General features: G+C 69.8%; 45 protein-coding genes and 2 pseudogenes. 33 read left to right on the forward strand and 14 right to left on the reverse strand.

Annotated features, from left to right (window positions below):
* Window positions 1-108: 108 nt before the first annotated feature.
* Window positions 109-819: a GntR family transcriptional regulator gene (locus AN218_RS23015; RefSeq protein ID WP_070018797.1), complete on the reverse strand. Its 711-nt coding sequence runs from the start codon at window positions 817-819 to the stop codon at window positions 109-111.
* Between the two features lie 641 nt (window positions 820-1,460).
* Between AN218_RS23015 and AN218_RS23020 the strand changes: the two genes are divergently transcribed.
* From AN218_RS23020 to hisG, 21 genes are all read left to right on the forward strand, one after another.
* Window positions 1,461-1,718 carry a WhiB family transcriptional regulator gene (locus AN218_RS23020; protein ID WP_070018798.1) on the forward strand — a complete coding sequence of 86 codons (258 nt, stop codon included), beginning with the start codon at window positions 1,461-1,463 and terminating at the stop codon, window positions 1,716-1,718.
* Window positions 1,719-2,157: 439 nt separating this feature from the next.
* A complete protein-coding gene (locus AN218_RS36985) occupies window positions 2,158-2,325 on the forward strand; it encodes a hypothetical protein (RefSeq protein ID WP_171908767.1) in 168 nt (55 codons plus the stop codon).
* A gap of 355 nt (window positions 2,326-2,680) precedes the next feature.
* Window positions 2,681-4,201, forward strand: a complete 1,521-nt coding sequence (locus AN218_RS38405) for a DUF2637 domain-containing protein (RefSeq protein WP_420856005.1) — start codon at window positions 2,681-2,683, stop codon at window positions 4,199-4,201.
* A 193-nt stretch (window positions 4,202-4,394) separates the two neighbouring features.
* Complete coding sequence (locus AN218_RS23040) at window positions 4,395-5,459, forward strand: hypothetical protein (protein WP_141747673.1); 1,065 nt, start codon at window positions 4,395-4,397, stop codon at window positions 5,457-5,459.
* A gap of 13 nt (window positions 5,460-5,472) precedes the next feature.
* Window positions 5,473-5,949: a hypothetical protein gene (locus tag AN218_RS23045; RefSeq protein ID WP_141747674.1), complete on the forward strand. Its 477-nt coding sequence runs from the start codon at window positions 5,473-5,475 to the stop codon at window positions 5,947-5,949.
* The gene (locus tag AN218_RS23050) at window positions 5,946-6,941 is read left to right on the forward strand and encodes a hypothetical protein (RefSeq protein ID WP_070018803.1); all 996 of its coding nucleotides are present in this window, start codon (window positions 5,946-5,948) and stop codon (window positions 6,939-6,941) included. The genes AN218_RS23045 and AN218_RS23050 overlap by 4 nt, the downstream gene beginning before the upstream one ends.
* A 244-nt stretch (window positions 6,942-7,185) precedes the next feature.
* Complete coding sequence (locus AN218_RS23055; RefSeq protein WP_070018804.1) at window positions 7,186-7,449, forward strand: hypothetical protein; 264 nt, start codon at window positions 7,186-7,188, stop codon at window positions 7,447-7,449.
* A 275-nt stretch (window positions 7,450-7,724) separates the two neighbouring features.
* Entirely contained in the window at window positions 7,725-8,309 is a 585-nt protein-coding gene (locus AN218_RS23060; RefSeq protein ID WP_070018805.1) for a transglycosylase SLT domain-containing protein, read from the forward strand.
* A 97-nt stretch (window positions 8,310-8,406) separates the two neighbouring features.
* Entirely contained in the window at window positions 8,407-8,952 is a 546-nt protein-coding gene (locus AN218_RS23065; RefSeq protein WP_070018806.1) for a hypothetical protein, read from the forward strand.
* 445 nt (window positions 8,953-9,397) lie between these two features.
* Entirely contained in the window at window positions 9,398-9,823 is a 426-nt protein-coding gene (locus AN218_RS36990; protein ID WP_171908768.1) for a RapZ C-terminal domain-containing protein, read from the forward strand.
* A gap of 93 nt (window positions 9,824-9,916) precedes the next feature.
* Window positions 9,917-10,495, forward strand: a complete 579-nt coding sequence (locus AN218_RS23075; protein ID WP_141747675.1) for a hypothetical protein — start codon at window positions 9,917-9,919, stop codon at window positions 10,493-10,495.
* A 108-nt stretch (window positions 10,496-10,603) separates the two neighbouring features.
* Window positions 10,604-11,461 (forward strand): TIGR03620 family F420-dependent LLM class oxidoreductase, encoded by an 858-nt coding sequence (locus AN218_RS23080; RefSeq protein WP_070018808.1) that lies wholly within the window; start codon window positions 10,604-10,606, stop codon window positions 11,459-11,461.
* Window positions 11,462-11,556: 95 nt separating this feature from the next.
* Entirely contained in the window at window positions 11,557-11,757 is a 201-nt protein-coding gene (locus tag AN218_RS23085; protein ID WP_070018809.1) for a DUF4236 domain-containing protein, read from the forward strand.
* A gap of 579 nt (window positions 11,758-12,336) precedes the next feature.
* Entirely contained in the window at window positions 12,337-13,470 is a 1,134-nt protein-coding gene (locus AN218_RS23095; protein WP_070018811.1) for a DNA-binding protein, read from the forward strand.
* 83 nt (window positions 13,471-13,553) lie between these two features.
* Window positions 13,554-14,795 (forward strand): helix-turn-helix domain-containing protein, encoded by a 1,242-nt coding sequence (locus AN218_RS23100; protein ID WP_070018812.1) that lies wholly within the window; start codon window positions 13,554-13,556, stop codon window positions 14,793-14,795.
* A gap of 471 nt (window positions 14,796-15,266) precedes the next feature.
* Window positions 15,267-15,512 carry a hypothetical protein gene (locus tag AN218_RS36995; protein ID WP_171908769.1) on the forward strand — a complete coding sequence of 82 codons (246 nt, stop codon included), beginning with the start codon at window positions 15,267-15,269 and terminating at the stop codon, window positions 15,510-15,512.
* Window positions 15,513-15,682: 170 nt separating this feature from the next.
* Complete coding sequence (locus AN218_RS23105) at window positions 15,683-17,035, forward strand: glycosyltransferase family 4 protein (protein ID WP_171908770.1); 1,353 nt, start codon at window positions 15,683-15,685, stop codon at window positions 17,033-17,035.
* On the forward strand, window positions 17,032-18,663 hold the full coding sequence (locus tag AN218_RS23110; RefSeq protein ID WP_070018814.1) for a carbamoyltransferase C-terminal domain-containing protein: 1,632 nt from the start codon (window positions 17,032-17,034) through the stop codon (window positions 18,661-18,663). The genes AN218_RS23105 and AN218_RS23110 overlap by 4 nt, the downstream gene beginning before the upstream one ends.
* Window positions 18,660-19,376 (forward strand): hypothetical protein, encoded by a 717-nt coding sequence (locus AN218_RS37000; protein ID WP_070018815.1) that lies wholly within the window; start codon window positions 18,660-18,662, stop codon window positions 19,374-19,376. Before AN218_RS23110 ends, AN218_RS37000 begins: the two co-directional genes overlap by 4 nt.
* Window positions 19,373-20,563, forward strand: a complete 1,191-nt coding sequence (locus AN218_RS23120; protein WP_070018816.1) for a deoxyguanosinetriphosphate triphosphohydrolase — start codon at window positions 19,373-19,375, stop codon at window positions 20,561-20,563. The genes AN218_RS37000 and AN218_RS23120 overlap by 4 nt, the downstream gene beginning before the upstream one ends.
* 54 nt (window positions 20,564-20,617) lie before the next feature.
* On the forward strand, window positions 20,618-21,463 hold the full coding sequence (gene hisG / locus AN218_RS23125; protein WP_070018851.1) for an ATP phosphoribosyltransferase: 846 nt from the start codon (window positions 20,618-20,620) through the stop codon (window positions 21,461-21,463).
* Between the two features lie 59 nt (window positions 21,464-21,522).
* Here hisG and AN218_RS23130 read toward each other — a convergent pair whose 3' ends face one another.
* From AN218_RS23130 to AN218_RS35635, 4 genes are all read right to left on the reverse strand, one after another.
* Window positions 21,523-23,493 (reverse strand): ABC transporter ATP-binding protein, encoded by a 1,971-nt coding sequence (locus AN218_RS23130; RefSeq protein WP_141747676.1) that lies wholly within the window; start codon window positions 23,491-23,493, stop codon window positions 21,523-21,525.
* 65 nt (window positions 23,494-23,558) lie between these two features.
* A complete protein-coding gene (locus AN218_RS34780) occupies window positions 23,559-24,275 on the reverse strand; it encodes a lasso peptide biosynthesis B2 protein (RefSeq protein ID WP_079132485.1) in 717 nt (238 codons plus the stop codon).
* Window positions 24,272-26,143, reverse strand: a complete 1,872-nt coding sequence (locus AN218_RS23140) for an asparagine synthase-related protein (RefSeq protein WP_171908771.1) — start codon at window positions 26,141-26,143, stop codon at window positions 24,272-24,274. Before AN218_RS23140 ends, AN218_RS34780 begins: the two co-directional genes overlap by 4 nt.
* A gap of 133 nt (window positions 26,144-26,276) precedes the next feature.
* Window positions 26,277-26,393, reverse strand: coding sequence for a lasso RiPP family leader peptide-containing protein (locus AN218_RS35635; RefSeq protein ID WP_107421541.1), 117 nt, complete (start codon window positions 26,391-26,393; stop codon window positions 26,277-26,279).
* Between the two features lie 324 nt (window positions 26,394-26,717).
* On the opposite strand from AN218_RS35635, the gene AN218_RS23145 reads away from it, so the two are divergent.
* The 4 genes and pseudogenes from AN218_RS23145 (at window position 26,718) to fxlM (ending at window position 31,579) form a co-directional block, all read left to right on the forward strand.
* Window positions 26,718-27,932 carry an NsdA family TPR-like regulatory protein gene (locus AN218_RS23145; protein WP_244900611.1) on the forward strand — a complete coding sequence of 405 codons (1,215 nt, stop codon included), beginning with the start codon at window positions 26,718-26,720 and terminating at the stop codon, window positions 27,930-27,932.
* A 127-nt stretch (window positions 27,933-28,059) separates the two neighbouring features.
* Window positions 28,060-29,109: a DNA glycosylase family protein gene (locus AN218_RS23150; RefSeq protein WP_107421542.1), complete on the forward strand. Its 1,050-nt coding sequence runs from the start codon at window positions 28,060-28,062 to the stop codon at window positions 29,107-29,109.
* A gap of 42 nt (window positions 29,110-29,151) precedes the next feature.
* Window positions 29,152-30,042 (forward strand): annotated as a pseudogene (locus AN218_RS38910) (NUDIX domain-containing protein); the annotation flags it as partial.
* A gap of 103 nt (window positions 30,043-30,145) precedes the next feature.
* Window positions 30,146-31,579, forward strand: coding sequence for a methyltransferase, FxLD system (gene fxlM / locus AN218_RS38915; protein WP_070018821.1), 1,434 nt, complete (start codon window positions 30,146-30,148; stop codon window positions 31,577-31,579).
* On the opposite strand, the gene AN218_RS23160 is transcribed toward fxlM, so the two are convergent.
* Complete coding sequence (locus AN218_RS23160; RefSeq protein WP_070018822.1) at window positions 31,552-32,379, reverse strand: phosphotransferase family protein; 828 nt, start codon at window positions 32,377-32,379, stop codon at window positions 31,552-31,554. The genes fxlM and AN218_RS23160 overlap by 28 nt on opposite strands.
* Before the next feature lie 204 nt (window positions 32,380-32,583).
* On the opposite strand from AN218_RS23160, the gene AN218_RS23165 reads away from it, so the two are divergent.
* The 7 genes and pseudogenes from AN218_RS23165 (at window position 32,584) to AN218_RS23195 (ending at window position 37,297) form a co-directional block, all read left to right on the forward strand.
* Window positions 32,584-33,582, forward strand: a complete 999-nt coding sequence (locus tag AN218_RS23165; protein WP_141747677.1) for a hypothetical protein — start codon at window positions 32,584-32,586, stop codon at window positions 33,580-33,582.
* 223 nt (window positions 33,583-33,805) lie between these two features.
* Window positions 33,806-34,111 (forward strand): annotated as a pseudogene (locus AN218_RS39205) (DEAD/DEAH box helicase family protein); the annotation flags it as partial.
* Between the two features lie 106 nt (window positions 34,112-34,217).
* Window positions 34,218-34,718 (forward strand): hypothetical protein, encoded by a 501-nt coding sequence (locus AN218_RS38410; RefSeq protein ID WP_244900613.1) that lies wholly within the window; start codon window positions 34,218-34,220, stop codon window positions 34,716-34,718.
* Window positions 34,719-34,814: 96 nt separating this feature from the next.
* Window positions 34,815-35,552 (forward strand): hypothetical protein, encoded by a 738-nt coding sequence (locus AN218_RS23175; RefSeq protein ID WP_070018824.1) that lies wholly within the window; start codon window positions 34,815-34,817, stop codon window positions 35,550-35,552.
* A complete protein-coding gene (locus AN218_RS23180) occupies window positions 35,552-35,842 on the forward strand; it encodes a hypothetical protein (RefSeq protein WP_070018825.1) in 291 nt (96 codons plus the stop codon). Before AN218_RS23175 ends, AN218_RS23180 begins: the two co-directional genes overlap by 1 nt.
* Before the next feature lie 383 nt (window positions 35,843-36,225).
* Entirely contained in the window at window positions 36,226-36,738 is a 513-nt protein-coding gene (locus AN218_RS23190; protein ID WP_070018827.1) for a hypothetical protein, read from the forward strand.
* Window positions 36,739-36,856: 118 nt separating this feature from the next.
* Entirely contained in the window at window positions 36,857-37,297 is a 441-nt protein-coding gene (locus AN218_RS23195; RefSeq protein WP_070018828.1) for a hypothetical protein, read from the forward strand.
* A 36-nt stretch (window positions 37,298-37,333) separates the two neighbouring features.
* Here AN218_RS23195 and AN218_RS23200 read toward each other — a convergent pair whose 3' ends face one another.
* From AN218_RS23200 to AN218_RS23210, 3 genes are all read right to left on the reverse strand, one after another.
* Entirely contained in the window at window positions 37,334-37,669 is a 336-nt protein-coding gene (locus tag AN218_RS23200) for a hypothetical protein (RefSeq protein WP_070018829.1), read from the reverse strand.
* A 74-nt stretch (window positions 37,670-37,743) separates the two neighbouring features.
* On the reverse strand, window positions 37,744-38,166 hold the full coding sequence (locus tag AN218_RS23205; RefSeq protein WP_070018830.1) for a hypothetical protein: 423 nt from the start codon (window positions 38,164-38,166) through the stop codon (window positions 37,744-37,746).
* The gene (locus AN218_RS23210) at window positions 38,163-38,951 is read right to left on the reverse strand and encodes a hypothetical protein (RefSeq protein ID WP_244900615.1); all 789 of its coding nucleotides are present in this window, start codon (window positions 38,949-38,951) and stop codon (window positions 38,163-38,165) included. The genes AN218_RS23205 and AN218_RS23210 overlap by 4 nt, the downstream gene beginning before the upstream one ends.
* Before the next feature lie 148 nt (window positions 38,952-39,099).
* On the opposite strand from AN218_RS23210, the gene AN218_RS23215 reads away from it, so the two are divergent.
* Window positions 39,100-40,173 carry a hypothetical protein gene (locus AN218_RS23215; RefSeq protein WP_141747678.1) on the forward strand — a complete coding sequence of 358 codons (1,074 nt, stop codon included), beginning with the start codon at window positions 39,100-39,102 and terminating at the stop codon, window positions 40,171-40,173.
* 279 nt (window positions 40,174-40,452) lie between these two features.
* On the opposite strand, the gene trpA is transcribed toward AN218_RS23215, so the two are convergent.
* The 5 genes from trpA to AN218_RS23240 form a co-directional block, all read right to left on the reverse strand.
* On the reverse strand, window positions 40,453-41,268 hold the full coding sequence (trpA, locus tag AN218_RS23220) for a tryptophan synthase subunit alpha (protein ID WP_070018832.1): 816 nt from the start codon (window positions 41,266-41,268) through the stop codon (window positions 40,453-40,455).
* A gap of 87 nt (window positions 41,269-41,355) precedes the next feature.
* Window positions 41,356-42,564: a pyridoxal-dependent decarboxylase gene (locus AN218_RS23225; RefSeq protein ID WP_070018833.1), complete on the reverse strand. Its 1,209-nt coding sequence runs from the start codon at window positions 42,562-42,564 to the stop codon at window positions 41,356-41,358.
* 88 nt (window positions 42,565-42,652) lie between these two features.
* Entirely contained in the window at window positions 42,653-43,312 is a 660-nt protein-coding gene (locus AN218_RS36185) for a hypothetical protein (protein ID WP_079132488.1), read from the reverse strand.
* A 160-nt stretch (window positions 43,313-43,472) separates the two neighbouring features.
* On the reverse strand, window positions 43,473-44,717 hold the full coding sequence (locus AN218_RS23235; protein WP_070018835.1) for a hypothetical protein: 1,245 nt from the start codon (window positions 44,715-44,717) through the stop codon (window positions 43,473-43,475).
* Between the two features lie 6 nt (window positions 44,718-44,723).
* Window positions 44,724-45,560 (reverse strand): hypothetical protein, encoded by an 837-nt coding sequence (locus AN218_RS23240; RefSeq protein ID WP_070018836.1) that lies wholly within the window; start codon window positions 45,558-45,560, stop codon window positions 44,724-44,726.
* Between the last annotated feature and the right edge of the window lie 240 nt (window positions 45,561-45,800).

Genomic DNA, 45,800 nt, shown 5'->3' on the forward strand with positions numbered 1-45,800 from the left:
CGGTACTGGTCGTCGTCCGCGTGCTCAGCGGGGTGCACGGACCCAGGCGATCGTCGGGGCTGGGCTGAGCGGATGGCCAGATCGTACATGCGGCGGCGCCGGCCAAGATCAAGGCTCCCTTCCGTACACGATCCGGACCCTGTCACCTCGGGTGATGGCGACCGTGACGCCAACCGGCTCCTCATCCGCGCCACGCCGAATCCGGGCGTGCTGGGACACCGGAGTGCCAGGGAGGTCTTCGAGCTCAAAACTTGCGACCTCCTCGATTGCCGGCATCCGGGTCGTCACCTCCTGCTCCTCATCGTCCGCCGACGTGCCATCCCGGGTGGCCTCATCGGGCTCGGTGACCGAAGCGCCGGCACCTCCCTCGTCAAGGGCGTAGTGGAAGAGGAGTTGAACGGGCTCGCCGTCCACACAACGCAGCTGACGGCTCACGGCAACCGGTGTTCCCTCGTCGACGTTCAGCCACCGCGCGACGTCCGCATCCGCTTCCTCCGTCGTGGTACGAGGATCGAACGCCGAGGGAATCCGCCCCTGAGCCAGGACCTGTCCCGCCCAGTCGGCGTGACCGGTGTCCGGCCTCCACTCGAGGTAGTCGTACGTACGGACGAAGACACCGAGCCCCTGTCGCCCGACGAGCACACCGCCGTCCTTGAGCAAGGTGATGGCGTTGTAGATCACCTTTTCGCTGACCTGGAATTCGCTCGCAAGCTTCGCAGTGCTCGCGAGCTGGCCGCCTGGCGCGTAATCGCCTGAGGCGATCTGCGCCCGGATGGCGGCAGCGACCCCCCGAGCGGTCTGTGGTTTTGGCCGCGTCATGGGACCGGACCATAGCGCAGCTTCCCATCGGAGGTCATAGCCGGGCACTGGACGCCAAGGGCCGCTCCCCCACGGCTTCAGCGCCACACCGAAGCCCGTTCTTCCCCTCGGAAGTTACATCACTTCCGAGGGGAAGTGTTGACGTGCCTCCGAGTGCGGTCTACGGTCGTGGCACTTCCGATGGGAAGTACGGCTGCGGCCGGGCGTTCCCCGGTTCGCAAGGTGCCCCTATGCCCCTTTCGGTCCGAACTCTCGTTGCAACGCGCCTCGCTGCGGCCGACGGAGTTCGTACGCGCCGTGCTCGTTGTCAACTCCACAGCGCGATCCACGCCTGAGCCGCGGACCTGCAACAGGTCTGCGAGGCGTGGAGACCAGTCGGTGAGAAGAACAGACCTCGGGGTCACACCCAGGGCGCTGCCGACACCGACTCAAAGCACCCGTGCGGAAACACCTTCGCGCCGCCATGACCTCCGGGACGGATCTCCCCGGAGCGAGCGAGACCCGCACGTACGAGATGAGGTCCCTATCCACCGTTGCTCCCCGCTTACGTAGCGGGGAGCAACGCGCACATCCCACTGCCGCGATCCGTCCGTATCGCCCGTATGGGCACGTCCGGGTCGCCATTCGATCAGGAGGTTGCCATGGACTGGCGCCATAACGCCGTGTGCCGTGAGGAAGACCCCGAGCTGTTCTTCCCCATCGGCAACACCGGCCCCTCGCTGGTGCAGATCGAGGAAGCGAAGGCCGTCTGCCGCCGCTGCCCCGTCATGGAGCAGTGCCTGCAGTGGGCCCTGGAGTTCGGCCAGGACTCAGGTGTCTGGGGCGGCCTGAGTGAAGACGAGCGCCGCGCGATGAAGCGCCGCGCCGCCCGCAACCGAGCACGGAAGAACAGCTCCTGACGCGCAGATCACAGCGCCGTCGACCTGCCAGCGGCCGTCTCGGCGAACAAGCCCCGCTAGATCCGCGGCCCCGCGCGCGTGCAGGCGCATCGGGGCCGCGAACAGCAACCACCCCGGATCTCGCCAGATCTCAATGGAGTTGATCGCGTGAACAGCACTCTGCCTGATGGTGCGCCCGTCCAGGTACCCGGCCTCGCCGCGACGAGGAACGCCGGAGGCCTGTCGTGAGCGCACTCAGGTTCCTCTTCGCCGACCGCTCGCGGCACGGGGTTTCCGGCCGTGGCGACACCATGGGCCGGCCCCACCGGACCCCTCAGGCTGCGGACCGCGCGGGCTGGAGGCAGTACGACGCCACCGACGGATTCCGGCCGGGCAAGTCCCGCCGCCGGGGGTTCCTCCGGAGGCGCACGTGAGCGGCCGCCAGCGCACCGTTCGAGGCGTGGCTTCCGGCGTGATCCGGGCCGGCCGTCTCACCAAGCCGGCTCCCGGCCCGGCCATGGCGGGATCAGAGCTCAGGCCCGTACGCCGGCGCCAGGGCACGACCTCGCCGCCGACGGACGGGGCCGTACTGCTCGAACCCAGCGACGAGACGGCCACCGGCGGGTGAGGCGTGAGGCGGCCCCGGACGAGTGCCGGGCTGCGGCGCAGGCCGGGGCCACCGGCTGCAAGCAGATTCGCCAGCCAGGGGCGCCTGGTCCCTCATGACCACGGCGTCTCCGGCATCGCCAGCTCCGTCCGCCACCGCCGCGGTCCGGCCACGCGGCCGGAGCTGGCGCGGCCCCGTCAGCAACTCGCGGGGACGGCAGAACCCCGTTGTCCCCTCTGCGTCTCCGCCGCTCGGAGCCGCCTTGTACAGGAGAAGTACGGTGACCAGCACTCCCCCTGCCACATCCCCGGCGGCCGCGGCCGACGAGCCGGACCGGCCGCCGCTCAATAAGGCGCAGCGCGCGATCGTCGGTGTCGTGGTCGGCGGCGCGGTGGTGATCGCCGGTATCGGCTTCGCCGGCTCGTACGCGGCCGTACGGGACCTCGCGATCCGCAAGGGTTTCGGGGCGTTTGCCCACGTGTTCCCGCTCGGCCTCGACGCGGGGATCCTTGTCCTGCTCGCGCTGGACCTGCTGCTGACCTGGCTCCGGATGCCCTTCCCCGTGCTGCGGCAGACCGCGTGGCTGCTGACCGGCGCGACGATCGCGTTCAACGGTGCCGCGGCCTGGCCCGACCCGCTCGGGGTCGGCATGCACGCCGTCATCCCGGTCCTGTTCGTCGTGACGGTCGAGGCCGCCCGGCACGCCATCGGCCGGCTGGCCAACATCACCGCCGGCCGTCACATGGAGCCGATCCGGTGGATCCGGTGGCTGCTGTCGCCGTTCCCCACGTTCACGCTGTGGCGACGGATGAAGCTGTGGGAGCTGCGCTCGTACGACCGGGTCCTCGAACTCGAGCAGGAGCGCCTCGTCTACCGGGCCCGCCTGCGCTCCCGATTCGGTCGCCTCTGGCGCCGCAAGGCTCCTGTCGAAGACCAGCTGCCGCTGAAGCTCACCCGCTACGGCGTCCCGCTCAAACGCGGCAGGACCCTCGCGTCGGCCCCTCCGCCGACACCGCGCGACGCCCTGGACACCCACGTCGCCGACGCCCTCGCGCTCACCTCGACCGCGAACGCAGCGCCGGCGCCCTCCACGGGTGAAGTCGTCAGCCGTCCTTCGCGGCCCGTGAACACCGGCGCCGGACAGGCGCCCGCGGCACGCCCGGCAAGCGTGAATCCGACGGCCGAGCGTGAACCGGGCACCGTGAATCCGGATGCCGGGCGCCGCGTGAACCCGCCGGTTCACGCCCCGGCCAACGGCCCCGTGAACGGTTCACGCGTGAACCCTTCACGGCCGGGCGTGAACGGGGCTGCGAGCGGGGCCAATTCACGCATGAAGCCGTTCACGCCCACCGTGAACGGCGCCGCCGTGAACCTCGTGAACTCTGTAAATCAGCAGGTCACGAGCACCGTGAACGGGTTCACGCCGATCGCGTGGCCGCGTGAATTCACGCGTGAAGCCGAGACCGTGAACCGGCAGGACTGGAGCGTGAAACACCCGGTGCATCTGCGTGTGCCCCAGCCGGCCGACCGTGAACCGGGCGACGTGAACGGCGCCGGCGGCACCGTGAACCCGGAACCGGACGAGGCCGTGAACGAGGACCGCGACGGCCGTGAAGAGGAGAGCGTGAACGACCGCGCCGTGAATTCACGACGGACGGCTCGCGCGTACGCCGCGAAGAAGCCGGAGCCGAGTTCGGTTCGCGCCACCCTCGGCGCCCCGAGACGGGAGGCGGCGGAGCGGGCCCAGGCGGCTGCCGACTTTCACGCCGCGAAGAAGGCGAACCCGAACCTGACGCAGAAGGACTTCGTGAAGGGCTACGGCCGCTCACAGCCCTGGATGACCAAAGCCCTCAAGGAGGAGGCGGAACGCCAGGCCGAGGCGGCCGCCGATGGCTGAGCCGAACCGCGAAGACCCCCGCACGTCCTGTCCGGGGCCGGGCGGACAGCCCGGCCCCAGAACTCAGGCCAGGCCTGCGGCAGGGCCGCTGACCTGCCACGACGCCGACCACAACGAGAAGTTCATACAAATGCTGATCCACCTCGCCCTCCAGGGCGAGCGGATCACCGGAGCCTCCGAGGAGGGAGGGACCATGACATCCGCAGACGAGCAGAGCGACCCGTTCCACACCCCGCTGCCGGACGAGGCGCCCCCACCCCCGGCGGCCGCCGAGGCAGCGGGCCGGGACGGTGGCCAAGCGCCGGCACCAGCCCCGGCCGACGCGCCGGTAGATGGTGTAGATGCGCAGGTCAACACCATGGAGGAAGGGACTCAGACTCCCCGGGGGAGCGGGGCGGAACGTGTCGCTCCGCCGATGCCGGCCTCGCCGCCCGGGACGCCGGAGAACGCCCCGGAGTGGTGGCGCGGCTCCCGGGACGAGCCGAAGAGCGCGCCTGCTGCGGGCTCGCCACGCGAGTCCAAGCCGGGCTGGTGGGACCGCCTCTACAAGGACCAGGACGCGGACCTCGACACCTACACCGGGCACGTCCTGACCGTGCCAGCCGACGGCGAACCGGTCCTCATCGAGGCCCGGAAGGACTCTGAGCCCGAGGTCCCGGAGCCGGATGAGGCCGCAGCCGAGGAGCCCGCCGCACGCGGCCCGGCCCTCGGTGTTCACAGGCCTCAGCCGACGCTCCGGATCCGTACGCCGACGGTGAAGCGGTGGCGTCCCACCAGGTTCTGGCGCGTCATCACCTTCAACGGGACCGCCGCAGCGGCCGGCAGCGCCATCGGCCTGAACGCCTACTTGAGCCAGTTCCCGCCGGCCGCTGTCACCGCCGCCGGCGGACTACTCGGGGCGGGTATGGCGCTCGCCGGAGGCGTCACGGCGTGGAAGGCCGCGGGAAGCGACAAGCTCGCGCCGTTCGTGCCGTTCGGCGCCCTGGGCCGCCTCGGCGCGGTGTTCCTCTCGGCCGAGGTCGGACGTCAACTCGGGCAGGCGTTCCTGCCGCATACCTCCGACACGGTCGCCCGCTACGTCGGCCTGAGCCAGACCGACACCTCCCTGCTCGTTGTCGGCCTCACCATGTGCGGCGCCTCGGGCTGGCTGGTGTGGCGCACGCGCTACGGCGGCCTGCTCAAGCGCTGGCTGGCGCGCGTCCCGCTGGCCACATCCCTGCTCGTCTGCGCGCTGTACTCCAGCGGCCCCGTCATCTGAAAGGCCTCACTCCGTGATTCCCACGAACACCGTGCTCGCCGCCCCGTCTTCTGGCGGCGCCAGCCTCACCCAGGGCCTGGGAGCAGTCGGTCTCTCGTCCCTCGCGGCCGCCGGTTTCATCGTCCTGATCATCGCCATCCGCAACCGCTCCAAGCTCACCAGGAAGTACGTCGAGGACCGCCGCTACCTCGCCGGGCTCGCTGCCGTGATAGGCGTGCTGTTCACCATCGCCGGGGGCACCTGGCGGATGATCGCCCAGGGCACCCACGACCTGGCGACTTCGACCCTCACCGATCCGAACATCGTCGCCGGAGTCTCCCCGGCCGGCATCGCCTTGATCCTGACCACCCTGGCCTTCCTGCCCGAGTGGCAGAAGCGTCTCCCCCCGGCGTTCTTCGGCCTGGGGGCGGGCGTCTCCTGGGGAGTGGCCGGTGCCTTCTGGGGGATCCTCTTCAAGGTGATCGGCGCGATGCTGGAGAAGCTCGCATGAAGGGGCTGCTGAAGGAGATCAGTATCCCGTTCCAGGGCATCAGGCAGGCCCCGCGGCTGCTGCTCGTCCCGCTGATGACCGGGTCGCTCCTCATCGCGTCGTTCGGGCTGCGCAGGGTGGCCCTGGTCGTCAAGCTCGGCTGGTTGGCGGCCGTGAGCCTTGATGCTTCGCCGGTGAAGACCGCCCCGCCCCTACAGGGGCAGGGCAGCGCGCCCGCCGAGGATGGGGCCGCAAGCGCGTCGGGGCCGGGCACCAGGGTCTCCAAGAGGGCGGCTCGGGCCGCCGCCGACGACGCGATCGAGCGGATCGGTCTGGGCTGCCTGATCCTCCTGTTCGTCCTAGCTGTCATCGCGGGGCTGATCTGGCTGTTCATGTGGCTCGTCTGGCCGCACATCGCACCGTTCGTGCCGCTCGGCGTCGCCGTGCTCGGAGTGGTGTGGGTGATCGCCGCGTGGATGGTCGCTCCCCCGCTGCAGGAGCCCACCCCCCGAAACGATCATGAAAAATCTGCGGGGGAGCAGGGGCAGGAGTCCGACCAGGACCGGTTCGCCCGCGAGCTCGTTCGGTTCATCGTCGTAGCCGTCCGGGATGCTGCGCCGGAGCACGGCGTTCACATCGCCGAGCTCCTCGAGCGGCTTCAGACGGAGGCCAGGGGCTTCGGCGGCTGGGATCAGCCTCGGCTGCGGGAGTGGTGCACCGCTGTCGGGATCCCCGTCAGCAGGACCCTCCGGGCCAAGGGGAAGGGGCCCACCTGGGGGGTCCGTGCCGAGGAGCTGCAGGAGGCGTTCGGCACCTCTCTGGACGAGGCCCTGGAGGCCCTCGACCGACCTGCTGTCCCGGCCTCGTCGGAGCGGCCCGCCGAGCGCGCTGCCACCCCCGTCCAGGCCGAGGAAGCGGGCCCCGCCGAGGCCCCCGTGCCGGCCGGGTACAGCGCCCCGGATCAGCCCCACCTCCACGCTGTTCCCGACTCCTCCCCCGGCGTCGTGGCGTGATCCGGCCCTGTGGGGGTGCAGATGGCATCTACACCCCCATCTACCAGGGCATCTACCGCTCATCTCACCCCCGTCGACGGCCCGTCGACACCTCCGTCGACGGGCCGTCGACATCGCGCACGGGGCGTGCCCTGCCCACGACAGTGACCTCACCCGGCGGCGAGAAAGAGCCGAGGTGAGTCCGCGGACACTGTCTGTGCCCTCTACGATCCGGGTGACCACCGATCGGATCAGGAGGGCGTCCGTGCCGTTCACATACAACTGCCCTCGCTGCGGCACGGCCTCCCGCCCGTACGTCTTCCGCTCCGGCGCGGAAGACCACGGCGTACGCCACCGCCGCCGGCGTCATGACGGCGACTACCCCGTGCGCGAGTACATCCAGCGCATCGCGTGGCGCTACGCGTTCGCCCGCGCTGCCGCCTGGCGGCCCTCCGGAGGCGACGCCATCGCCGCGGCGGCCGCCGGGCTGCTCGTCCTCTGGTGTCTCTGGCACGCGCTCACGAACTGACCCACGGACCGCCCAGCACGCCGAGCTGCCGCAACCCGCTCCCCAGCTCCATGGTCCCCGCCCAACAGGCCGGCACCCGCGCGCGCATCCCTAAGAACTGAAACCGCAGGGCCCAGACCACCCGGTCTGGGCCCTCCTCATGCGCCGACGCCCCCAGCGCGACGAGCCGTCGGCCCCATCTCGCACGCACAAGGCGCGCCCGGAGACACCGGGCACGCCTGCGACTCACGGAGAAGAGAATGATCAAGGAAGCTCGACACCACAGTGCGTGGACCATGAACCGTCCCGCATCGCTGCCCCGCACGCGGGCTGCCAGCGGCGCCCTGCTGACCGTCGTCGCAGCTCTGGGAGCGTCCGATAGCCCCGCGCAGGAGCCGGCGGCGCCGTCGACACCGAACAGCGCACACGCTGACCGCGCGAGCGCCGTCGACCGGCACCGTCCGGACCACCAGGTGAGCAGGGCAGGGAGCCGAGCCGGTGCCCGCACTGCTCCCGGGGAGGTCCCGAAGCGGAGTGCTGCCCAGGCGAAGCCGTACTACCCGGACACGCTGGACGGCTGGATCAAGCAGGCACGGGACATCATGGCCGTGAAGCACATACCCGGCTCTCACGCCGGCATCAAGCGGAACATCCTGCGGGAGTCCGGCGGCGACCCGAACGCCATGAACGACTGGGACATCAACGCCCAGAAGGGCACCCCTTCGAAGGGCCTGCTCCAGACCATCCAGCCGACCTTCGACGCGTACCACGTCGACGGCACCTCCAAGGACATCACCGACCCGGTTGCCAACATCGTGGCCGCCTGCAACTACGCGGCGGACAAGTACGGGTCGATCGACAACGTCAACGGGCCGTACTGACCACCCCCGACTCAACATGAGCTGAATGACACGCATAGCTTGTTAATTAGCTCGCATATAAGTAAATTATGTGCCACCTCTTCGGAAGGACTCGTTCATGCGTTCCAGTGCTCGGCCGCTCCTCCTCGTGACCGTGGCGGCCGCGGGCCTCGCCCTGACCGCCTGCGGCAGCGGGCCTGTCGACCAGGGCGTCGTCGTCAGCAAGCGAGGGCACCACGCCCACTTCGCCCCGGACAGCAACCAGCGCCCCCGCCCGGGCTGCCGGAGCATCACGACGAACATCGCCCCCCACATGCAGCGCAAGCTGCCGAAGCCGGGCACCGGTTCCGCCTCCAAGCCGCGGGGGACCGAGGCACAGCCCGCACGCAAGCCCCGCCGCTCGGTCACCACGCACCCCAAGACCCGGCCGGGCGCCCCGTCACGTGACCGCTACGACCGCCGCAAGCCCCTGCGGAAGGTGCACAAGTGCCCCAAGCACCGCCACGGTTCGGGCTACCACCTGCGGCCCGCGAGCTGGGTGATCCGCCTGAAGAACCCCGCAACGGGTCACGAGCAGTCCTGGCAGGTGAAGAAGGACATCTACGACAAGGCCCGCCCGGGCCACCCCTTCGACCTGCGGCGCTACAAGGAGTCCCGGCGCTGATCCAGAACTCCGGCGGACGAGACCGCACGGCCTCGCGGGGCCCGGCCCGATCCCGGGCCCCGAGCCCGCCTCACACCCGCCACGATCTCGACGCAGATCCGGAGGCCCTTGCCCGTCTCCTGGCCGAGGAATGGCCGACCGGGACCTTCGGCGGTTCCCGCCCGCACCAGCGCCGCACGAGCCCGCCGTACGCACCGGTGTCCAACCCCGTCACCGAGAACCAGGCGGCCGAGAACTACGACTCGCTCGCCGACGCCATCGGTGCGCCCCGCAAGCCGCGAAGGCACCCGGGCCCCGTACGCGTGCCCGCTTCGGCCCCCGGCACGGCCGCCTCTGCCCACAGGGCAACCGGCTGACCCTGCTCGTGCCGGGCGTCCAGCCCTCACCCCGCACCACGCCGCTCAAGCCGTCTGCGGCGCTCCTGTCGATGAAGGGATCCGGCACGATGCACAGCCCCGACATCCGCATCATCCCCTTCGGTTACGCCTACGGGCGCGCCCCCGAAGCCGACATCACCCTCGACCTGCGCGGCACCGCCGACGGCTCCTGCGCCTCGTTGCGTCACCTGACCGGCGAGGCGGCAGCCGTTCGAAGAGCCGTACGCCGCTCGCGCGGCATGAAGCGACTCCTGCGAGCCGCCTTCCGGACGGTCCGCGCCTACCAGAACGCGTCTCACGAAGCTGCTGCGCCACTGGTCATCGCGATCGGCTGCGCCGACGGCCAGCAGGTCAGCGTCGCCGCCGCGCATCTCCTGGCTCGCCGGCTTCGACGGCGCGGCATGACGGTCGACGCCTCGCCCCGCGACGTCGCACCGATGCGGCACCGGACGCAGAACAGCGGCGCGCAGCGCCTCCAGCCCGCCTCTTCTTAGCCCCGCCCACCGCTCGCACGCCGGTCGTGCTCAGGCGAGCGGCTTCAACTCCCGCAGTTCCACCGCGACATGACCATCGACGAAGGAGAAGCGTTGACTGCCATCCGCCCCGGGCACGCCGTGCCGGAATCCGCTCTCGCCGACCTCGCAGGCCCCGCCAGGCAGCTAGCGGACGAGGCCGGGGAGTTCACCGCCGGCCTGATCAGGCGGCGTCCGGTCACCGAGGAGTCCCGCGCGCTCCTGGTCCTGGCCGAGGACGTCCACAAGCACGCGAGTCGCGTCGACGAACTCCGCCGCGCCTACCCCGACCCCTCGGGGCAGAGCGACCCGCTCGCTGCACCGAGCGCCGACGAGGTCCTTCCTGTGGCTACGACCCGGCTGAGCCGATACGAGACCTGCGTCCTGGAGCCGAGCGACTTCCGCTACGACAACTACGTCGTCTACATCACCACCCGCGGCAACGGCCGCTGGCTCGTCCAGCACGGCGAGCGCAGCCTGTCCGCCGACCTCACCTGGTCCAAGGGCCTCCACCCCTACGGCCGCCCCGGCTGGGAGAAGGCGCACCTCTTCGACTTCGAGACCGCGCGGGCTCTGGCGGAGCAGGCCGCACCGCACGTCGTCGCGCACGGGGTCTCCGCAGCGGCCGCTCTGGCGGGCGAGTCCTGGAGGTGAGGCCAAGAGCCGTGCGCGGCCGCGCACGGCGCCGCGCGCAGTATCCACAGCCGCCCTCCGAACAATGTGCCGGTAACGGATGAACTTCAATGAACAGGTGGGAACAGCATGAACACTGCGATATCAACTGAACTGGGTGACTTCGGCGTCCTCAGCTGCATCGGACGAAGGCCCCCTGCGGAGCAGGCCGCCGCCGCACGGCGCTGGGAGGCCGCAGGTGCGGAGACGATCTGGCTCGGCGGCAGCAGCGTGCTCTGGGAGACCGAAGCGATCCTCGACGCCACCACGCCGCAGGTGACGGTGGGCACGGCGATTCAGAGCATCTGGGACTGCACTCCGCAGGTCACCGCAAGCCGCTTCGCGTCGCTGGAGGAACAGCATCCCGGGCGGATCCTGCTCGGTCTGGGGGTCAGTCACCAGGAGACCACGCCTGCCTACCACTCTCCCTGCGAGGTCATGGCGCAGTACCTGGACGCGCTGAATGAGGCCGGCGTCCCGAAGGAACGCCGCATCCTGGGCGCACTCGGACCGCAGATGCTGGATCTGGCACGCCAGGAGGCTGCTGGAGCGCTGCCGTATCTGGTCACGGTCAATCAGGTCTCCCACATGCGAGAGCGGCTGGGCGATGCCCTCCTGGCCTGCGAGCTCGGCGTCGTCCTCGAAACCGACCCCCAGCGCGCCCGCGAGCTGGCCCGCCAGGACCTCCAGATCTACCTCCAGCTCAGCAACTACCGGCGCTCATGGCGTCGTGCGGGCTTCCTCCCGGCCGACCTGGCCGACGGCGGCAGCGATCACCTCGTGGACAGCCTCTACGCCTGGGGCAGCACCGACCAGATCCGCAACAGGATCGACGCGCTCCGGGCAGCGGGAGCCCACCACGTGGCCGTCCAGCTCATCACCGGCAGCCATCACACGCAGCTGCCCGACCCCGCCCGGGAGCAGCAGCTGACGGCCCTGTTCACCTGACGACAGCTTCCGCACGGCCTCCGCCGTCGACAAGCGGTCCCGGCCACCGAACAGATCCGTCCCAACCGCCCAGCCCATGAACGAGGAGCAGCAACATGCCCTGGACCTTCCGCAAGAGCTTCCCGCTTCCCTTCGGCCTCCGGTTGAACGTGAACCGCAAGTCGGTCTCCGTCACGTTCGGCGACGGCACGCCCGTACGGCGCACGATCAGCAGCAACGGCACCCGCACGACGTCGGTCAACTTCCCCGGCCCCTTCGGCTTTCGCAAGCGCACCGAGCGGGGTCGACGTCCGTGACCGAATGGGTCGATGGCTGCGGCGAGATGAACCCGTCGCCGCCGGCCGAATCCCCCTTCGCCTGCGCGGGCGACCCGCCCGCACCAAGTCGCCCGGCGCCATCCCCCAGCGCGCGCCCGCTGCTCGTAGCCCGCTGGCGGTGCCATCCAGCCAGCGGGAGGACGAGACCGCCCCCATCGAACGGAGGAGACATGGACAAGCCGGCTGACCCGATCGTCTTCGGCCCGGTCGACGAGACCGCCCCGAGGACCCGAAGCGACCGCGACCACGCCTGCGACAGGACGTCAACCGCCGGGTGCCGGGAACCGCTCCTCATGTCCGACGCGGCGATGGAGACGTGGCATGGCACGCGACTCGATCGGGCGGCCCCGCCCGCGGCCGCAGAGCCCCCAGCTGAGCATGGTGGCTCATACGAAGATGCCGACGAACTGGCCCACGTGGTGTGGGGCATGTGAAACAACCGGCTGTCGGGGGTGTCGCGGCCTGACGTCTTACTTGTCGGTTCGCTCGCTCTTCAGCGGTGTGACTAGTGTTGCTGCGAAGGGCAATGCGCAGGCGAGCGGGTATGCGAGCAATCTGGTGACGCACGAGCTGGATGGGACGAGCACCGGCGGACCGGTTGGTACCCGCTTGGCTTCCTGGCGCCGCTACCGGGGACTGAATCGAGAGGGTCTTTCCTCCCTCACCGGTCTTGAGCTCGAGTACATCGTCGGTCTGGAGACCGGCGTGGAGTGGATGGACCGCCGGAGCCGACTTACGGAGCTTGCTACCGCTTTGCGGCTGGATGTTGCCGACTTGACCGGGCAGCCGTACCCACCGCGCGGGGCGGAGCACGCGACGGTGCGGGCGGTCGCCTTCCACCTGCGACGCAGCCTGTTCCGTCGGCGTGGATGCGAAACTCCCGGCAGCCGTGCTGTGCCGGTTGAAGAGCTGGCGGAGCGAACTCGGTCCGCGGCACGGGCCGATGCTGCAGGGGATGAGCATCATCTCGCGCTCACGCTGCCGGAACTGATCGAGGCGTCCGACTGTGCAATTCCCGCAACTGTCGGCCCCGGGCGCGAGGAGGCGGAACGATGGCGGGCTCAGGCGCATGCGTTGGCCGCCGGGCTGCTGCGTCGCTTGGGCTACAAGGACCTGGCCTGGATGCTGCTGCACCGGGCCTCCCAGCCCGGAACCGAGCCACTGCCGGTGCTGGTCGAGGAGCTGCGGCTACTGATCGCCCTTGGACTGCCGGAGTACGCCTTGGCCCGCACCGAGCAGTTCGAGGATGCAGCAGCGTACTCGGAACTGCTGGCGCTGGCGGCCGTTGCCCAGTCCATGACCGGAGGCCGCCCGGAAGCCGAACGCCTCCTTGCATCGGCCACCGAACGGGCTGCGAGTGCGCGGGAGTCAGCGTTGGTGGCTACAGCTCGGGCCGTCGTTGCCTTCGAATTCGGCGACGCTGCCGAGGCCGCCGACCATGCTGGCTCGGCAGGACAGGCCGCTCTCTGCAGTGCTCACCGCTCAAGCCTGCTGCTGGTCGCCGCGGCGGCCGAGGCACGACAAGATCGCGCTGATCAGGCTACGGTCCGGCTTCTCGAGGCTGAGGGGGCAGCACCATTGCGTCTGCGGTTGGACCCCTTTGCCCGGGACCTGGTAGCCGCGCTCATAGACCGCACCGCCGCCCAGACCACAGCTGCGCGACATCTCGCGGAGCGGGCCGGGGTGCGGTGATGGCGTCCAGCTTGGAGGCCATGCCGGCGAGACGGGAGGATCGCTCTACGCTACGGGTGGCAAGCGGGAGTTGAGGCGGAGCGATGGACGAAGAGCAGGCCCTGCGGATCGGCATACGTGTACGTTCGGCCCGTCGCCAGCGCGGTATGAGTCTGCGTCACCTCGCGGGTGTGGCCGGGGTGTCGGTCGGTTACCTGTCGATGGTGGAGAACGGCCAGCGGCTGTTGGATCGCTCCAGCTTCATCACTGCTTTCGCCGAGGCTCTTCAGATCGCACCCTCCGAGCTGACCGGTCAGCCCTTCGCGCCAGTGGACCCGCACGCGGGGGCGGCCCACGAGGCGATCCCGGGCCTACGCCTGGCATTGATGAGCCTCGCCCTGGCCACCCCGCCGGACCGCCGCCCGCCGCAGGCTCCAGTATCGGTGCTGGCTGACCGGGTGGAGATAGCCAGCCGGCTCTACCACGCAGCCGAATACGACACCCTCGCCATCAAGCTGCCGACGTTGCTGGCCGACTTGCACGCCGCGGCCGCAGTCGCCGACGGCGCCACCCGCAGCGCAACGCTCAAGCTGCTGGCTGACGCTTACCACCCTGCCTGCACTCTGCTGCTGAAGAACCTCGGCTACACCGATTTGGCGTTCATCGCGGTGACCCGCGCCGCCGAGGTGATAGCGGAGCTGGACGATCCGATCTACACGGCCCTGTCCGGCTTTTTCCATACTCACGTGCTGATGTCGGCCGGCAGTCCCGCTCAGGCCCTGGCGCAGGCCACCCATGCCGCCAGTGTCCTGGAAGCACACCTCTCAAGCCCTCACGCCCATGCTCTGCTCGGTGAACTCCACCTGATCTCCGCTACCTCGCTGACCCAGGACCGGCAACGGCCCGGGAATGCCTGCGCTGAGGAAGTCGTCGGACATCTCGACGAAGCTGCCGAGCTGGCCAGCCGCACCGGCGAGACGCAGGCGTGGCACCTGAACTTCGGCCCCACCAACGTCGGAATCCATCAGGTAAGCCTCAATACGGATCTCGGCCTGCACGGTGAAGCCGTCACCGCCGGAGACGAAGTGCATCCCGAGGTACTTGCAAAGGCCCCCGGACGGCAGGCAGCCTTCCACGCCGATCTGGGACGATCTCTGGCTCACCTGCGAGGCCGGGAAACCGAGGCGGTCGCGGCTCTGCTGACCGCCGAGAAGATCGCGCCCCAGCGCATCCACACCAGCGCCCCGGTGAGGAACACCGTCGAAGTCCTCGCCGACCGGCAGCTGCCCGCACATGCTGCTCGGAATCTGCGAGGTCTGGCTCATCGTGCCGGGCTCTCGCTGTGACGGTCTGACGGTCACGAGGGTCTCCTGCCGAACGGTTCTCCGTCCGGCCGCGACCGCAGCGCCATCTCGAAGGTGCGCGTACAGCGTCGCCGCCTAGCGGGAACACTACTCGAGCGCACCTGCCTACCTTCGCCATCGGGTTTCGCCTTGACGGGAATCCGGGCCTCGCAGTCGAGCATCTGCGAGAGGGCCCACACGCCTGAAGGAGCCGCGACCGTCCTGTCGGCTGCTGGAAACGGCGTTGGAAGTGCGCAACGCACCGCCTCGCGCCTTCGCGGACCGTCGCTGCCGATTTGGCTCGCGAGATGGGTTCACCGCTGTGAACACCTCTGCGTGCGACAGCACTTACCGTCAGTCACCGTTCCGGGAAATGCGCATCTCGACGTCAGCACCAGGGTGCACCTTCCAGGCGATCCCTCCGCCACCGAGGACAGAACCACCGACCCGCTCCGCAGATGAACAGGACTTTCCATGGGCGTGCCCTCTCTCCTTGCCGACCTTTCCGCGGCTGGGCGTCATCGGCTCCACACTCCCGAGCGCACCGGCGTGCTGGCGGGCATCTCCGTGGTGACACTCAACGTGCTCATGACCGCCGGGACCGCTGCGGCTCTGATCAACATCAACGCAGCCCCGCCACCGACGCTTTCCTCCGTCCCCGTGCCGGAAGCAGCCGTGGCCGAGGACGCAACTCCGGTGGAGCCGCCGGACTCTCAGTGAGCCGGTTCGCAGACGCCGTCCCCCTCACCGGGACGGTCCCGGCCCGCATCCGCCTCCCCGTGCGGGCCCGTTCCATCCGTCTCTCCCGGTCGGTGGTGTTGTCCCGGCCGGGAGAGACGGCTCCAACGTCACGCTGTCAGGCCAGTTTTCAAGCACTGGAGGAGCCGACGATGCCTGATTTCCCGCCGCTGTTACACATGTGCACCTACGACGTGCGAGGAACGCTGCTGGACACGGGAGTAGCTAAGCCCGTCCGTGAGACCGGACTGGTCACGCACACCCACCAGTTGCTTCATGGTCTGCTGACACGTCACCCGCGCACGCGGATGACGGTGACGTACACGGGCGCCGAGGTCGCCGGCTTCGACGGCAGGCTCCGTACGCCCGAGGGCCACGTCGTGGAGCTGCAACAGGTCGCCACGCGGCTCCCGCAGTACCTCAACGCACCGGGAGCAGGCGGCAAGTGCGCACAGCGGGTGCGGCACTTCTACGAGGAGACGGTCGAGGATCCGGCGAATCCGGTGTGGCGTGCTCTCGCCGGGCAGTATGCCCTGGCGATCCGCTCTGCGGCCGCACCGGTGGTGCTGCTGCAGAACACCAACCCCATCGTCGCCGTGCTCAAGGCGCACCAGCTCGGCCTCGTCGACACGGACGTCCATCTGGTGGGCGTGGTGCACGACGCGGCCGAGGCCGAGAGCCGGTTCTGCTACCTCGCTCGAAGAGCCGCCGAGGGAGCCGCTATGCGGCTGATCGCGGTGTCCGATGCGATCAGGACTGGGCTCCTGCGCGCCGGTGTTCCCGATTCGATGGTGCAGACCGTGCACAACGGGCTTGACCTGAGCGGTTTCCGCGAGCGGCTGCGCCGTGCTCGCGCCGAGGAAGCATTCGCTCGCGTCAGGGCTCGCAACGGGATTCCGGGCGATGCGCGGATCGTGCTCGTATCGGCTCGTCGCGTCGCGTGGAAGGGACACGAAGACGTCATTGACGCTGCGCGGCTCCTCAAGGAGCGCGGCCTGTTGGAGAAGGTGGCGTTCGTCTTCAACGGCGCCGGCCTGGTCGACTCCCGTGCTCCCCACTACGAGGAGGACCTCGCCCGCGCGATCACCCGGTGGGGTCTGGAGGAGACGGTGTTCCTCCTCGACGATCTCAACCCGACGGAAGTGGCTTCCTGCTACGCCGCGGCGGACGTTGCCGTCCTGGCCTCCCGGGAACCTGAGCCGTTCGGCTACGCGAACATCGAGGCGATGCTCGCCGGCACCCCGGTAATCACCACCGGGCACGGGGGGCCGCTGGAGTACATCTCGCACCGGACGTCCGGCCTGCTGATTCCACCGCGGGACCCAGCCGCTCTCGCGGACGCGCTCAAGGAGCTCCTCCACGACGCTGCGCTGCACGCGCGGCTGTCCGAAGGCGGCCAGCGAAGCGCGGAGCGCTTCACCCTCGACGCGATGGTCGACGGCTACGAAGCCGCACTCACCGTCCCCGTCGCTTCACCTCTGCTCGAAGGGAGCAGCACGCGATGACGTACATCCTCGGTGTCAACGCCGGTATCGGCATCTTCCACGATCCCGCCGTCTGTCTCGTCGACGAGCATGGCACCGTGCTCGCTTTCGTCGAGGAGGAACGGCCGCGGCGGGTGCGGCACTCTCCGGGCGTGAAGTCTCCCGCGCTTGCGGTGGCTCACTGCCTGCGCACGGCAGGAATCACGCCCCAGCAGGTCGACGTCGTGGCCGTGGGCTGGGACGAGCCGCGTATGAGCGCCCGAGCCGGCAGCCCGTGGCACTTCGACAGCCCCCGTCACCTGCTGGGCCAACTCGGGTTTCACGGCACGCGGTTGCCGGACATGCAGTTCATCGCCCACCACCAGGCGCACGCCGCATCGGCCTTCTACGCCAGCGACTACGAGCAGGCCGCAGTCCTGGTCGCCGACGGCAACGGCGAAGACGAGTGCATCTCCCTCTACCGCGCCCGCAGGGGCCACCCGCTCGTGCGAGTGGAGCGCTGGCCTCAGGTCTACAGCCTGGGACACCTCTACGAAGCAGCCAGCGAGTGGCTGGGGCTGGGCCGCCGCGGTGCCGGAAAGGTCATGGGCCTGGCCGCATACGGCACACCCGGTGGGGAGATACCGGCTCCGGGCTGGCTGCGCGCCGGCGAGCACGGGCTGATCTCCGCCTTGGGCACAGATCCAGCCGAGGACTACTACTCCACGCACCGGCGGTGGCGGAAGCGCATCGTGCAGTTCGCCGGTACTGACGGACCTTCTCAGCCCGCGGCACTCCTCGACCAGGACCCCGCGGCGGTGCGGGTGGCCGCGGCAGCCCAAGCCACGGTGGAGCAGGTAATGGGGTGGCTCGCGCGACAGGCTCGGGAGCTGACCGGGATAGAGGAGCTGTGCATCGCCGGCGGCGTGGGCCTGAACTGCGCCGCCAACGGCCGCCTGCCGCAGCCACTGTACGTGCCGCCCGTTCCGCACGATGCCGGCGTCGCGCTCGGCGCCGCCTGGTGCCTCGCCGCCCCACGAGAGCCGAGGCTGCTCTCGCCCTACACCGGCGGGCACCCCGGTCCCTTGCCGAAGGGACTCGCCGGGGCGAAGGTGCACGACCTGGAGGTGGACCGCGTCGCCGAACTGCTCGCCGACGGCCGCATCGTGGGCGTCTGCCGGGGCCGCAGCGAGGTGGGGCCGCGCGCGCTGTGTCACCGTTCCTTCCTCGCCTCTCCGGTCGAAGCGAGGATGCGGGACCGTATGAACGCCCTCAAGCGCCGCGAACCGTGGCGGCCGTTCGGGCCCGTGACCCACCTGCAGCCGGAACTCTGGTCGCCGATCGGGCACTTGGACCGCTACATGATCGGCGCCGCACACCTCACGGCTAGGGGCCGCGAGGCGCTCCCGGCCGTACGGCACGCCGACGGAACGACCCGACCGCAGCACCTCCGCCCGGGCGACGAGGACTTCGTCACCGCGGTCCTGGAGAAGCTCACCGCGGACGGGCATCCGCCGGTCCTGCTCAACACCTCCTTCAACGGCCCGGGCGAACCGCTGGTGGAGACGGCGGCGCAGGCCCTCGCCTGCGCGCAGCGGCTGGGAGCCGACGCACTCGCCACCGACGACGCCCTCCTGCGCCTCTCTCCGGGCTCGGAGGCCGGGGCGTGAGCACGGGAGGGCTGCGTCGCCAGCCGCCGCCAGGGTTCGAGAAGGTCGGCGACGGCGAGCACAGCGAGGTCTGGCGCCGTCCCGGGAGCCGCTTTTGCCTTCAGCTGTTCCGCACGGACTGCCCAGAGCTGACGCCGGAGAAGGTCCGACGCGAGTACGTCTACCTCCGGCGCACCTACGCCTCGATACCGGGCCTGGTGCCGCTCCAGCGGCTCTTCCTCCCGGGCCCTCGGGCGCACATATCCGACACGCGCCTGGTGAAAGCCTGGGTCGAGGTCGACTCCTCACTTCCACTCAACCGCGTCCGCCGGCACGCGATGAGTCCGCTGAGCGCTGCGCAGATGGAGAGGTTCCTCTTCCTCACCCGCGGTCTGCTCTACGCCGCACGTCACGAGCCGACGCTTCTGCCGGACATCATCGACGAGCGCTTCCAGAACCTCGCCGTGGACACTGGCGGACGGCTACGGCTCCTGGACACCAACCGGCTGATCAACACCCACGCCCTCCGCGACCTCGCTCCGGACGAGACGCTGGACATCACCGAACGCTGGATTCACGCACGGTGGCTGCGACGGCTGATGTATCTGGAGGCCGCCTTCACCGGCCGCAGCCGAACCGAACTGCGCAGCGACCCCCTCTACCGCCGCTACCTCTCCCCCGACAGCTTCGATGCCCTCTTCGCATCCAGCTGCCAGGACGGAGAAGAGCTGTGACCGCGCCGGGCGGCTACGACGCAGCGGATCTGGAACGCCACCGCCAGGAGGAAGACCGGAGCCCGTTCGCGGTCGATCGTGCCCGGATCGTGCGCTCGGTGGCCTGGCGTTCCCTGAGCGACAAGACGCAAGTCCTGGACCGGGGCGAGGGCCCGGCACCCCGGGCGCGACTTACCCACTCGCTGGAGGTCGCGCACCTGGCACACGCCATCGGGACGCCGCTGGGAGCCGATCCTCTACTGCTGGAGCTCGCCGGCCTCGCGCACGACCTCGGGCACCCACCCTTCGGTCACAACGGCGAACGCGCCCTCCACACGCTTGCCGAGCCCGTCGGCGGGTTCGAGGGCAACGCCCAGACCTTCCGCATCCTCACCCGCCTGGAGCCCGGCCCCACAGGCACGGAAGGTCTTAACCTGACCCGGGCGGCGCTGGACGCGACCTGCAAATACCCCTGGCCGCGGATGGCCGGCAGCCGCAAATGGGGTGTCTACGACGACGACACCCACCACTTCACGTGGATGCGGCTGACCGCGCCCGAGCGGCAGCTGTGCTTCGAGGCTCAGATCATGGACTGGGCCGACGACGTCGCCAGCGCCGTGTCCGACGTGGATGATGCGCTGCGCGCACGCCGCCTGCGACCCGCCGTCCTGGCCGACCGGCAGGAACGCGCCGCCCTCGCCGATCTCGCCGTCGGCCGGTTCACCAGCCAGTCCCGCGACGCGGTGGAAGAGGCCGCCGCTCGGCTGGCCGCAATGCCGGCCCTCGCTACGCTCGCGGCCCGCGGCTACGACGGCACCGCAGGCGCCCGCTCCTGTCTGGCCGCTCTCGTCGAGCAGCTCACCAGCCGCTTGATCCGCGAAGCGGTCGTCGCAACGCGTACCCGGTACGGCGAGCCAGCGCTCACCCGGTATCGAGCCGGGCTGGTGGTGCCGGACAGTGCGCGCGCCGAGGCCGCCTACCTCAAGGCCGTGATCCTGCATCACGTCCTGCATGACCCCATGAGGCGTACCCGGCGCGGGCGTCAGCGTGAGCTGCTCAGCGAACTCCACCATGCCCTCCGGCGACGACCGCCCACCAGCACCACGGAGCGGGGCCTGATCGATCACATCGCCTCGCTGACCGAGCACGAGGCAGTCGCCGAGCACGCGCGTCTGCTGCCCGGCCAGAAAACGATCACTCTCGGTTGAGGGTCTGACACCATGGGCCCGTACGAAACGAACCGCATCACGAAGGACCTGCACATGCTCCGCATCGCCATCCCCAACAAGGGTTCTCTCTCCGAGCCAGCGACGGCGATGCTCCATGAGGCCGGATACCGCCAGCGCACCAGCGGCAAGGAACTTGTCATCACCGACGAGGAAAACGGTGTCGAGTTCTTCCACCTGCGCCCCCGCGACATCGCCGTCTACGTCGGCTCCGGGAAGCTCGACATCGGCATCACCGGCCGGGACCTCCTGATGGACTGCGCCGCCCCCGCCGAGGAAGTCCTGCCCCTTGGCTTCAGCCGCAGCGTCTTCCGATTCGCCGCCGACCCGGGGACTGCCAGCAGTGTGGAGGACCTGCGGGGGATGACCATCGCGACCTCCTACCCCACCGTCGTCGCCAAGCACTTGAGCGACCACGGCGTCGATGCGTCCGTCGTCCGCCTCGAAGGAGCCGTCGAAACCTCCCTTCAGCTCGGCGTCGCCCAAGCCATCGCGGACGTCGTCGAGACCGGCGCCACCCTGCGTCACCTCGGGTTGGTGACCTTCGGAGACCCGATCATGGAATCCGAGGGCGTCGTCGTGCGCCCGGCGGGCGCCAAGAGCAACGAGGCTGCCCAGCGTTTCCTCCGCCGCCTTCAGAGCGTCCGTGTCGCCCGTACGTACGTCATGATCGACTACGACATCCGGGCCGAGGATGTAGAGGCAGCTGTGAAGTTCACCCCCGGGCTGGAGTCCCCCACCGTCTCCCCGTTGCACCGTGCCGGCTGGGTCGCGGTCCGCGCCATGGTCGAAGCCGACCGAGCCCAGCAGATCATGGACCAGCTCGAAGACGTCGGGGCACACGCGATCCTGGCCACACGCATCCACGCCTGCCGCGTCTGACGTCTGGTCTGGGCTGCGGATTGAACCCACGCGCCACCCGAGAATGCCGATGAGCCGGTTCACGGTTGAGGATTGTCGGTGTAAGTGCGGGCCTGGGCCCGCCACATCGTGGCGTACTCGCCTCCTCGTGCCAGCAGCTTTTCGTGGGTTCCCTCTTCCAGTACGTGTCCGGCGTCCAGGACGACGATCCGGTCGGCGGCTCGCGTGGACCCGAGCCGGTGGGTGATCAGCACCACGGTTCGGCCGGTGCTGAGGGAGCGGATGCGGTCGTAGACCGCTTCCTCTGTGCGCGGGTCGAGGGCGGAGGTGGGTTCGTCGCAAATCAGCAGGGGCGCGTGACTGCGGTAGAAGGCGCGAGCGCCGGCGAGGCGTTGCCATTGGCCCCCGGATAGATCGCGGCCGCCCCATTGCGACGGTGCAAGGTTGGTGTCGAGGCCGTGAGGCAGTTGAGCGAGGACGTCGTCGGCACCGGCTGCTTTTGCGGCGGTGAGTACGGCTTGCTCGTCGCCGTCGCCTTGGCCGAGGGTGATGTTCTCTCGGGCAGTGACCTGCCAGCGGGCGATGTCCTGGGGGAGCATGGCGAGCCGGGACCAGACCTGTTCGGGGTCGGCAGTGGTGAGGTCCACGTCATCCCAGGTGACTTTGCCCTGGGTGGGGGCGTAGAGGCCCGCGAGGAGCTTGGCGAGGGTTGACTTCCCCGAGCCGTTCGCGCCCACGATGGCCAGGACTTCGCCTTGGCGGAGGGCGATGTTGATGTTCTCCAGCGCGGGTTGCTCGCTGCCGGGGTAGCGGAAGGTGACGTCGTGCGTGGCGATGACGGCTGGGTGCGCGGGAACCGGTACGGGGTCGTTGGGGAGTTGAGCGCGCCGTTCGGCGTCGGTGAGGAACGTGGCCCAGTCGCCGAGGTAAAGGCCCGTCTTGTAGGTGGTATTGATGCCGGTGACCAGTTCGCTCAGCAAGATTCTGCTGCCTTGTGTGGCGATCACCGCGGTCCCGGCAGCAGCGAGCGGGATGTGGCCGGCGGTGGCGAGCCACAGCAACGTCGCGTACACGACGAGTGCTGCTGCTCCGGCCATCGTGTCGCCGAATAGTTGGTAGCGGCCGGTGGTCCGGCCGACTTGGGCGGCATGGTCGGTAAGACGGTTAGTGACGGTGGTGAACTGGCTGAGGAGCCATGAACGCATGGTGGCTGCTCGCACGTCGAGTGCCGTGGGCCGCCCGGCGGTGTTGAAGATGAGGGTGTGGCGGAGTCGGCGGTCAGCGAGGGTGTGCCGCTCGGCGAGGTGAGCAGCACGTGCGCTTCGGATCGCTGCGGCTGCGCGAGGGATCACGGCGAGCAGGAGCAGAGGCATCAGGAGTGGGTGGAGGGTGGCGAGCGTTCCGGCAGCAGCGACCAGGCCGATGAGGGCTGCGGTGACCGCAGCGAGGGCGTCGACCATGAGGTGGGCGTCCTTGGAGGCTCGATTCGCCGCTTCGCTGTGATCGCACCAGGCGGGATCGTCATAGGCCGCGAGCGGTACGCGGGTAGCGGCGTTGAGATAGCGCAGTTCGGCGAGAGCGTCGACGCGGGGGCCGAGACGTGCGGTGACGGCCAGCGTGGTGGCGTTGATGAATGATCGAGTGATCGCGGCCGCGGTGATCAGTGCGAGTGACGGCAGTGCTGCGGTGAGGCGGTCCATGAGCGGCCCGTCGGTGAACAGGGGACGGAGGGCGCCGCGGGTGCCGTACAGAGCGACGGCGGTGAGCAAACCGGTGGCCAGTTGCAGGACGGCGGTCAGGAGAAAGGCTCGCCGGTCAGCGTCCCAGGCAAGACGTACTGCGGTCGCGGTGAGAGCCGGCAGGCGACGCGCGATGGTGGTGAAGTCGTCAGCGAGCGCGTCATCGTGACGTTCGGCGCTGACGGTGTAATGGGGGATCACGTCGCCGTTTCGGGCATGCCGGCGACGGCGCCACGGCACGTGAAGGCGCCGCTTGGGGCGACGGGTTGAGGACTCCTCGCGGGTGCTGTTGCGGTGCTCGGTGTTCGTCACATCCTGCGCAACGCGTCACCCGATCGGGCGGTACGGCTGGATGCGGTGGCGAAGGGTGGCGAATCTCAGTGCGAACGTTCCACCGTGAGTGCAGGAACGTAGGGCCAGACCCGGTCGCTCTCGTCCTGTCCGATGATTGCGTTGCCGGCTTCGATCCACGCATGCGCACCCTGTGGGGTGAAGCGTGCCCCAAGTACCCACCTCACGCGTCGTCCGGTGAGGGCAGCTGCGAAGAAGGCGGCCAGTGATTCTTCGAGGCAGGCGGCGCGCCCGGGCCAGTAGCGGGCGGCTCGGCGTACGGCAGCGAAGGCAGCGTCGGCCTCCAGCGGCAAGGCCGCCCGGCCCGGAAGCCGGGTGACGGCGCGGGCGGCTGTGGTGGCGATGCGGATGGGCAGGCACCGGAGCAGGGCGAGCGCGAGGAGCAGTCCGGCGTGGCCAGCCAGTTGCCGAGTGAGGTCGCCATGAGTCGTCGCGGCGAATCGGACGTGCGTGGCGTCAGGTTCGACGGCGGGTGAAACGGCGTGGAGAAGGTCGAGGCGTTCCAGGTCGGTGGCGAGAGCGGTGAGATCGGTGCGGACTCGTTCGGGGTCGACGCCCTTGCTGTGCCAGTACGCGACGAGAGCGTCGACCGCTGCGGCCGGTCTCGCGCCAGCGTTCACCTTCTGCCACAGCTGGGAGCCGACCGGGTCAAGGAACCGCCACTTCCCATGGCCTGTGCGGATGTCGATGAGCGCGAGTCCGTGGGGACTGGCTGCGGCGTATACGCCGGGACGATCCTTCATCGTGTGACCTCCTGCCTCTGAGGGGTGACCTGCTCCCACCAACTGCTGCGTGCGCTACGAACCGCGGCGAGCCACAGCTCGGAGACGATCAGCCCGTGGAGGGCGGCCAGAGGCGCCGGCTCTCCTCGCACTGCACCCTCGAGTGCTGCCAAGGCCTTCGATCCATCGATGAGCCCGGTCTGGGCGAGGCGAGAGCTGCTCAGGATGCCGCGCAGAGCAGGGGCGTTGGCGCGCAGCCCGGCGTAGAGGCTTCCGGTGAACGGTGTCTTGGTGCGCCGCTGCAACAGGTAGTCCGGGACCACTCCGGTGAAGGCGGCGCGGGCCAGCGGCTTGAAATCGTCAGGCTGCGTACGGGCGTAGCCGGGGATCGCGTGGCAGGCGTCCACGACGAGGTTGTCCAGCATCGGTGCGTGGATGGGCAGCCCCCACTGGTGACGGCTGATGTAGTCGAAGGTGGCATGGCCGTCACCCATCAACTCCAGTGCGAGCCGCTCGTGAAGAACACCAGGAGCGGTGTCCGGGTCGGCGGTCTGCGCGCGGGCAGTGACCAGTTCGGCGACAGCGGAGCGCCCGGCGGGGGTGAGCCACGGCGCGCCGGCAGTGGCACCGCACCAGGTGAGCATCTCCGCCGCCGGAGTCCCGAGCCGGTGGAAGCCGGCGACGGTGCCGATAGAGTCCGCCAGGGCGGCAAGGGCCCGGGGGTAGCCAGCTCGCTGAGTGCGGGCTGCCTGCCGCAGCACCGGCCACAGTGCAGCGCGTCTGGTTCGGGCGAACGCCGCTGTGCGGTGAAGCGCGTCCATGCGGTGTCCGGCTCTGTATTGGTCGATAACCATCGTCGCGACCCCGTCCAGGACGTCGTCACCGCCACGTCCAGTCAGGTGCGCTCGGGAACCGTATGCGGCAGCTGGCGCGAGTTGCGTCGCCTTGATGGCAAGCAGGCCGAGCGTGAAGGAAGGCGTATCGGTGAACGGCACGAGATCCGGGTCTTCCAGTGCGTCGAAGTGCTGCACGCCTGCCCGGCCGCCGTGGATCGTCTTGTGGGTGATCTGCTGATGGTCATGGGCGATGCGCTGGGCGTAGAGCATGTCGTCCTGCTCGCCCATGTGCGCGTCGGTGTAAGTGACGGCCAACAGCGGTCCGCGCGCGGCTGCCAGGCTGGTGACGGTGCTGCTGTCGACGCCGCCGGAGAGGTCTGAGGAGATTCTGCCGAACTGGGCCGCTCGCCGGGCGATCGCTGTGGTGATGGTCTCCCGTACGTCCGAGGATCCATCGGTGAAGCTCTGGGTCCTGGCGGGCACCGGTACAGGTTCAGTCCGCGGTCCTCGGCCGGATTCCACGACGAGGGCGTGTCCGGGTGGCACGCGACGGACGGTGTGGAAGTGGCTGTCCTCGGCGAGGACGTCAACGCCTCGCACCGTGAACGTAGCCATCAGCACGGCCGGGTTGGGGTCGGCCTCCGCGTACGCGGCCAGCGGTGCAGCCGCTGTCGCCCAGAGCACTCCGTCTCCGACGGGCAGCCAGTACACGGTCACGGTGCCGGCGCGGTCGCCTGCTATGCGCACTTCGGTGTGGTTCCTTACCACGGTGAGGTAGGAACCCGGTAGCCGCATCGGCGACGACCACGTCCCGTGAGCAGCCAACTCCCGAGCTGTGGCCAGTTCCTGGCGGGTCGCCAGACAGCAGCCGAACGTCAGTACCTCTGCTCGGTCACTGTGGCTCGTGCAGCGACGGATCTCGTCCTGTCCGTACCCTGTCGCCCAGACCTCTACCGGCTCGTCGTCGCAGACGGTGTGCGCCGCTCGCGGCCGCCACGTGCGAGCTGCCCAACTGCCCTGTCCGGTATGGAATGTTCCGGCGATGAATCGCATGATGGCCACTCCGCTCCCGTTGGTTGTCACTCGTGTGCTCGTGCTGTTCATGGAACGAGCGCCCGGTCCCCCGGCCAGGGGCCGGCGTTCCGGGCGCTCGCTCACCTGCGCACGCCCCCGGGAGGGCGGCGTGTCACTGCCAGTACTGGGTGTCGTCCGGGTTGTCGTTGCCCGCGGAACCGAGGGTGACCTCGGTGACCGTGCCCAGCTCGTTCAGTTCGGGCGTGACGTACTCGGCGGTCTCGTACATGGTTCCTCCAGGTGGTTGTCACAACGTGACGCTCACTCAGCCGCACGGGAGTTGATCCGCCCGTGCGGCCTCTGAGCGTGCACTCAGTCAAGCCGCCCGACGGGATGGCCGTAATCCCACGGTGGGCGCCCACCGTGGGGGTACGGTCGAGCCGTTCCCGCGTCAGACTGTTCGCAGGAGGTACTTATGGGATTACCGCAGGCATCCGGCGAACCGTCACCCGCCGAACTGACGCGCCCCCTCCTGTCCCGCAGCGCCGTACGGGCTGCACTCCAGCGCCGGGACTTCTCACCTCTGTTCGCTCTCGTTCATGAGGAGGGGGGCTTGAGTTACTACCGCATCAGCGAGGCGTGCGAGATGAAGGCGGAGCGCGCGGGCAAGATCGCCCGAGGCGAAGCCACTGTGACTGCCTTGGAAACCATCGAGCGCATCGCCGACGGCATGCGGATCCCGGGTTCCCTTCTCGGTCTCGCCGCGCGAGCCTGGGAGGAGCCCGCGCAGGACAGCAGCCCCGCACACGAGTTTGGAGACGACCCGATGAAGCGCCGTGAACTCTTGCGGGGCGCTCTCGCCGCTGGCCTGACCGGCAAGGCGATGATCGGCCTGGCCGACACCCGCAACCACTTCGAGCGGTCACTTGCGAGTACCGCTCCTGCCAATCTGCCAGACCTGGAATCCGCCGCTGAAACCTACAGCTACGGCTATGCCGGCAGAGCCCCTGCCGACCTCCTCGGCGAACTCGCGGCAGACTTCGACGAGATCGGCGACCTCCTCACTCGCCCGCTGTCCACCACGGCGCGCACCCGTCTGTGCCGGGTGGCCGGGCAAATGGCCGGCATGACCGCCGTAGTGCTGCACGACCTCGGCGACCGCCGCGAGGCCCGCAATTGGTTCCACACGGCTGGACAGGCTGCGACCGAATCTGGAGACCGCTCACTCCGCGCGTGGATCTACGCCCGTGAGGCAATGGTCCCGCTGAACTTCGGGGCTCCCCGGCAAGCGGCAGAACTTGCGGAGAATGCCCGCCGAGCGGCTGGCACAGCCCAGACTGCCTCGGCCGCCCTCGCCGCGTCGGTCGCCGCCCGCGCGCATGCCTTGGCCGGCGACCGCGAGGGAGCCCGCCAGGCCCTCACCGAAGCCGAGAAGCTCTCCGATAGCCTTCCAGCCGCAGAGCGGGCAGACACCTGGTTCGGCCTTCCGGAGCAGAAGCAGCACGTACACCGTTCGCACGCCCTCACCATCCTCGGCAAGACCAAGGAAGCTCGACAAAGCCAGACGCGGGCGCTCGAACTGACCGCGCCCACCAGCACCATGACCCGCGGACTCCTCCGGATCGACGCAGCTGTCTGCGAGCATCGAGACGGCGACACCGCTCAGGCATGCCGCATGGCCGTCGCAGCTCTGCACGATCTACCGACCGGGTGGCGCACTGGCCTTACCCGCACGCGCGCGGTTGACCTGTATCGCTCTATCCCCGCCCAGTACCACCGCGAGCCTGCCGCTCGTGAACTCCGAGACGTCCTCGCCGCCCGACCGTGACCTTCACTCACAGAGGTCCGGTTTCCCCCGCGTGCCCCTGCAGATTGAGCGCGAAGGGGGAGTGAAGCGGGGACGTACGCATGAGGGTCACGCGCGTCGACGCCTGGCCGGTAGTCGGAGCCGAACCATGACCACGGCAATCAGGACTGGCCCGAAGCCGAACCAGGAGCAAGACGTGTCCCTCCGACAGCTCGACCACGCCGACACTCTCGAACTACCCGTCACCGGTGACGGGCCCTTCAACTTCCTCCACACTGCCTGGAAACCGTCCCACTACGTCACCGGACTCGAGGCGCACACCGCGAGCCGCTCCTGGCGCACTTTTCGAGTCGACGACCTCGTCACCGGGGTTCGCATGCACGCGGAGAACCGGCTCGTAATCGCCGAGGTCTACACCGACGGTGACTACAAACCCGAACACCGGGACCACTTAGCACGCCGGCTGACCGCCTCCTACGGCTTGGACGAGGACCTCAGCCAGTTCATCGAACTGGCCACCGACGTGCCGACGATGCGGGGGCCGCTGGAATCTTTGTCCGGCATGCGGCAAAGCTGCCCCGAAGATCACTTCGAGATCGCCGTAGTTGCGTTGCTCCTGCAGCACGTCACCGTCGCCCGCACCACCCAGATGACCCGTAATTTGCTCACCCACTACGGGCAGCTCGTCCGCTTCGACGGCATCACCCTCAGAGCCTGGTTCACCCCCGCCGAGATTGCGCACGTCTCCGCCGAGATCTTCAAGGAGCAGGACCGCCTCGGCTACCGCGCCAAGACCCTCCCCCGTTTCGCAGCCTTCTTCCGTGACTACCCCGCCGAGGAACTGACGGCCGCCCACGATCTCGAGCAGACCTTCCAGCAGATCAAAGGCGTTGGCCCCTACACCGCCGCGATCATGGCTTCGCACGCGTCCCGGGATACCGCCTCCTTCGGCCTGGACGTGTGGAACCGCAAGATCCTCGCGCGACGGCTCCTCAGCGCCGACGACGCCGCACCGGAAGCTGTCAACCACCGCCTGAATGAGCTCTTCCCCGGTCATGCCGGCACCGCTGGCCTCTACCTCGTCGAGTATGAGTACCTCAACGCTCCTGTGGCGCCGCTCCTCACGCCGGGCGGGGACGTTGACGCCTGGAACGAAGCCCTGGCGGGAGTCGTCGCCGAACCCTGCAACCCCCGGTGACCTGTCGTAGCACGCCCTCCCCATCACAACCAGGAGCGATCTGTGGGATACACCCGCAACGAATGGTCTGCGCACTACGCCGACGGCCGCGGGTTCCGACCGCTCGGCGAGGAGGAGAAGAGCCTGCTCGCCGAGCATGTCCCAGCTCCCGAGGGCGGGCGGGCGCTGGACGTCGGCTGCGGCACCGGTCAACTCGCCTCCTACCTGGCCTACCTCGGGTACAGCGTCGACGCCGCCGACTTCGCCGACGGTGCCCTCACCCGTGCCCGCGAGATGCGCGAGGGCACCGCTGGGGTGCGCTGGCTGCGCATGGACATCGAACACGGCGACCCGGCCGGCCTCTGTCCCGACGGCTACGACCTGGTCTGCCTCCGGCTCGCCATCGCCTTCGTGCGCGACCGTACCCGCGTACTGCACGCTCTGGGCGCGCGGCTGCGGGAGGGCGGCGCGCTCGTCGTCATCACCCCCCTTGCCGCGCGCACACCCGAGACGCGGCGGCACATCGCCCTGGACGAGGACGAACTCGCCCTGCTCACGGAGAGCTTCGCGACAGCGGAGCGGTACGACGCCGCCGGACTGGCGGTGCTCGTGCTCCGCGATCCGCACACGGGGGCCTCCTTCACCGCGGCGGAGAAGGGCCGCCCGATTCCCGGGGCGGTGTTCGGCGCGACGGCGGTGGTCACCGACGCGTCGGGGCGGGTGCTGCTGGGCCGCTCCACCCACGGACCGCACGGTATGTGGGAGTTGCCGGGCGGACGTGTCGCCGGCCGGGAGGCCGTCTCGGCCGCGGCCGTACGGGAACTGCGCGAGGAGACCGGACTGACCGCCCACGAGGGCGACGCCCACCTCCTCACGATCCTGCACGATGACAACCGGGACGTGCGCCGCATCTCCGCCGTGGTGCGCGTCACCAGCTGGCGCGGCGAACTTGGCCTGCCGGAGCCGCACCGGTTTTCACGGTGGGAGTGGCACGACCCGCACACCCTGGCCACGCTCGGTCGGATCTTCGCGCCGTCTGCGCAGTTCCCTGAACGCGGTGTGGCCGGGCGTCCTGCCGGGGCTGCCGCCCGTCCATTCCTACCCCAGCTCCTGCGCCGGCCCGCCCGTGCCCGGCGAGCCGGCCGCGGCCACGCGGCTGCGCGCCCGGATGACGGAGGCCGTGATCGCTGGAGGCTGGGCGCCTTCCCCGCGAGTTCAGACCGCGCTGCGGGAAGTTCCCCGCCACCGGTTCCTGCCCGAGGCCCCTCTGGAGGAGGCCTACGACGACTACCACTATGTCGTGACCGCCCGCGATTCCACAGGAGCTGCGGTCAGCTCGGTCTCAGCCGCCTGGACACAGGCCGACATGATCGAACAGCTCCAGTTGGAGCCGGGCATGGTCGTGCTGGAAGTCGGATCCGGCGGCTACAACGCCGAACTGCTCGCGCACGTCCTCGGAGAGCGCGGCCGGGTGGTCACCGTAGACGTCGACCCGCGCGTGGTGGACCGCACCAAGCGGCTGTGTGCGGAGGCCGGCAGCGGCCGCGTCACCGCCGTCCTCGGTGACGGAAGCCTCGGCGCACCCGCCTACGTCCCGGCAGGTGGGTTCGACGGGGTGATCATCACCCACAACGCGGCGGACGTCGCTCCAGCCTGGCGTGGCCAACTGGCCGACGGCGCGCGCCTGGTCGTGCCGCTGGAGATCGGCGGCTATGCCCGATCCATCGCTCTGGTCTGCCGTGGTGACGTCCTGCACGCCGAGCACTGGACATACTGCGGATTCGTACGGGACCGCGGCGCAGCTGCGCGTACCGCCCCCGCGGTCCACCTGGCCGACGGGGCCGTCACGATGCGGTGGGAGGACGGGCTCCCCACCGATGCCGATACCAGCGAACTTGAGGAGGCTCTGCGCGGGCCCCGACACGAGATCGCCACCGGCGTCGTGCTGCCCGGTGAGTACAGCTTCGAGACCCTGCAGATCTACGCCGCGACCGTGCTGCCAGGGTTCTGCCGCCTGGCTGCCCCGGAAGGCTCGGACCTGGTGGCCCGGCAGGATGTCGCAGCGATCACCGCGGAGGGCTCCCTCGCCTACTTCACCCCGATCAAGATCCACCACGCGCCGAAGCCCGCCGACAGCCGCCACGAGTTCTACATCCATGCCTACGGCCCGGCCGGCCCGGCCCTGGCCGAGCGCTTCGCCGCATGCGTACGGGACTGGGACGAGCACGTACGCGAAGAGGGCTACCCGCCCATGACCGTCCACCCGGCAGGCACCCCCGACGAACACCTGCCGCCAGGCGATGTCCTGGACAAGCCCTTCTCCCGGCTCGTCTTCCCGTGGCCGGGACGCACGTCAAGACAGCTGCGTCAGCTGCCCTCCTCCAGTCGAGAACGGGATCTGACCCCCGGTCGAAGTCGCCCGCATCGGCGCGCCCGTCGGCCACCAGGGAGAACATTCGCGCCTCAGCTTCTGCTCCGGTACGCGGCGTAGCGCCGTGCGCCGTCGCGCAGTGAGGCGGACCAGGTCCCGGGGCTTTCGTCCGCGATTTCCGTCCAGAGCTTCGCGTTGGCCTCGGCGAACGCCGTCAGCACGTGAGATGGTGCTCCGCGCCAAGCCGGCATGCGGGCCGCCCACTTCTCGGCTGCGCCCGGGTGCTGCTTCCCCGTGGAGACCAGCCAGACGCACGCCAGCGCGGGATCCAGCCACGGGGCACCGAGGGTGCTCCACGCCCAGTCCACCATGAGCGCTCTCTCCTGCTGTCCGGCTCCTCCTGGGGTGATGAGCACGTTCTCGGGATTGAAGTCGGTGTGCGCCAGATACTGGCCGGCCAGGGCAGCGCGGTGGTCCGCGTCGGGAAGGTAGGACGCCCAGCGCTCCTCTGCGCGCTTGAGTTCCGTTCGAGGGGCGGGGATCTCGGCGAGGCGGGTAAGCGTGCAGGCCAGGAGCGCCAGGTCGGGAGAGCCGGAAGCGTAGTCCGCATGCCGCCCCGCGGCGAAGTCGAAGCCAAGGAGATCCCACTCGGCCGTCTCCAGGCGCCAGCGGAACCGGGGCGCGAGGGTTCCCACTGCTGCTGCGACTTCGGCTTCCCTCCGCTGCGTCCATGCCCGGGGGTGGCTGGCGGGGAGTCCCTTCAGGAACACGGTGCCCGTTTCGGTGTCCAAGCGTGCTGCGATCGCGCTGTTGTAGCCCCCGGAGACGGTCTCGGCCCGATGAATCGGTCCGGTCACTTCCTCGACCGCATCCTGGGCGGGCAGGGGGAGGTCCTCCCACTGAAGCCGGGTGACGGGCATGGCGAAAAGCCTTCCAGAAGCGGGACTTGCTGGATCCGCGCGCCTCTGGCGCGCTGAACCCCCTGCCGTGAGGTCGGCAAATACGGATCGAGCGTAGCCGCCGGACCACACAGGGTTCGAATGTCAACTTTCCTTGGCGTACCCTCGTCAATTGACAAGTTTTACGTGACACAGGAGGAGTGGATGGCCCGTACAACGGACTCGTTGAGTCTGGAGGACATCGCCGGCGAGCTGGACGTGGACGTGAGCACAGTGCGGGGGTGGCACGAAGGCGGAGGGGACAGCCCGCCGGCATTGCAAGCGGTGGCCAAGGCCATGAGGGCAAAGACGCCCAAGGCCGCCGGCGACGACCCTCGCTACCCGCGGCGTGTCGTGGACGCGTTCGCCCAGGCCGTGGGGCTCAGGGACGCCTTCGGCCGGCCGGTGCGCGGGGAGGGCAAGAGCAGGATGCCGCTCTATCCGACAGTGGAGCCCGGACCGAAGAAGCGCCGGCGCTGGTATGAGCATCACGCGGCCGCCGAGCTGCAGACCCAGAAGGGAGGTCTTCCTGAGCCGGACGGCTACGACGAGCTCGACCGGCCGTACTGGTACAGGAGCACGCTGTTCTACCACCAACCCGAGGATTCACTGAGCCTGGCCGACATCGCCCGCGAGTACCGGGTGAGCCGGCAGACAGCGCAACGGTGGCACAAGGGAGCCGTGAGAAACGGCAAAGCGCCGGCCATCCCCTCGGCCCTGCAGGCGACAGCGGCCCTTATGGAGGTGCCGCTGCCGGAACTGGCCCAGCCGCGGCCGCGGTATCCGCGTCAGGTCGTCCAGGCGTTCGCGAAGGGGGTGGGTTTCCTGAACGACAAGGGCGAGTTCGTCGAGGAACTGGTCGGCCGCACACAGGGGCGGTGGCTGCCGCTCGAGCCCACCGTCGATCCGCGTCCGGAGGGCCTGAGGCGGATGTACCTACCGCACGTCGCGGCGGAGTTGGGATGGGAGGGGGCCTCCATCGCGCCGATCCGTTCCCGCCACCAACTCGACTTCCCCGAGGAGGATGGCCACGACGAGCTTGCCCGTCCGTACTGGTTTCCGTTCACGATCGAGGACTACAAGCGGTACCTGACGCGCCGGCGGATGGATCGCGTCGGCGCTCCGGAACCTGACGGCTACGACGAGGACGGGGAGCCGTACTGGCTTCCTCCCTCACAACAATGACACCCCATGAACAAGTAAAATATGGACTCTGACCAGCGTAAATCTACCTCATCAATGGTATAGTTTTACGTGTCAAAAGGGAGATGGGTACCCGGTGCCGACCTGCTGACTGGACATCTGAAGGTCGGCACCGGGCCCACTCTGGAGAGCCATCGAGTGTTCCGGAGGAACCTTGACGGAGGTCACGCAGTCCGCCCATCCCGACGCTTCCCCCGCCCACCCTATGGCGGATCCCTGGACCGCCTTCACCCCTGCCGTCAAGCAGCGGGAACTGGCACGGATCGCTCTTGACGGGCCGAGCGGCGCCGGAGTCACCTACACCGCTCTCGCCCTCGCCGCCGGGCTCGGTGACTCGATCGCAGTGATCGACACCCAGCGTGGTCAAGCCGCCCAGTACGCCGACCAGTTCGACTTCTTTACGTGCCCGCCGTTGACCCACTTCGCACCAGAGACGCTGACGGCCGCGCTCGCTCACTGCGCCGACCGGCGATTCGACACCGTCATCGTGGACTCCCTCTCCGCGTGGTGGAGCGGCCCGGACGGCATGCTGGAGCAGGTCGACGCCGCTGCGCAGCGCGGCAATGGCGGCCCCCCGCAACAGCGGATGGAACGAAGTGCGCCCCCGGCAGCGCCGCATGACCGAAGCGCTGCTGACCTACCCCGGCCACATCATCGCCACGCTGCGCTGTCGTACGGACGTGGTCCTGGAGGCCGACGAACAGGGACGGCAGTTCCCGCGCAGGGTCGGCCTCAAGACCGAGCAGCGCGAGGGCATCGAACGCGACTTCAGCCTCACCGCGTCTCTGCTGGCCGACCACACCCTCATCGTCACTAAGGCGCTCAGCCCCGACCTGGCAGGCCGCGTCATCCCGCTCCCCGGCAAGAGCTTCGGGGAGGAGATCGCCGCGTGGCTGAACACGGGCCAGGAGGTCGAGTCGATCGCCTCACTCATGGACCGCGCGGTGAGCGAGGAGACCACGTTCGAGCAGCTTCGGGACCTGCGCGCCACGGTGCACGCACGCCGACTCGACGGCGCCCCGATGCTCACCCCGACGGGCACGGTCACCAGCCTTGGCGACCTCATCGACGCACGCGGACGAGCCGCGCTCGCCGCTCAGCACACGGAAGCAGCGTAGGTACCCGCCCGAGCTGGCGCCCCCACTCCCAGCCACGTCCTGCCGTCCTGCAACGGCGGCCCTGAACCAGATGCATCCCTCTCTGGAAGGTGTCCCATGCCCGCAACGCTCCCCTGCCCGGACCAGTGCCTCAGCGTCGTACGCCAGGCGATCCTCGATCACCGGGCGATGGCTGCCCGGCACGCGGTCAAGCTCGATCGCTACTTCGACGTCGACGGTGTCCCCGACCACGAGTTCGAGGACTACGACCAGGAGCGGCGGGAGCTGGCGCTGGAAGCCGATGAGCAGCTGGAGACGCTCATCGCCCGCCTGACTGAGGTGTTCGGTCTGCCCGTCACCGAGCCGGTCACCGTGCTCGGCACCGAGATGGACCGGTTTCAGGTGACCCCTGGGCGCCTGGACGACGCTGCCCGCAGGGCGTTCAGCGAGGGGCAGTGTCACGCTCTCGCCCAGGCCGTCAGCGAAGTCACGGGCTGGCCGATGGCCGCGCTGATCGACGCCGACTGCGCCGACCTCTACGACAAGTGCGGCTTGGACGGGCTCGGGGCCGACGGCGTGTGCATCTGCCAGATCAACCACCTCGTCGCGGTCCGCCCGGAGGACGGGGCTCTGATCGACATCGACGGCGCCCACCACCCGGACATGCTGCGTGAGGAGATGGGCAGCGACCTCGTGCCGCTGACCGAGGAGTTGTGGGAGGCCATCACCCGCTGCGCCGCCTTCCGTGTCCCGGACATGCCGGTCGCACGGACCCTCGTAGAGCCGCTCCTGGACTCCCTGCCCCCGATCGCCGGTACCAGGACCGGCGGGGCATCCCTGGCGCTGGTCGCCTGATGGCTATCCGGACCGTGCTGCTCAATCCGCTCGCCCGCCTGCTGATCGCCGCCGCCGACCGTACGGCCAGGCACTGCGACATCCCCAACCCGATGGCGGGCATGCGGCACGTCATCGGTCTCTTCGGTGACCAGAACCTCTCAGGCGCCGACATTCACAGCGAGCTGTGCAGCCGCCTCGAAGACCTCGGCTTCGACATCCCGCAGGGCTGGTGCAACGTGTGCAACCGCGCCCTGACGAATGACCAGGCCGAGGCGACCGGCCTGTGTATCCGTCACGAGCACGTGTAGCCCCGGCCCCGATCGAAGGACCTGTTCATGGCCGAACCTGCGAGCACGAACCCGCATCGCGACAACGACAGCGCGGGCGAGCAGCGGATCGTCGAGGCGCTCCGGCGGGCTCGCTCCCGCAGCTTCTCCGGGCGGTCAACCGGGGCGGAGTGCGCGTGCGGGAGACACCGCGTGACGTGTCTGTTCGGCCGGATGCACAGCTGGACCATGCCCTGGTTTGTTCAGGGCCGCGTCGTACGGACGAAGGACACTGCGCACTGCTACGGGTGCGGGGCCGTGTGCACCGGGGACGAGGAGCCCGTTGGCGACGTCAGCGGCACCGCAGCGCAGTCCGCTCCGACCGGCCCGTTGTCCCAACGCGCGAAGTGAACGGCAGGAGGCCCATGCTCACGATCGACCTTGACGACCTCTTGAGGCACGCCGAGAAGCAGTCCGTGCCCGGCATCCTCGCGGCCGCTCGGGCAGCCGGTGTCCTGTGGCAGTGCCGCAAGGAGTCGTGCCGGCACGACAATCCGAGGGGCCGGGAGCTGTGCAGCGAGTGCGGCCACGATCAGAAGGGCGCCCCGCTTCACGACATCAGGCCCGGCCTCTACCGGGGCCCCGAGGAGGATTGGTTGGACCTGCGTCAGGTCGTGACCGGACACTTCGCCGACCAGGAGCCCCGGCCCGACGCGGTCACCTTCCTCTGGGCAGGGTCCGACGACGAGGCCTGCTGGTCCGAGTCGGCAGTCACGGTCCACTACGGCGGCCACATCAAGGAGTCGCCTGCCTCGCTGGATGACCCCGCCGTCTGTGAGGCACTTCAGGTGCTGACGGACTTCGAGGCTCCCATGTACATGGGGAAGATGCGGGTCGCCCTGCCGGCGCGGCCTTCGGCCGTCACCTCCGGCGTCTGAACGCTGCCCCGCGCGCGGCGAGTTGTCGCTCCCGTTCACGCAGCCCGGGGCCGCCGTCGCACTCACGTCGTGGCAGCCGGTTCCGTGGCCCGCCCACCGATGTAGTCAGGAGCACCGCATGCATGCCGTCTCCCCGGCGCCCGCCGGTCAGGCAGGCGCTTTGATCTCTCCGGAGCAGGTCACCGGGTGGCTCGACTCGCTCGACGCACCAGCTCTGTGCTCGCTTGCGGGCATGGTCCAGGAGCGTCTCGTCCCCCGGTTCGCGGCGGCGGTGCTGGCTGGGCTGCGTACGGCCGCTGCCAAGGTGGTTCTGGCCGGCGAAACCGACAGCACCGCCCCGATCGTCCGGCTGCGCTTGGAGGCGACGGACTACGAAAACGGCGTCTTCTGGGACGAGTACGGTGTCGAGGCGCTCCATTCCGACGGGGCCGTAAGCATCCTGAACTGCACCGAAGGCGAGGTGCCGACGCGGCTCGCGGACCTCTCCAGCGTCGACTGCCCTCTCCTCGGCGACATTCTGACCGTGGATCTGCTCACCGGCGATATGGAACAGGAATGAGCCTCGCTATCCGCCTGCTGGGTGCTGGAGGCTGGATCAGAGCTGGGCGAGGACGGCCAGGGTGGTGCGGTCGTTGCACGGGCCGCAGATTCCTGCTCGGGGGGTGCCCTCGAGCGTTGCCAGGTCGCACTCGTAGGCGAAGCCTCCGCCGCACAGGAGGCAGGGCAGGGTGAACTGTCGCGGCAGGTAGACGCCGGTGACGGGGGATTCCGCCGGCATCGCGACGTCTCCGATGCCGTCGAAGGTCAGCCGTAGGAGGCCGGGCACCTGCGCACAGGACTCGCTGTGGATCAGCCGGTAGTCGGGACCGCTGTCCGTACGGAACGCGATGCGGTCTCCGGGGAAGAGGTCGCTCGCCGTCGTGGGCTTCATGAATCCTCCGAGTGCTGGGTGAAAGGGGTTATGGTCTGCGTCGCCGCGAAGACGCCAGCTCGCCGGGCCCGCGGTCATGGCCGTCCCTGTCGCTGCGCGTCGACGATGTTCCGGGCGGTCGCGACGGCCATGTCGTAGACGGCCCCGATTCCCGTCGCCAAGTGCTCGGTTGCGGCGAGCGCCGTGAACAGTCCGTGCGCGGTGTCGTGGTCGCGGTTGGCCCATGCGGTGACGAACTGGGCAGCGAACCGGATCTGGGGCGGGAGTTCTTCGATCGACCCCGGCTCGCCGGTGGTGACGCTCTCAAGCTCGATGCCGAAGAAGTCACCGGGCTGCTCGCGGGCGGTGTGGGAGGCGGCTTCCGCGAGGCTGCACAGCAGCGCGTACGTCGGCCGCGGCCCGCGGTCGACGATGGGCTGAAGGAGAGCGAGGCCCCGCTCGGGAGCGTTGGCGACGCCGGCGGCGATGGCGGCGAAGATCTGCTGGGGCTCGCTCACGCGGGACCTCCTGGCTGCTCGTCGGCGGTGCGGCGGCTCCGCTTCCGCTCCCGCCGGCACGCCTCGCAGTACGCGGTGCCGTCGGGCTGGTAGCGGCCGTGCTCGTTCTGGTCGTGCCCGTGGCGGCAGCGGGCAGGGCGTTCGGCACCACCGGTGAGGTAGCGCAGCTGCTCACGGGTGCGCTGACGGCCCGGTTCGTCGTCGACGTGGGCCGGGGCGACGCAGTGGGGGTAGTCGCACTCCGCGCGGACCTGGCCCACCGGGTCGCGGCCCGTGCGCTGGCGGAAGGCGATACCGGCCGGGCTGTGGGACTTCTCGCGGTAGCGCATGACCGGGGTACCGGAACGCTTCGCGCGCTCGCCCAGCCATTCCAGGTGGCCGCCCTCGACGGGACGGGTCCGCTGTTCCCACTTCTCCTCCAGCGGCGGCAGCTTCGGCGGCACGTACGCGATGCCGAGCTGCTGGCGGATGCGGCGGATCGCGGATCGGTCAGCGCCCGTACGCCGGTGCACTTCACCGTTGCTCAGGCCCTCGGTGATCAGCGCTTGAACCTGCTGCTCCTTCGGGTGCTTCCGGTTCGGCCTGCGGCGCCGCGTCGCCGGGCCGAAACCGCCCTCCTTGCGGCGGCGGGCGGCGGTACGCACGTCGACCCCGGTCCGGCGCCGGATTTCCGCGTCCGTGTGTCCCTCACTGAGCAGCATGCGGATGCTCTCTTCAGTCGCGGGCGGCAGGAGGCGCGCCGCACCCGCCGTCGCTGCGCCGGTCTCGGAGGTGCCCACGGTCATCTCGTCTGCCTCCTCCCGCCGTTCACCGGGTCGTATGCGCTCCGGGCTGGTCACGCGACACCAGTCTATGACGCGTAAAAATTGCTAACAAGCACCCTTGCAAGTAAATTACATCTCGTTGTGTGCTCACCGAGTCGAAAGGAACGTCTTGTCCACCCGGAATGGTGTGATCGACGCCCTCACCCAACAGGTCGTGGGCTCCCAGCGGTTCAACGGTCTCCGGGGCGAGTGCGTCTCCATGCCCCCTGCCGACCTCCACGCCGTCCAGGACGCCTGCGCGGCGATCCTGGAGAACGTGGCCCGCGCGGTGAACTGGGCCCGTCTCCTGCAGGAAGCCTCAGGCCGGCACCAGCTGCTCCACCCTGATCGGCAGGAGGACGGGCCGCGGTGGTCCCCGGTCGACGACGTGTGCGGCGAGTGCCTGGAGGAGGCGCTGCTGGCCGAGGGGTTCGGCAGCCCGGACTGGGGCAAGGCGCCCTCCTCGCCGCGGGAGTTCGGGGAGATCGACTGGCCCACCGTGGTCGCCAAGCAGCTGCCGCACCGGGGTGCCGCTCACTGGCACCCCTTCGCGCAGAAGACCCAGCCGACGCCCCGGCCGCGCAGCCCGGTGGGCGCCGAGGCATCGGAGCCTGCTGAGGGACGGGCAGGCCCTCACCGGCCGCTGACGCCCGCGGCCACGGACCTCCTGCGTGACCTCACGCGCGCTTCTGACCGCGGTGAGACTCTGACCATCCGCTACGCCTCCCACGGCCAGTACCAGGTAGGGAGCCGAAGCGGCCGGGCCTACGCGCGCGCCACCTTCGACCAGCTGCACGAGGCCGGGATGACCACCGGGCCGTCCCGCTGGCCGCAGTTCTACGAAGACCCTGACGCCTTCAGCGTCACCGACCGGGGGCGCGAGCACGTGGCCTCCCTGGAGAAGGCCGAGGCGGAGAAGAAGGCGAACCGGCCCCAGCGCGCGGGTCTGTCCCCCGCGGCCGCCCGGCTGCTGAGCGACATCGTGGCGGCCGGTGACGAAGGCGTCCGCATGATCGAGGTCCGCAGGGGTCTGCTCAGCGCCGGCCGGGACGGGAGGCGGGCGACGCGGGCCACGTGGATGCAGCTCCTCGACGAGGGGCTGATCACCACGGAGTCCAAGTTCTCCTCGGCCGCGGTCGCGACCGCGACCGAGGCGGGGCGTACGCGCTCCGCGGACCGGCGACGCCGAAACGCCACCCCCTGACGCCCGCCAGGCGTGTGTGTCTCCGGGGCGGCTCGTACCGGGGGCGCCGCCTGGCCGGGTCACGGTGCCTTGCCTCGCGTACGGCGGAAGGGCGTACTGCGTGGTGGCAGCGCCTGTTCTTCCTCCGGCGTCCCGTTCAACTCGGGGCGCGTGTAGCAAGGTTCGACGAAGAGGTTCTCCCAGCTCGGCGGCGCCGGCCGCGAGCGGGCGCGATCCTCTGCTGCCCGTTCTGTCCTGGGCTGGGATGACACAGCACTCCTCTCGTTGTGGAGCCCGCGTTCACACGCCGGGGTGTGCGGGGTGGAGAAGGGCCTCGGCGAATTCCGATACCAGCTCCGCGGCGCCCTTGAGCCCATGGGACTGCAGGCGGAGCAGCAGCGCGGAACCGGTCACGACGGCATCGGCGATCGAGCCGACCCGGCGGGCCTGCTCGGCCTCGTTGACACCGATGCCTGTCACGACCGGCAGCGAGGAGATGCGGCGTATCCGCCGGGTGAAGGAGTCCAACGCGCTGTAGTCCAGGACGCCTTGGAAGCCCGTGACGGAGTCGGCTGCGGGAGCGTAGAGCCAGCCGGAAGCCCCCTCGGCTACGCGGGCGAGCCTGTCGTCACCGCCGCGACGGGAGACGAACTGCGGTGTGTGGATCCCGGCGCTGCGGGCCGCGCTCAGCCACGGCGCGGCCTCCTCGATCGGCAGATCCGGGATCATGGCGCCGGCACCGCCGGCGCGCGCGAGATCGGCCGCGAATCGCTCGACGCCGTAGCGCAGGACGGGATGCCAGTAGCTCATCACGACGACTGCGGCAGGCGTGCCGAGGGCGGCTTCGCGCACGGTGGTGAGCACGTGCTGCATGTCAGTTCCGCGTTGGAGTGCGCGGCGGTACGCGCTCGTGATGACCGGTCCGTCGAAGGAGGCGTCGTAGTGGGGCACGCCGACTTCGAGGATGCTGGCCCCGCTGTAGGCGAAGGTGAGCAGGGCGTCGACACCGCCGGCCACGTCGAGGTAGCCGACGGGCAGGAAGACGCCGAGGGCCGGGTGGCGGCGCTTGTCGAGCAGTACGTTGAGTTCTGCTGCGGCAGGGGTGAGTGAGGCCACTGGATGCGCCTTTCGCGGTGGTGGGAGGTGCTTGGCCGGCTCGTCGCGGGCAAGCTGGCGAGGCGGCGTGCGGGGTTCCTGTGGGTGTTACGGGCGCCGGGTCCGGGCTGCTGGTAAGGGGTTGGCGGGGCGGTATTCCGCGCAGAAGGCGTTCACCGCCGCCCGTGTCATCTCCGGGGTGGCGAGAATGCGGGCGTAGTCCCCGTGGCAGATCAGGTGGTATTTGGAGACGAGGTGTGGTGGTGGGCGGCGGACGACGACGGTGAATGCGTCCAGACCGCGGGTCGGTCTCGCGCGCAGGGGCGTGAGCTCCTCCGTGAGGTACTGGGCGATCTCCAGTGCGTGCTGGACGAGTTCGCGGACTCCTTGGTGTCCCAGCTGACGTAGCCGGGCCCACAGCAGTACGGCGGCCAGGCCGCTGCCGGAGTTCAGGTGGAGGTCACGGCCCCGCGCGGACCCGGCCGGAGCGAACTCCGTGCGTGCCAGCGCGGCTCCGCAAGGAAGCGGCGAGCCCACGAGGGTGTGTCCGGTGAGGGAGAGCGAGTCGGCTCCGTGTTCGAACTGCCACCGCGGGCGGGAAGGTGCGTACGCGGCGGTGAGTCCGCCGAGGGCGGCGTCGCCGTGCACGTGGATCTCGCCGGCCGCCTCGGCTGCTTCCCGCAGGGCGGCGAGGTCGTCGTACGCTCCGCGGAATGGTGTGCCGGTGGTGGCCACGACGATCGCGCCGTGCGAGCGTCCGTTGTGGCGTCGCCGTCGGGCGCGTACGAGGTGTTCCAGGGCTTGGGGGTCCATCCGTCCGTCCGGGGTGGAAGGCACGGTCACCAGTGGCAGGCTCAGCAGCGAGGCGGCGGTGGCGACGTGCGGGTGTGCCTGGTCGCTCGCGTAGGCCCAGGCGCGGGGCAGTCGTTGGCGAGCGGTCGCTAAGCCCCACAGGACGCCATCGGTGGCGCTGGCCGTCAGGTGTCCGACGGTGTCTTGGGGGCGAGCTCCGGCGGTTTCGGTGAAGTAGCGGACGAGGGCTTCTTCGTAGGCTTGCGCGTCGATGCCACGACGGGGTGCGGCCGGATCTGCGGTGTGGTTGAAGCACGCGCTGAGGAGCGGGGCGAGGGCGGAGAGGTTCCAGGTGGCCTTCCGTGCCTGGCCGCATGTCGTGTGCTGGTGTTGCCCCGCCGCCTCCAGCAGGTGTGCGGCGTCGGCGTCCGGGTCGCGGGGGTCCTCGCTGATCGCGTAGGTGGTGCTGCCGGCCGCCGCGTGGGCGGCGGGGCCGGGGTGGTCGTTTCGGGCGGCGGTGGTCACAAGGGCTCCTCGGGAGGCACGCTGACGAGGCGGGCCGGGGCCTGACCGGGGTCTGTGCCCCGGCCCGCGGGGTGACGGCCTGACGGGTTCAGGCCGTCCTGTCGGGGTCCTCCCGTGTGCTTCGTCGGCCACGGGCGGCCACGCTGACGGCGGCGATCCCCACCGCGAGCAGACCGCCGGCCGCGGCGACGAGCTCTGTGGTGCTGTCGGACCCGGTCTGAGCGAGGCTTCCCGACGAGGCTGGCGCCGTCGGTGCGCCGGCTGGCGCGGTCGATGCGCCATTCCCCTCGCCGTCCGGGCGGGGAGAGTTGGCTCCCCCGTCATCGGTGGGCGGATCGGTCGGCTCGGTCGGCAGGTCCGGGGGCTCCGTCGGCGGATCCGTGGGCTCGGTCGGCGGATCGGTCGGCTCCGTGGGCGGATCGGTCGGCTCGGTCGGCGGATCCGTGGGCTCGGTCGGCGGATCGGTCGGCTCCGTGGGCGGATCCGTGGGGTCTGTTCCGTCGCCGGGCGGCGGCGTCGGGTCGCCCCCGTCCCCCGGCAGGGGCAGGTCGACTCGAGGCAGTTCGATGCGCGGCAGCTCGACGCCGACCCCGCCGCCGGAGTCGCCGGCGTCCTCGGCGGACGCCAGGGGTCGCGCCTGGGCATCCCGGTCCGCGGCCATCGCGCTCGGCGCGAGCGCTCCCGTCGCCGCGACCAGCACGACGGTGGCTGCCGCCTGCTGCAGCCTGCGCATTCGATTCGTTGGCATGTAGAGGTCAGCCTCCGGTGACAGGCAGGGCCGGTCGGCTGCGCGGGGCGCGCAGCCGCGGGTCACCTGCTCGGACGTCGATGCTCGGCGCGGCCACCTGTGGACAGAGACCAGACCACGGCCGAGCCACCTGCGGGGTACGGAGCCGGAACCGATGGCGTCAGCCCCCCTTGGGGAAGACCGGCGGCGTCCAGCCGACGTACGTCGCGCCCCACTTGGTCTCGATGAGCTGTGCGTCGACGACGTCGATGCGGCCGGGCTTCTCGATGTCGTTGGTGGCGATCTTGCCGCCACCGACGTAGACGGCGATGTGTCCCGCTCGCTGGTCGGTCCGCCAGTACATGAGCGCGCCCGGCGGCGGGCTGCGGTCCCCTTTGTGCTGCATCGACTTGGGCACGACGCTGAAGTGGTCGATCGCGTAGGTGACCCCGGATTGGTTCCAGCCGTAGACCTGCGCGGTGAACGCCAGGCACATCCGGTGCCACTTCGGGTCGTAGTCGCCGTCGTGGTCCTTGGCCCACTGGATCGCGTCCTGGAGCCCGCGCGGGTTGTCCAGTTCCCAGGAGTCCTCGCCGTCGGTGAACCGTCCGCCGGCGCTGCCTTTCGAGGCGGGCGGCTTTTCGGGCTCGCAGTTGTCGTTGCTGCTGTCGACATCGGCGTCGGGGGCTGTGTCCTCGGCGTCGTTGTTCGAGCCCTCCGCCTTGCCGCCACCCTTGCTGCTTCCGGGACGGTCGAGGTCGATGCCGGCCTCGCCGGCGAGCTTGCGCATCTTGGACTCGTGGCCGGCGTACAGGCGGGGGTACGCCGACTTCTGCACCTTCTGCGCCGCGTCGCCCAGCGGCATCGTCTGCCAGCCCTTGATGTCGGCGAGACCGTCGTTGCCGCCCCGCCCTTGAAAAAACGATTCTGCCGCGTAGGACGGGATCATGATGTGTTTCTTGGAGCCCCACCGCTGGGAGGGCCGCTGCTGGAACAGACCGAGACTGTCGGCGGAGTAGGCCTGCTGGCCCAGGTTCTGCAGCGTCGACTCCTGCATCGCGGTCATCAGCGCGATGAGGGTGGCGCGTCCGGGCAGGCCGGCCTTCTTGGCCTGGGCGTCGATCGTCTTGGCGTGGGCGATCTGCTGCTTGTGCAGGCTGTCGCCGCCCTTCTCGCCGTCCGTCGTCCCCTCGTCGGCCTTCCCTCCGCCGATGCTTCCGGAGGTGGAGGTCTCGCCGGTGCCGGGGCCGGTGTCCTCGCAGTCGGTGGCTGACGCGGAGGGGACCGGTGCGAGCGATCCGAGGACGATGATGCCGATGAGGAAGACGACGGCCGCGACCCCGGAGGCCTTGGCCAGGATGCCCTTCTTGGCGACGGCCGCGGCCTGCATGGCCATCTCGCGTGCGTCTGTTTCTTCGTGGTCCATGCGGCGTCACTCCTCGACGCCCAGGACGCGGGTGACCATCCACGGACCGCTGGTGTCGCTCCGGGAGATCTCCAGGGTCAGCGTGCGCGTGTAGGTGTAGGAGTCGGTCGCCTCGACGTCGAGGGTGATCGTGGTGGCCAGCCACCTGCGTATGGAGGTGTCGGCGGCGGGCCGGTCCTTGCCTGTCGGCCCGCTGACGACGATCTTCGTGGGGGTGGCTTGCTCGGCCTGCGAGGCCACCAGCTTGTTGAAATCGCGGTCTTGGTGTCCCTTGAGGTTCGCGATGAGCGCTTCGGAGGCGTACGGGGCGGCGCGGTCCACCGACGCCTTGTGCGAGCCGTCCTGCAAGGGCCGGCGGGCGGTGTAGGCCGCCGCGAAGGCCTTGGCGAGGCTCTCCGGGCCGGAGGCCGCGGACGGGCTGGCCGAGGGTGTCGGTGAGGTCGACGGCCGGCGTGTGGCGTCGTCCGGCGCGGTGATGGTGGGCTTCGGCCTGGGCTTGCCGGGAGTGTGGTCCTCGTCGGGCCACAGCCAGCTTGCGGTGAGGACTGCCGCCGCGGCCATGATCGCCAGGGCGGGGACGGCGAGGCTCGTGGGTGTCTTGCGCCGTTCCTGCGCGATCCACCGGGCCCGTGCGTCGCGGCGTGCCGAGCGCCAGCTGCGCTTGGCCCGGCGCCGCTTGCGCCAGGGCAGCTCGGCGTACTCCTCCGGCGGCTCTTCCTTGCGCAGCACGTCGCGCCAGTCGGCCGGCGTCTTCGGCTTGGGAGGCGAGGGGCGGGCGGACGCCGCGGTGTCACGGTCGGGTGCCCCGGCTCTCTCGTCGACGGGGTCATCGGAGTGGCTCACGGCAGCTCTCCTGTGGATGCGGGTGAAGGGTCACGGCAGTCGACGGCCTGCCCTTGGCCCGCCCCGGGGGAAGGGGGCGGACCGGGCGGCGGTGCGCGTCAGGGACGGGGTGGACGTCCGGGAGGCGGCGGTGGCGGCGGACGTCGGGTGGCGCCGGGCGGCGGTGGGTAGGCGCGGAAGCGCGCTCCCACCGGATTCGCGGGCGGGACCACGGTGCCGCGGATGACGCGCGTGCCGGTG

The organism is Streptomyces nanshensis (assembly GCF_001751255.1).
Classification (GTDB): domain Bacteria; phylum Actinomycetota; class Actinomycetes; order Streptomycetales; family Streptomycetaceae; genus Streptomyces; species Streptomyces nanshensis_A.

Coding starts and splice junctions, on each gene's coding strand:
- AN218_RS34780 (WP_079132485.1), bottom strand. CDS start 24,275: ATGAAGGATCGTCCCGGCGTATACGCCGCAGCCAGTCCCCACGGACTC.
- AN218_RS23085 (WP_070018809.1), top strand. CDS start 11,557: ATGCCCTGGACCTTCCGCAAGAGCTTCCCGCTTCCCTTCGGCCTCCGG.
- AN218_RS23150 (WP_107421542.1), top strand. CDS start 28,060: ATGACCACGGCAATCAGGACTGGCCCGAAGCCGAACCAGGAGCAAGAC.
- AN218_RS23195 (WP_070018828.1), top strand. CDS start 36,857: ATGCATGCCGTCTCCCCGGCGCCCGCCGGTCAGGCAGGCGCTTTGATC.
- AN218_RS23190 (WP_070018827.1), top strand. CDS start 36,226: ATGCTCACGATCGACCTTGACGACCTCTTGAGGCACGCCGAGAAGCAG.
- AN218_RS36990 (WP_171908768.1), top strand. CDS start 9,398: ATGCACAGCCCCGACATCCGCATCATCCCCTTCGGTTACGCCTACGGG.
- AN218_RS23140 (WP_171908771.1), bottom strand. CDS start 26,143: ATGCGATTCATCGCCGGAACATTCCATACCGGACAGGGCAGTTGGGCA.
- AN218_RS23080 (WP_070018808.1), top strand. CDS start 10,604: ATGAACACTGCGATATCAACTGAACTGGGTGACTTCGGCGTCCTCAGC.
- AN218_RS23235 (WP_070018835.1), bottom strand. CDS start 44,717: ATGGACCACGAAGAAACAGACGCACGCGAGATGGCCATGCAGGCCGCG.
- AN218_RS38410 (WP_244900613.1), top strand. CDS start 34,218: ATGACCGAAGCGCTGCTGACCTACCCCGGCCACATCATCGCCACGCTG.
- AN218_RS23175 (WP_070018824.1), top strand. CDS start 34,815: ATGCCCGCAACGCTCCCCTGCCCGGACCAGTGCCTCAGCGTCGTACGC.
- AN218_RS23210 (WP_244900615.1), bottom strand. CDS start 38,951: ATGACCGTGGGCACCTCCGAGACCGGCGCAGCGACGGCGGGTGCGGCG.
- hisG (WP_070018851.1), top strand. CDS start 20,618: ATGCTCCGCATCGCCATCCCCAACAAGGGTTCTCTCTCCGAGCCAGCG.
- AN218_RS23160 (WP_070018822.1), bottom strand. CDS start 32,379: ATGCCCGTCACCCGGCTTCAGTGGGAGGACCTCCCCCTGCCCGCCCAG.
- AN218_RS23015 (WP_070018797.1), bottom strand. CDS start 819: ATGACGCGGCCAAAACCACAGACCGCTCGGGGGGTCGCTGCCGCCATC.
- AN218_RS23065 (WP_070018806.1), top strand. CDS start 8,407: ATGCGTTCCAGTGCTCGGCCGCTCCTCCTCGTGACCGTGGCGGCCGCG.
- AN218_RS23020 (WP_070018798.1), top strand. CDS start 1,461: ATGGACTGGCGCCATAACGCCGTGTGCCGTGAGGAAGACCCCGAGCTG.
- AN218_RS23040 (WP_141747673.1), top strand. CDS start 4,395: ATGACATCCGCAGACGAGCAGAGCGACCCGTTCCACACCCCGCTGCCG.
- AN218_RS23200 (WP_070018829.1), bottom strand. CDS start 37,669: ATGAAGCCCACGACGGCGAGCGACCTCTTCCCCGGAGACCGCATCGCG.
- AN218_RS36185 (WP_079132488.1), bottom strand. CDS start 43,312: ATGCCAACGAATCGAATGCGCAGGCTGCAGCAGGCGGCAGCCACCGTC.
- AN218_RS36995 (WP_171908769.1), top strand. CDS start 15,267: ATGGGCGTGCCCTCTCTCCTTGCCGACCTTTCCGCGGCTGGGCGTCAT.
- AN218_RS23180 (WP_070018825.1), top strand. CDS start 35,552: ATGGCTATCCGGACCGTGCTGCTCAATCCGCTCGCCCGCCTGCTGATC.
- AN218_RS23050 (WP_070018803.1), top strand. CDS start 5,946: ATGAAGGGGCTGCTGAAGGAGATCAGTATCCCGTTCCAGGGCATCAGG.
- AN218_RS23100 (WP_070018812.1), top strand. CDS start 13,554: ATGGACGAAGAGCAGGCCCTGCGGATCGGCATACGTGTACGTTCGGCC.
- AN218_RS23110 (WP_070018814.1), top strand. CDS start 17,032: ATGACGTACATCCTCGGTGTCAACGCCGGTATCGGCATCTTCCACGAT.
- AN218_RS23060 (WP_070018805.1), top strand. CDS start 7,725: ATGAACCGTCCCGCATCGCTGCCCCGCACGCGGGCTGCCAGCGGCGCC.
- AN218_RS35635 (WP_107421541.1), bottom strand. CDS start 26,393: ATGTACGAGACCGCCGAGTACGTCACGCCCGAACTGAACGAGCTGGGC.
- AN218_RS23105 (WP_171908770.1), top strand. CDS start 15,683: ATGCCTGATTTCCCGCCGCTGTTACACATGTGCACCTACGACGTGCGA.